Source organism: Ochrobactrum soli, assembly GCF_003664555.1.
Lineage (GTDB): Bacteria > Pseudomonadota > Alphaproteobacteria > Rhizobiales > Rhizobiaceae > Brucella > Brucella teleogrylli.
In genome coordinates this window covers 57672-115342 of the sequence record NZ_RCHH01000009.1, presented here as the reverse complement: position 1 = coordinate 115342, position 57671 = coordinate 57672, and the positions used below count along the sequence as shown (strand labels likewise).

Below are 57671 nucleotides of genomic sequence, written 5' to 3'. Positions count from 1 at the left end.
CGGCCATCACATGGATATTCAGGGCACCGATGGCGACCGCATAATCCACAGCCTGACGAATCGCTGCCTGCGCCTCATCTTCCCGTCCGGCAAGCGCTGCCAGACCATTCTCGCCAGCCTCGACATTGCCGCGAATTGTATTGAGGCCAAGCATCGTCAATTCGGTATCGCGCAAGGCGGCAGCGACATCGCCAGGCTCGAATTTATAGGGCCAATGGCATTCCACAGCATCGAAACCGGCGGCCTTTGCAGCGCGGATGGCGTCAGGCAGCGGCAATTCTTGCCAGAGAAAGCCGAGATTGGCTGAAAAACGCGCCATATCAATCCCACTCCACATCAAATTTATCGACGATCTGGCGGATTTGCGCCTCCGTCAGCATGTTCGGTTTCAAACCGCGCGTGAGCATGGCGAGCTTCGCGGTTTCCTCAAGCTCTTCAACGGCATAGACCGCCGCTTCCAGATCCTTGGCGGCAACGACCGGACCGTGATTAGCCAGCATTACGGCGCTTCGCTTGCCTGCCAGACCACGAATCGCATCGCCCATCGCGGGATCGCCGGGGATGAAATAGGGCAGCAGCTTTACCTTACCGAGTTTCATAATCGAATAGGCGGTCAGCGGCGGGAGCATATTGTCCGGGTCCACATCCGGCAGCATGGACAGCGCGACGGAATGGCAGGAATGCAGATGCACCACAGCGCCCGTTTTGGCTGCCCGCGTTTCGTAAAATGCAGCGTGCAGCGGCATTTCCTTGGTCGGCTTGTCGCCGCCGACAAATTTGCCTTCGCTGTCGAACAAGGCCAGCCTTGCCGGATCGAGATTGCCGAAAGAACTGCCGGTCGGGGTGACGAGCAACCGCCCGTCTGACAAGCGGGCTGAAATATTGCCCGACGAACCGCCGGTGAGCCCTCGGTCGAACATGGATTTCGCCATCAGGCATATGCTTTCGCGTAGCCGCGCTTCTTCGCTCATACTGCCCCCAGCTTGCGCAGCGCCGTTTCAAAAAAGCTCTCGGAACCGAAATTACCTGATTTGAGCGCCAGCGCCGCTGTCTCGCCCTTGATCGTGGCAAAGGTCCACGGAACGCCGGGGGTGATTTCCCTGCCGACCATCACGCGCGAGACGCCAAGCGCCTGCGCCACTGCGCCGGATGTTTCACCACCCGCCACCACGAAACGGCGAATGCCAAGACTGAAAGCCTCGCGCGCCAGAGCGGCAAGAGCCTCTTCGACAATCTGCCCTGCCCGCTCCACGCCAAGCTTTTCCTGCGCCGCACGAACCGATGCGGGTTCTGCGCTGGCATAGATCAGCTTCGGTTCATTCAATGAGCGCTGCCGGAGCCACGCGAAAGCCTCGCCAGCGCCATGTTCCGCCAGTTCCAGCGGGTCGAGCCGGTAGCTCGCGGCTCTTTGCGCATAATGCGCAACCTGTTTGAGTGTCATCGCCGAACAACTGCCGGAAAGCACGATTTGGCCTTCACCAACGGCAGGCTCCTGCGCCTCTTGCCTGTCTTGCTGCAACTGCCCTGCCTCAGCCAACAGACGCGGCAATGGCATGGCAAGCGCGCTACCCCCGGTGAGCAAGGGCAGATTAAGCGTAGCCTCGGCAATGGTTCCAAGGTCCTCATCGGCGACCGCATCAACGATGACATGTGCCACACCCTGGCTAGCCAGTTCCGCGAGCCGCGCTTTCAGGGCATCGGCACCGCGTGCCACAATGAGGCGATTGGCCAATCCGACCTTGCCTTTGACCTGCGGTTGCAGCAAACGCACCAGGCTGGAATCCTGCATCGGTGTCAGCGGATGATCCTTCATCGGGCTTTCATCCAGCGGCTGTTCACCGACGAAAAGATGCCCCATGAAAATGCTGCGACCGTTTTCAGGAAAAGCCGGACAATAGATCGTCTGCGACGTGCCAATATCGGCCATCAGAGCTTCCGCGACCGGCCCTATATTGCCTGCGGCAGTGCTGTCGAATGTCGAGCAATATTTCCAGTAGAACCGCTGCGCACCTGCTGCTTTCAGCCACGCATATGCTGCGCGCACCTGAGCCACGGCCTCATCAACGGGAATTGTCCGGCATTTCAGCGCGATGATTTCGAATGGTGCGGTCGTTTCCGCCGCGTCAGTTTCACTGGGCAATCCGAAGCGCAGCGAAACCGGATAGCCGCTGCGGGCCAATAGCCCGGCAAGGTCCGTGGCTCCGGTGAAGTCATCGGCAATGGCGCCCAATACGATAGCCATCAATTATTTCTCCATGCCCGGCAAGGCAATGCCGCTGCGCGCGGCCAAAATCTTGGCAACGGCGGCATCGTCTTCGAGGCCGAAACCGGCCTCGGATGCTTGCTTGAACAAGGCCAGCGCGGCTTCGCTAAGCGGCGTGGAGCCGCCTGCATCAGACGCTTCGCCAGCCACAATCCCCATATCCTTGACGAAAATATTGACCGCAGAACGCGGCGTATAATCACCATCAACGATATGCGGCCCGCGATTTTCGAACATCCAGGACGAACCAGCAGAAACGCGGATGACATCAAATACCGTCTGCAAGTCGAGACCCACTTTGGCGGCGAGCGTCAGCGCTTCAGCGGCAGCGGCGATGTGAACACCTGCCAGCAACTGATTGATCATCTTGACTTTTGAGCCAAGGCCGAACTCTTCCCCAAGCCGGAACACTTTGGCCGCAACGGCGTCCAGAGCCGGGGCGGCTTTCGCGAAAGCTGCATCCGCGCCGGAACCCATGACCGTTATTTCGCCGGTCAGCGCCTTTTGAAAACCGCCAGAAACCGGTGCATCGATAACCGCCATTCCCGCAGCTTCAAGCTTGGCAGCGATCTCGACCGTCACGCTTGGCGCCATTGTCACGCATAGAAGAAATACCGTGCCGGGCGCGGCGGTCTGCACCGCTCCTTTTGGGCCAAACAGCACTTCCATGGCCTGATCGGAATTGACCACGAAGACAAAGACAACATCACTTGTGCCCGCATCGGCAGGTGCGGAAAAAGCCTCGCCGCCCTCTTCCGTGAACCGCTTCAGCACTTCGTCACGAATATCCACGCCCTTGACGTGAAAGCCCGCGCGCAGCAGGGACAGGGCTGCGCCCCACCCCATCGAGCCAAGACCAATCACGGTTGCCGTTTTGCCCGGCGCCATGCGAACCTCCCTTTATTTCAGTTGCCTTGCCGATCAGGCCTTCTCAAGTTCATCCTCGATATGGATACGGATGATTTCATCGAAGGATTTGTCACCGACAAAACCAAGAGCGATGGCGCGGCTCGCATCGAAGTCCTGCGCCCAACCGGCGACGATGCCTTCAATCAGCGGGTCGGACTCCCGGCGGATAAGCGCCACGGCCTTGTCGCCAGCGACACGGCGCAATGCTTCAATTTGTTCTCCAACGGTGGCAGACAAACCCGGCATATTGAGGATGCAACGATGCCCGACTTTAGCCAGATCGATAGTCGCGGCATGAAGCAGGAAGCCAACCGCCCGGCGCGGGCTCACATGCCAATGGCGTACCGATTCATCGACCGGCAGGATCGCTTCCTGTCCGACCAGCGGTTCGCGCAGAATATTGGAGAAGAAGCCCGATGCCGCCTTGTTTGGCTTGCCGGGACGAATGCAGACGGTGGGCAGGCGAATGCCGATCCCATCCAGAAAGCCTTTGCGGGCATAGTCTGCCAGCAGCAGTTCGCCGATTGCCTTTTGCGCGCCATAGCTGGTGCGCGGCGTCAGGAAAAACTCGTCGTCGATCTTTTCCGGGAATGGCGCGCCGAACACGGCAATGGACGAGGTGAAAACAACACGCGGTTTGTAGGGCGCCTTTTCGCCTTCCTTGCGGATCGCCTCGAGCAGATAGCGCGTACCGTCGAGATTGATCGCATAGCCTTTGTCGAAATCGAGTTCCGCTTCACCGGAAACGATGGCCGCCAGGTGAAAGATAAGGTCCGGTCGCTTGGCAATCAGCGCGCGTGTGACGGCTGGATCGGAAATATCCCCGGCGCTCGCATGGACCGTACCAGTAAAGCCCTCCGGCGGGGTCGGCGCAGCCACATCCACCAGCGTCAACTGCTCGACGGGCTTTCCGTCAATGCCGCCATCACGGGCGATTGCTTCGGAAAGCTTGCGGCCAACCATTCCTGCTGCGCCGATAATCAAAACATGCATGCGATTTCGCCTTTCCCATTCACGGATGCTGACCGCATCCAACTCCCTCAGCCGCGCTTGTCGCGCACCTTGGCAAGCAAGTTCTTGGTTGAAACATAAATGCGTTCTTCATGCGCGGCGAAGGCCGCCATCGCCGCCTCGCGGTCGCGCTTTTCAAGCGCTTGCAAGATCGCCTGATGGTCGGAAAAACTGCCATCAATTGCGCCCGGCTGCGCAACGGCGCGGCGGCGATGCTCCAGCATATAGGTGTAAAGATCGGTAACGATGTCGGCGAGCAGCGGGTTTCCGCATTCACGATAGATCGTGACGTGAAACTCGCGGTCGCAGATCAGGAAACGAACCGGATCATTCAGGCAATCAATCTGCGCCTTGAGCGAGCGACGCAATATATCCAGCGCTTCGTCGGAAATGCGCTCGGCGGCATCGCCGACGATCTGCTGCTCGACCAGCAGTCTCGCCGCATGCACGGCATGGACATCGTAAAGATCGACATTGAGCCTTGATGTTATGCCGACCGCCATGCCGGTAAGATCGGCTTTGGCGACGCGCGTGCGCGATCCGTGCGAAACTTCCAGCACACCGCGCGCCGCAAGCGTCTGGATGGCGCTGCGCACCGTCTGGCGACTGACCGAAAGCGCTGCGGACAATTCGCGTTCGCCCGGCAGCTCATCGCCCACCGCCAGCAAACCGGACGCAATAAGCGCTGCGATCTTGTCGGCGATCACATCCTTGATGGTACGCCGCTCCAGGTTTCGCCCCAGGCCCGTGTTCTTATCGAGCAGAAGATTATGTGCGACGATCAACGCTGCTCCCACTGACCCACTGGTCTTTCCACTAGTCCAGTTGGAATTTATCGATATCGCAATGGCTGTCAAGGGCGGGCACGGGTTCGCGCCGCGATCAATTCAGATCGCAGCGTTTTTCATATCGTGTTTTTGGGAGATCGCTTAGAGCCTGAACCAAAAAGCAGCATGTGTGCGTGAAAATGGTGATTTTCGCGTACCGGAGCGGAGCGTACTTAAGGTACGTGAGCACCGGAACGTAGAAAATTGCCATTTGCAGCCGCACAGGGCGACTTTTGGAACAGGCTCTTACACCGCGTCCAGAATCCGCTTTTGCAGGTCAATCGCGCGGGCATCGGCAAGTTTGCGGCGCGGGCGCTCCAGATCAATGTCGATATCGAGCGCAATCGACCCCTCGCGTAAAACGATGACCCGATCAGCGAGTGCGACAGCTTCGGCCACATCGTGGGTGATCAGGACCGTCGTAAAGCCACGCTTCGTCCAGATGCGTTCCAGAAGACGGTGCATCTCGATACGCGTCAACGCATCGAGCGCGCCAAAGGGCTCGTCCAAAAGCAGGATTTTCGGATCGCTGACCAGCGCCCTCGCCAACGCCACACGCTGCCGCTGGCCGCCGGACAGGACGGAAGGCCAGTCATTGCCGCGCCCTTCAAGCCCCACATCCGACAGGACGGAGAGTGCGGCCTCGCGCCAGTTTTCGCCACGCGCTATGCCGACATTGTCGGTCACGCGCTGCCACGGCACCAGCCGTGCTTCCTGAAACAGCAGACGCACCGATGGGCTGATGCCAGTCAGCGCTTCTCCACCCACCGTAACGCGCCCGCCATCGGGCAGGTCGAGCCCCGAAATCAGGCGCAGAAGCGTGGACTTGCCACCGCCAGAGCGCCCGACAACGGCCAGAAACTGCCCGGACGGCACCTCCAGGTTGAAGTGCCGCAGAACCTTGAGGCTACCGAAGGTACGGTCGACACGGGAAAGCGAAATGGGCAATCCACCATCCACTTCCGCACCGCGAGCGGTCGTTGCGACATCATATGTGTCCTGAACCGCAGCCATCAGTTTTTGCCTTTCTCCGGCTGATAGGCCGGATGCCAGACAAGCACACGCTTTTCGATGAGACGGGTTGCCGTGTCGGCCACTTTGCCGAGAAGCGCATAGATGATGATGCCGAGCAACACCACATCGGTCATCAGAAACTCACGCGCATTCATGGTCATATAGCCAATGCCGCTGGTGGCCGAAATGGTCTCGGCAACGATCAGCGTCAGCCACATGAAGCCCAGAGCATAGCGCAGGCCGACAAGGATCGACGGCAGAGCACCCGGCAAGATAATGCGCTGGATCAGCGCCTTCCGATCCAACCCATAGACATGCGCCATCTCGATCAATTGGGGATCGATGGTGCGCACGCCGTAAAACGTGTTGATATAGATCGGAAAGAAAACGCCGATGGAAACGAGAAAAATCTTGGCGGTTTCATCAATCCCGAACCACAGGATGACGAGCGGAATAAGCGCCAGATGCGGGATGTTGCGCAGCATTTGCAAGGTGCTGTCGAGCAGCGTTTCGGCTGGTTTCCAGAGACCGTTGACGATCCCGGCGACAAAACCCAAGCCACCACCGATGACGAGACCGATCAAGGCGCGCTGTGTGGAAATATAGGTATGATAGATCAGCGTTCCGTCCAGCAGCGACTTCCAGAATGCCGCCGCCACCGTGCTGGGAGCCGGCATCAATCGCGCCGTGATCAGGCCGGTACGCGCGGCGATCTCCCAGACGATCAAAAGAACAATCGGCAGCGCCCATGGTGCAAGCAGTTTGCCGAGCGATTTGAAACGCGGGACATTGCCTGTGCTGCTCTTACCGGCAAAGCCGGAAATGCCCGAAATGCTTGAATCCGCCATCAAGCCGCTCCCTTGCGCGTCACCTCGGCAATGGAAATTTCCTTGGGAATGAGGCCGAGTTTGAAGAAGGTGTCTGCAATTTCCTGCTGCTGGGCGATGACCGCTGCATCGAGCGGCTTGACGCCATAGGACTGACGCTCAACGGCACGGACAAGAACATTTTCCGGAATGCCGACCGAAGGCGCAAGTTCTGCCGCGACCGTCGCCGTATTGTCCTTGATCCATGTATCGATCTCGGCAATCGCATCGATAACGATATCGATGGCTTGCGGGTTCGCATCCACAAAGGGCTTTGCGCCAAGATAGAACTGATGGTTGGGCACAAGCCCTTCGCCGTTGCGCAACTCGCGCGCTTCAATGGCGATTTCCGCTGCGGCCTGAAAAGGATCCCAGATCACCCAGGCATCGACTGCGCCACGCTCAAAAGCGGCGCGCGCATCGGCAGGTGGCAGGAAGGTGGTTTTGATGTCGGTATAGGCAAGGCCTGCATCTTCAAGCGCCTTGACCAGAAGGTAGTGAACATTCGAACCTTTGTTGAGCGCGACGTTCTTGCCCTTCAGCTCTGCAACCGTCTTGATGGGGCTGTCCTTCGGCACCAGAATGGCCTCGCCGGTCGGCGCCGGAGGCTCATGCGCAATATAGACAAGCGGCGCACCGGCTGCCTGCGCGAAGATCGGCGGCGTTTCGCCGGTGGTGCCAAAATCAACCGCGCCGACATTCAGCGCTTCGAGAAGCTGTGGCCCTGCCGGAAACTCGGTCCAGCGCACGTCAAAGCCGATCTTCTGCAACTTCTCTTCGAGAATGCCGCGCGCCTTGAGCAGAACCAGCGTGCCGTATTTCTGGTAACCGATGCGCAGCACGTTTTCCTGCGCGAAAGCAGGCACACTGCCGATCAATGGTAATGCAGCCGAACCGGCGAGAAGTCCTGCAAATTTACGTCTTGTAATGCGCATCAATACTGCTCCTGAAACACCGGCTTCTTCTTGTTCTTATGTTAGAGACAAATAAGCGCAGCCACAGAAACGAACGTCTAACCTCACGGGGTTCAGGGGAAATTCTTTACTTCTCGAACGCTATCGCCGCGCAAGACAGTGCACGACATATTGTAAAGCCTGCTGCCTCAATCGCGCCCCGCCCAGGGCACCAGCACGGATTCAAGCTTGCGCAACGACAGTTCAAACGCAAAAGCGATCAGCGCAATGACGATAATGCCCATGATCACCACATCGGTCACAAGGAACTGCGCGGCCGACTGGATCATGAAACCAAGGCCTCTGGTCGCTGCAACCAGTTCCGCGGCTACCAGCGTGGTCCAGCCTGCGCCCAGCGCAATGCGCACCCCGGTAAAGATCGAGGGCAGCGTATGCGGCAGCACAACGAAACGCACCAGTTGCCGACGACTTGCATCGAAGGCGCGCGCAGCATTCAAACGCTCCTGCGAAACGCTGCGCACGCCGGATGCCGTGGAAAGCGCAATCGGCGCCAGCATCGCCAAAAAGATGACCAGCACTTTCGACGTTTCGCCGATGCCGAACCAGATCACCACCAGCGGCAGATAAGCAAGCGGCGGGATCGGGCGCAGAAATTCCAGAATGGGGTCGAGAATACCCCGCCCGACGGGACTAAGGCCAATGGCAAGGCCGACCGGCACGGCAATGACGATCGAAACGACCAGCGCCGCAAAAACGCGGGCAAGACTCGCGATCAGATGCTGCGCCAGCGTCGCATCGACGAAACCGTTTTGCGCCACGCTGAAAAACTTGGCCAGAACCTGTGCGGGCGACGGCAAAAAGACCGGCGAGACCAGTTTCAGGCTTGCCGCCAACCACCAGACAAGGATGAGAGCAACAATCGTCGCCGCGCTGATCGCACGCGTGCCGGAAAATAACGACAGCCATGGCCGTGAACCCAGCCGGGGCAGATCAGTGGAACTCTCCGATTTGCTTTGCGCAATATCGTCATAGCTGCGCGTTTCTGTCGAAACACTCATGCGGCTTCTCCTTCGAATATGGCATCCGCCAGTTCGCCCCGCGCTTGCAGGAACGCCGGGTCCGTCTTGATGGACCGCACTGGCTCGCCCGCCAGATAACGCCTGCCGAAATTCACATCGAACACCCGCTCGATCCGCCCCGGATGCGGCAGCATCACGACAATTCTGGTTGCGAGCAGCAATGCTTCCTCAATGCCATGCGTGACCATCAGGACGCCCGCCGCGCTCTTGCCCCATATGTCGAGCAACAGCGTCTGCATGCGTTCACGCGTCAGCGCGTCGAGTGCGCCCAGCGGCTCGTCCATCAATAGAAAATCCGGCTTTGAGGCCAGCGCCCGCGCCAGTCCGACACGCTGGCGCATGCCGCCCGACAATTCCCAGATCGCCTTGTCGCCCGCGCCTTCCAACCGGACCTGCGCCAGCAATTCATCGGCGATGCGGCGTCGCTCGCTCTGGGGAATGGCTTTCAGTCGCAAGGCAAAGGCGACATTGTCGCGCGTGTTGAACCATGGAAACAGCGCATCGTGTTGGAACACCACCGCCCGCCCTTGTCCTGCACCTTGCAGACGAACACCGTTTCGCGTCACCGCGCCGCTTTGCGGCTGCAACAATCCGGCAGCGACATTGAGCAACGACGTTTTTCCGCAACCTGAACGCCCGGTGAGTACAACGAATTCGCCCGCCGAGAGGTCAAGCGATACATTGTTGAGCGCCGGTGTCGCAGTGCCGCCATAGTGCACGCTGATCTGACTGAGTTTGAGCTGGCTCATATGCCCTACCTGTTACCGCAAATGCCCCTGCCCGCCGGAATGGTCGGCGGACAGGGGTTTGTTCGATCTGAAACGCTCAGGATCAGTTGCTGGCGAGCGCGTCCGTCACGAATTTCGTGGTGACGTAAGGCGCATAATCCGGCAGCGCGTTGTCGATCTTGCCCTGCTCCTTCAGGAAGGCGGAAGTGTCCGCAATCGCCTTCACGGTTGCGCCGCCCAGATAGTCGGCAGAGGCCTGATCCTTCAGCGACGGATAGACATAGCCTTTCAGGAGCGCTGGAATTTCTTCCTGCTTGGCGCCGGTCAGGCGGGCAATCTTTTCCGCCTGCGGTGATTTGGCATCCCAGGCTTCCGGCTTGGAATTATAGGCATCATAGGCCTTGCCGGTTACCTTCACGAAATCCCGTACCGCTGCCGGATGCTCGCTGGCGAAATCCTTGCGGACGATCCATGCGTCAAAGGTTGGCGCACCCCATTCGGCAACCTTGGCCGAATCCAGAATGACTTTGCCCTTGGTCTTGATCTGGCCCAATGCCGGGTCCCAGACATAAGCGGCGTCAATGTCGCCGCGTTCGAAAGCGGCGGCAATTTCCGGCGGACGCAGATTGAGGATTTCCACCGACTTGCTGTCCATGCCCTCATGCTTGAGCGCGGCCAGCAGGCTGTAATGCGTGGTCGAGACAAACGGCACGGCAACCTTCTTGCCTGCGAGGTCCTTGACGGAGGCGGCATCCCGCGCGACCAGCGCCTCGGATTCACCGATCAGCCCCACGACGAAAAACGTCTCAATCGGCAGTTCGCGGCTGGCGGCAGCAGCCAGCGGGCTGGAGCCGACATAGCCGATGTCGATATCGCCGGAAGCCACAGCCGCAATCACATCCGCGCCTGAATCGAACTTGCGCCAATTGATGTCGGCATTGGCCGCCTTTTCATATTCGCCATCGGCCTGCGCAACCTTCGACGGCTCAACCACCGTTTGATAACCGATATTGATTTTTACATCAGCGGCGGAGCTTGCGCTTGCAGCCACCACCCCAATAACAGCCGTGGAAGCGGCCAGAAAAATACGTCTTGTAAGTATTGTCATCCTACGCCCTCGTTCAAGCTGTCGATTACCCCGAAAGCGCCAGCCTGTGCCCCGGCCTCAAGCGCTTCCAATACCAACAATGATCGAGCAACGCGCGGCGGTTGTAGAGGAACGGGATACCAATTTTACGTGCAAAGGAAAAATATTCGCACCACCGGCAACGTCGGGATATGCACCCAAAAGAGGACTATCCGTCCGCGCGGCAGAAGCTACATTGCTGTTATAGGACATTGACGCTTGTGCTACTTTGTGGAAGGTAATTTTGATGCAGCATGCAGCGAATATCGGGCGCCATCATGTATGATTATTGTCTCGTTGGTGGCGGTATTGTCGGCCTTGCCACGGCGCTTACCATTGTCAGGAGAGAGCCTTCAGCCCGCATTCTGGTGCTGGAAAAGGAAAACGCCGTTGCGATGCATCAGACCGGCCATAATAGCGGTGTGATCCATGCGGGCATCTATTATCAGCCCGGCAGCTTCAAGGCAGAGCTTTGCCGCGCTGGCGAACGCATGACGAAGCAGTTTTGTGACGAGAACAACATAGCCTATCGCGTTCCGGGCAAGCTTGTCGTGGCGACCAACGATGTGGAAGTGCAGCGCCTTGCTGCCCTTGAAACCAATGCCGCCGCAAACGGCATCACCTGCCGCCGTCTCAATGGCGGTGAATTACGCGAATTCGAACCCGCTGTGACCGGACTTGCCGCTTTGTTGGTCGAGCAAAGCGGTATTGTTGATTATCGCGCGGTCTGCCGCGCCATGGCCGATCTCATTCGCGCCGCGGGCGGCGATATCGTATTCAATATCAGTGTCGATCGCATTGAAGAACGGGCGGATAACGCGCGCGTTCATGCGGGCGACAAGGTTTGGGAAAGCAGGCAGGTTATCGCCTGCGCCGGTCTGCAGGCCGACCGCCTTGCCCGCCGGTCGGGCGTCGATATCGATTTCCAGATCGTGCCGTTTCGCGGCGAATACTATGCCTTACGGCCCGAATTGAACAAACTCGTTGAACGCATGATCTATCCGGTGCCCGATCCTTCAATGCCGTTTCTCGGCATACATCTGACGCCAATGATCGATGGCAGCCTGACCGTCGGTCCCAATGCCGTTTTGGGTCTTTCCCGCGAGGGTTATCCCAAATTCTCGGCGAGTCTGCGTGACATGGCGACTTATGCCGCATTTCCGGGCTTCTGGAAGGTGATTACTGCCCATCTTTCGTCCGGGTTCGAAGAAATGAAGGATAGCCTCCTCAAGACGAGCTATCTGGAAAAATGCCGGAAATATTGCCCTTCCCTGCAGGAAAGCGACCTGCGTCCTTATCGTGCGGGGATAAGGGCGCAAGCCGTTTCGCGAGACGGCAAGCTCATTCACGACTTCAAATTCCACCAGACCAAACGTGTGCTGCATGTGTGCAATGCACCGTCCCCAGCTGCAACATCGGCCATACCGATCGGAAATCTGATCTTTCAACGCTTGCAAACAGGCAATTGAACAGGCGTTTTTCTCCATCATAAAATGAAAACCCGCATCATCGCTGATGCGGGTTTTGTTTGTCCCTTGAAGGCGTTTTCAGATCAACTGCGACCGAGCGAGGCCGCGACCTCATCCAGCGACTTCTTCGTTGCCGCAACAACATCATCGACCTGCGCAGGCGTGATGATCATCGGCGGACAGAAGGCAATTGCGTCGCCCATATTGCGGGTGATGACCCCATTGCCGAACATCGCAGCATTGGCAAGACCGCCCAGCGCGCCAACCTTCTCATGCGGTGCCTTGGTGGCCTTGTCGCCAACCAGCTCAAGTGCCGCAATGAGACCAACGCCTCGCACTTCGCCGACCAGCGGATGATCGGCCAGTTCGCGCAGGCGCTTTTGCATATAGGCACCCGTTTCACGCGCATTGGTCACCAGATCACGCTCTTCGATAATCTTGAGATTCTCAACCGCAACGGCGGCTGCGACCGGATGGCCCGATCCCGTATAGCCGTGACCGAACACGCCAAGACGCGCGCTTTCATCGGCCACCGGCTGATAGACGCGGTCGTTGAACATGAAAGCCGAGATCGGCAGATAAGACGACGAAATCTGCTTCGACAGCGTCATGATATCCGGCTTCATGTTGAAGGTCTGCGAACCGAACATGTTGCCGGTACGACCAAAACCGCAGATCACTTCGTCGGCGATCAGCAGAATATCGTATTTCTGCAGCACGGCCTGAATCTTTTCCCAATAACCTTCCGGTGGCACGACAACGCCCCCTGCGCCCATCACCGGCTCGCCGATGAAAGCTGCAACCGTTTCCGGTCCTTCCGCGAGGATCATGTCCTCCAATTCCTTGGCAAGACGCGTGGTGAATTCATCCACCGTCTCGCCCGGCAGCGCATCGCGGTAATAATGCGGACACGTCGTGTGCAGGAAGCCTGGCAGGGGCAGATTGAACGAGTTGTGATTGACCGGCAGGCCGGTGGCGCTGGCCGAAGCAATCGTCACACCATGATAACCGCGCTTGCGACCGATAATCTTGGTGCGCTGCGGCTGGCCCATGGCATTAGCGCGGAACCACAACATCTTGATAATCGTGTCGTTGGCTTCGGAGCCGGAATTGGTGAAATAAACCTTGCTCATCGGCACCGGCGCAATGCTGATCAGCTTTTCAGCCAGTTCGATAACCGGCGGATGCGAGCGATGCGTGAAAGTATGCGAATAAGGCAACTTCAGCATCTGCTTATGCGCTGCATCGGCCAGACGCTTTTCCGAAAAGCCGACGCCGACGCTCCAAAGCCCAGCCATCGCCTCAATGTAGCGCTTGCCGTTATTGTCTTCGACGTAGATGCCATCGCCCTTTTCAATCACCACCGGGCCGATTTCTTCATGACGGCGCGCATTGGTGTTTGAATGGAAATGATAAGCGATATCGCGAGCTTCAACGGAATTGGGCTGTCTGGTCATTCGAATTCCCCTTTTAAATCCGATCAGAGCAGCTTTCACGTCACTCATCTATAGCCGCTTCAACGGCAATATTATCCTGCCAGCGCCCGAGATGCGGAAAACCACTTGTCGTTAGGATCGAAGCTATAAACAAATAATCTTTGGCGCAACGAGAACGAAAACCGTTTTCGAGAAAATCTGGACCGCCGAGGAATAATGCAGTCACTCGCCAGCTTCTTCCATCTGCGGACGCTTCTTCTTCCGCGATGACAGAACCGAATCGCTCTGCCGGATCACAAGGTCAGCGCCCACAAGCACCTTGACCGCAGGCTGTTTGTCAGCCGCATTGATCAGATCGTCCAGTATCGACACGGCCAGATTGCCGATCTTGCGCTTGGAGACATCCACCGTCGTCAGCATCGGCTCCATGGTGGCGCTCTGCGGCAGATTGTCGAAGCCGATCACCGAAACATCTTCCGGTATGCGCACGCCGCTTTCCTTCAGGGCCCGGATGAAGCCATAGGCAATAATGTCATTGGTGCAGAAATAGCATTCGGCAAGCTCATGCCCCGATTGCAGCAATTCGCGCGTGTCGCGATAAGCGCCTTCATAGGTCGATTCGACCGACAGGATATCCTCGGGCTGAACCTTGAGGTTCAACCGCTGCATGTTCTTTACATAGGCTTCACGACGCAACCGGAAGTTCATCGTCTCGGTGGGGCTCGCAACAAAGCCTATGCGGGAGAAGCCGGACTGCTTGAAATGCGACAGCACCTTGAAGACGGCGTCTTCATTGTTCATGTCGACAAAATTGGCCTCAACGACATCGTAAAACGTATCGATGAAGACCGTGGGCAGGCCCATGCCCTGTATCATGTGGATATCAACCGCCGACAATTCGGTGCCGAGCGCGATGACACCGCGAACCGGCGCACCCGCCAGCGACTCGGCCACGGCGCTGACCGGCTGCCCCTCGAAGCTCGCCACCTCCAGCGTGTAATTGCGGCGGGACGCTTCCGACGACATGCCGTCGATATAGTCCGAAACGAATACGCTGTGATCGCGATTGACCGTGCCGCCGTGCTTGGAAATTTTAAGGAAGCGAATCGTCTCGCCCGGCCCTGTGGTGCCGTTGCTGGTCTTGGCCACACGCGGCACGTAATTCAGCCGCGACACGGCTTCAAGAACACGCGTGCGGGTCTCGCCAGAGATTTCTCCCTTGCCGTTGAGCACAAGCGAAACCGTGGCGGGGGAAACACCCGCATTCTCGGCAATATCTCTGATCGTAAAAGATTTCTTCTTTTTCATACGCTCCGCACGGCTGCCGTCATCAGCACGTCATTCCCCTCTTGGACCCATTCGGCCCCACCGCCCGCTCAGGCAAAGCCAGAAAGGATGGGCTGGAATCCTCTTCAATGCGCATCTTATTCGGAAATCCGCATCATGCTACTGAGAAAGCACCACGATAAAACACAATTTGTTTAGTAAACACAACAGCCGTGTTTTTAAAACGATTAAGCTGAAAACCTGCGCAAATCAACGGAATTTTCAGCAGCATCCGCTTGACATCGCCGTCAGCTAGGCAATAGGTTTAGTGAAATAAGTTTTTGTTTAGTAAACGCTGTAGGAGGAGACCATGCAGAGGACAAGCAACCCGCTTGCCATGCTTGTTGTCATTAATGTGGGATTGCTCGCGCTTGGCGCGTACATCTCCGGCGGGTCTTTTCTCTCCCTGTTCAACTTGCAGTCCATGGCTGGTCAGGTGCCTGAAATCGGCCTTCTCGCCATCGGCGTGATGCTGGCCATGTGCGCCGGCAATGGCGGCATCGACCTTTCGGGTATCGCGCTTGCCAATCTCGCAGGCGTGGTTGCAGCGGTTATTGCATCGTCTTTCGTGTCGGCCTCTGTCAATCCGCTCGGTTTCAGCATTGCATTCATCGTGCTTGCGCTGATCGTCGGCCTTGCAGGCGGCATTATCAATGGCATCCTGATTGCGCGTTTCAACATCACGCCCATTCTCTGCACGCTCGGCACGCAGATGGCTTTCATGGGTCTGGCCGTCGTGGTCTCGGAAGGCCGCGCCGTGATGGTCGGCAGCCCTGACCTGTTGTCGCGCATCGGCAATGACATGTTCCTCGCCGTCCCGATCAGCTTTCTGATTTTCCTTGCGGTCGCCATTCTGATCGGCGCCGTGGTTCGCTTCACGCCTTTCGGCGCATGGCTGATGCTGATGGGCACCAACCCGAAGGCAGCCGTCTTCGCCGGTTTTCCCCGCGCCCGCGTTCTGATTGCGACCTATGCAACAAGCGGCCTTCTGGCAGGCATTGCAGGCATCATCATCGCCGCACGCAACGTCAATGTGAAATATGATTACGGCAGCTCTTATCTGCTGGTCGCCATTCTCATCGTCGTGATGGCAGGCGTGAAGCCAGAAGGTGGTTACGGTCGTATCATCTGCGTGGTGCTGAGCGCCATCGCCTTGCAGCTCATGTCGAGCCTGCTCAACTTCGGTGGACTGTCCAACTTCGTCCGCGACTTTGCCTGGGGGCTGCTACTGCTCGCATTCCTCGCTGTCGGACGCTACGACGTCGCCAGTTTCTTTACCTTGGGCAATCGCTCCAAGGCACCCATTGGTGCTCAACCCTCAAGCACCAAACCGTAATACTGAGGGACTCTTAACGAGGAGGAAGTCATGAAAGCAAAGACAAAGAAGCTGCTCACTGGTGCGCTCATTGCTGCCACTGCACTCGCAGGCGGCGCAGGCACGCTGGTCGCGCAGGAAAAGCCGGTCATCGCAACCGTCGTCAAGATCAGCGGTATTCCGTGGTTCGACCGCATGAACACCGGCGTTGAAGCCTATCAGAAGGCCAACCCGGATGTGGTTGCAACCCAGAGCGGCCCGGCAACTGCCGACGCGGCACAGCAGCTTCAGATCGTTCAGGATCTGGTTGCCAAGGGCGTTAACGCTCTGGCCGTCGTGCCGATGGATCCGGCTGTTCTCGAAGGCACCTTCAAGCGCGCCATCGAACGCGGCATTGTTGTCGTGACCCACGAAGCCGACAACCAGGTCAACACCATGGCCGACGTCGAAGCATTCGACAATGCCGACTATGGCAAAGCCCTGAACGAACGTCTTGCACAGTGCATGGGCAAGAGCGGCAAGTGGACGACCTTCGTTGGTTCGCTCGGCAGCCGCACGCATATGCAGTGGGTTGGCTCGGCTGAAGAAAACGCCAAGCAGTACCCGGATATGCAGCTGGTCGATCCGAACAATGAATCCTTCGACGATGCCAACGGCACCTACGAGAAGGCCAAGGAAATCCTGCGCAAGCATCCTGACCTGAAAGGCTTCCAGAGTTCGGCTGGCAACGACGTTCTCGGCATTGGCCGCGCGATCGATGAAGCGGGCTTAAGCGGCAAGGTCTGCCTCGTCGGCACCGGCCTTCCGAACCCTTCGGCTGACCTTCTGGAATCCGGCGCCATCACGGCTATCGGCTTCTGGGACCCGCAGAAGGCTGGCATGGCGATGAATGCTGTCGCCAAGCTTCTGCTGGAAAAGAAGGAAGTCAAGGACGGCATCGACCTCGGCGTTGAAGGCTACAACAAGGTTTCGGTGAAGAAGGGTGCAGGCGAAGGCCTCCTCGTCATCGGTAACGGCATGGTTATCGCCGACAAGGATTCCTACAAGGAACACCTGTTCTAAGAAGTCTCAGAAGATCCGACTGCGGGTGGCGACCGTTCCGTTCACCATCGCCACTTAGCGTCAAGGCCTCGGGTGCTTTCCGCGAATGGAAAGCATCCGGGCAACTAACCCCGGTTGATTTTGCCGCCAACCAGCCGACAGCGGAACCGCTGCGCGCAAGCGCAATGATGCACTGTGGCAGAGGAATTAACGTGTCAACTACGATGAACAATGAGACGGAAAATGGCCGGACACCGGAACGTTTTCTCGAATTGCGCAACATCCACAAGCGGTTCGGCGGCGTGCATGCATTGCGCGGCATCGACCTCACGCTCGATCTAGGAGAGGCTTATCACCTTCTCGGCGAGAATGGATGCGGCAAGAGCACCGTTATCAAGATCATGTCCGGCGCGCATGGTCCGAGCGAGGGTGAAATTGTTCTCAACGGCAAGACCTATAAAGAACTCGATCCGATTCAGTCACTGGCTGCAGGCATCGAGACCGTCTATCAGGACCTTTCACTGATCCCTAACCTCACGGTTGCCGAAAACGTAGCGCTTAATCAGCAGCTCGTTGAAGGCAATGGCAAGTTGTTGCGCCGTTTCGACCGCACCAAGCTGCGCCAGACGGCGGAACGTGCGCTCGCCACTGTCGGGCTGCCGACGGACCGCGCCTTCCTGAACACCATCGTTTCCGAACTGCCGCTTGCCATGCGCCAGCTGGTCGCCATTTCCCGTGCGATCGCCACGAGCGCCAAGCTGGTCATCATGGACGAGCCGACCACGTCGCTGACGCGCCGCGAAGTCGACAACCTCATCGAAGTCGTCAATCGCCTGCGCGCAGACAATGTCGCCGTCCTCTTCGTGACCCACAAGCTCGACGAATGCTATCGCATTGGCGGTAACGCCGTCGTGTTTCGCGACGGCCAGTGCGTGGCGCAAGGCCCGATTGAAAATTACACCAAGAAGCAGTTGTCCGAACTGATGATCGGCCGTGAAATTGACGCCGAACGTTACCGCACCGGCACGCCGGGCGAGGCAGAACTGCTGAAACTGGACGGTCTATCGTCGCCGGATTTCAAGAATGTCAACCTGGCGCTCCGAAAGGGCGAGGTTCTCGGCATTACGGGTCTTGCCGATTCTGGCCGCAACGAGCTGGCAATGGCAATCACCGGCGTTGATCCGGCATCCAACGGCGCGATTACGCTCGAAGGCCGCAAGATCAACGTCAAGAACCCTGCCGAAGCCATAGAACTCGGTATCGGCTATGTGCCGGAGGATCGTCTGGCCGAGGGGCTTTTCCTCGACAAGTCGATTTTCGAAAACGAAATCGCGCTGATCCTGACCCGCCTCAGCAACAAGATCGGCATCGTGGACCAGAAGAAAGGCCGCGAAATCGCAGCCTCGCTGATGGAGCAGATGCGCCTCAATACCAAAAATATGGACCTGCCGGTCGGCGCTCTTTCGGGCGGCAATCAGCAGCGCGTTCTCATCGGTCGCTGGCTCAGCATCGGTCCGAAGCTGCTTGTGCTGCACGGCCCGACTGTCGGCGTCGATGTCGGATCGAAGGATACAATCTACCGCGCAATCCAGACACTGGCCGAAGCAGGCATGGGTCTCATCATCGTCAGCGATGACCTGCCCGAACTGCTGCAAAACGCCGACCGCATTCTCGTCATGAACGCGGGAAGCATCGTCAAGGAATTTGACGCCGCCGAGGCGACGGAAGACCAGCTCTACCAAGCCATGATGTCGTCGCAAAAGGAGCTACCGCAATGAGCGCGTCGCAATATCAGCAGGAACTGGGCCAGACCCGGTCCTTCAAGCTGGGTGACTTCATTCGCAGGCGCCCTGAATCCATCACCTTCTTCCTTCTGGTCGCGATCTGCGTGATCGTGTCGATCGTCAATCCTGCATTCCTGCAGGCTTCGACCCTGATCGATATTGGTCGCGCCAGTGTCGTGATGGGCCTGTTCGCGCTTGGCGTCTTCATCATTCTCGCCGCTGGCGGCATCGATGTCTCGTTTACGGCCATTGCCGCCTGTACAGTCTATTCACTGACGCTTCTGGTGCAGGCCTATATGCCGACGCTGCCCATCGTCTTCGTCATCCTGATGGCGATTGCGGGTGGCGTCATTCTCGGCCTTATCAACGGCGTTTTGGTACACAGTCTGAAAGTTCCGTCGCTGATCGTCACCATTGGCACGCAATATCTGTTCCGTGGCTTTTTGCTCGCGTTCGTCGGCACGGTCTGGATCATGTCGCTGCCGCCGACGATGGGCGCGTTTGGCCGCCTGCCTTTGTTCCAGTTCGAATCCGCCAATGGCGCCACCATCACCATGCCGTTCTACTTCCTGATCCTGCCAGCCGCGGCGATCCTGACCTGGTGGATCTTAAACCGCACCTTGATGGGCCGTGCCATTTTCGCCATGGGCGGCAACAGCCAGATCGCCAGCCGCCTCGGCTATAATCTGCGTACCATCCACCTATTCCTGTTCGGATATGCCGGTGGTCTCGCGGGTCTTGCAGGCATCATCCATGTTTGCGCCAACCGTCAGTCCAGCCCGTTCGACTTTGTCGGAACCGAAATCAGCGTCATCGCCGCTGTGGTTCTGGGCGGCGCACGGATTACCGGCGGCACGGGCAGCGTTTTCGGCACCATTCTGGGCGTTTTGCTCATCACCGTCATCAACAGCGTTCTGGTGCTCGTCGGCATTCCCAGCACATGGCAGCGTCTCGTCGTCGGCTGCTTCATTCTTCTGGCCGCCGCCTTCTTCGTCACCCAGCAGCGCAAGAAATAACCCGATAATCTCAAGAGGAAATCATGAAGAAATTCCTGAACGATCCAGTCAATTTCGTTGATGAGATGCTGGAAGGCATCTATCGGGCGCATCCCGAACTCACCTTCGTCAATGACGACAAGCGCTGCATGGTCACCGCCACGCCGAAGGCTGGCAAGGTTGGCATCGCAACCGGCGGCGGCTCGGGCCATCTGCCGACCTTCCTCGGCTATATCGGCGAAAACATGATCGACGGCGCAGCTGTCGGTGGCGTGTTCCAGTCGCCAAGCGCTGAACAGATGTATCAGGTCACCAAGGCTATCGATCAGGGCGCGGGCGTGCTCTACATCTATGGCAACTACACGGGCGACATCATCAATTTCGACATGGCTGCGGAATTGGCCGACCTCGACGGCATCACCGTCAAGCAGGTTGTCGGCAACGATGACGTAGCTTCGTCGGTCGTCGGTGAAGAACACAAGCGCCGTGGCGTTGCAGGCATTTTCTTCATCTACAAGGCAGCCGGTGCGGCAGCCGCCAACGGCCTGTCGCTCGATGAAGTGACGCGTCTCGCCGACAAGGCGCGCCTGCGCACCCGCACGATGGGTGTTGCGCTATCGAGCTGCGTTGTGCCTGAAATCGGCCATGCCACTTTCTCCATCGGCGACGATGAAATGGAAATCGGCATGGGCATCCATGGCGAACCGGGCATCAGCCGCACCAAGCTTGCACCGGCCGACTCCGTTGTCGACCAGCTTCTGGGCCGCATCTTTGCCGAACAGGATTATGCCAAGGGCGATGAAGTTGCCGTTCTGCTGAACGGTCTCGGCGGCACCCCGCTGGAAGAACTTTACATCATGTTCCGTCGCGTAGCCCAGCTTTTCGACGAGCGCGGCGTCAAGGTAAAGCACATCTGGATCGGCGAATTCGCCACCGCCATGGAAATGGCTGGCGCTTCGATCTCCGTGCTGCATCTGGACGACGAACTGGAGCCGCTTATCGCCGCTTCGGCGAACACGCCGTTCTTCAAGCACATTGCCGGTTGAGGTAACGCCATGAACTCCATCAAGGCTTCCGATCTCATCAACCTCTTCGACAGCTGGAAGCAGCTTTTCGCAGAACAGCGCGAATTCCTGATCGCGCTTGACGGCAAGGTCGGCGACAGCGATCTCGGCATCACCATGAGCAAGGCTTTCGCAGCCGCTGCCGAAGCTACCGCCGCAGAAGGCGAAGCGGCTGGTATCTCCAAGCTGCTGCGTCTGGCGGGTGCCACCATGGCCCGCGTCGCCCCGTCCACCATGGGCACGCTGACGGCAACCGGTTTCCTGCGCGCAAGCAAGGCGACCGAAGGCGTCGAAGAACTGGGCACTGCGGAAGTTGCCGCCTTCTGGCGCGCTTATCGTGACGGTATTGCCGAACGTGGCAAGGCCAAGGTCGGCGACAAGACCCTGCTCGACGTGCTCGATCCGATTGCCGTTACGCTTGAAGCACAGGCTGCCGTCGGTGCTTCCCTGCCCGACGCACTGGCTGCGACAGCCAAGGCCGCTGAAGACGCGCTGGAAGCAACCAAGTCTCTGGTGGCCCAGCATGGCAAGGCAGCAGCCTTCCAGGAAAAGACCATCGGTCTTCAGGATGCCGGTGCGACCGTCGGCACCTTCCTGATCGTCAGAATGTCGGAGTTCGTATCAGCTCATTCCTGATACGTCTCCACACATGTCGAAGGCCGGGAACCCGCCAGATTCCGGCCTTCGATGCGTTTTAGAGATAGGCCAGCATTATAATTTTCGGCGCACGGCAAAAGACGACCCGAACCGTTCTGCCTGTCGTCGTATGCGCATATCCCTGCTGAAGATCGACAATGATGTCGTCATAGTTCAGCACCACGCGGTCCAGCGGATAGACGGCCTTATAAACCGCCTCTTTGGCGCAAAAAAGAATACGATCTGCATCGGCTGCGCCTTCAGGCAAACGGTCGCCCGGCTGTTTCACCAGCGCGGCAATGTCCTCCGGCAGCGCAATAGCCGGCTCCACATCGATCCCGACCGAAAGAAAATCGGCGCTGCTTGCAACAGCAGCAACAGCCATATCGTCATCATGGGCGAGCGACCCGACAATGCCCGATGGCCAGATTGGTTCGCCCGAGCTACCCCGCAAAATCGCAAAACCGCCTCTGCCATGCTTTATGAGCAATTCCCGCGCCGCAAGGCGGGCGGCCCCGCTGGCGCGACGGCGAACCGGATTTCGCGTCGGAAGCGTAGCATTTTCGTCGGCCAGCAATCGGGTTTCATCCCCGTCCCGAATGACCCGGCAAGCGGTTGAAATGCCCGCCGTGGCGACAGCCTGCATGGCTTGGTTCAGCGCAATTTCCAATGGATCGAAGCGCGCCATATCCGTTTCATCAGTCCCGAAGATTGAGGTGGGCGATCATCTCGCCATCTTCATCGAGACCATCTTCGACAAAGCCCGCTTTAGCATAAAGTTGGCGCGCGCCTTCGTTTTCGGGTTCGTAGCAGATCGAGATGCGACGAATATGATCGAGCGCCCTGATCTCAGCCAGGACCAGCTGCAACGCGGCCTTTCCGTAACCCCGCCCCTGAAAAGCGCGGTCGATCATGAAGCGATAGATCAACGCATTGTCCCCGTCGCTTGTCGCATCATACATGAGGAAGCCGACCAGATCGTCGCCTGCAAACACAGCGCGTGGCCGCGCATCCTCGTCCTCGTCCGCTTCCTCCAGTGAACTGGCATTGTCCGCGACCAGCTCTTCCTGACCCGGTGCCAGCTCCAGCGCCGCGATCCGTGACCGCAATTCTGCCGTCACGGCTGCGAGCCGGATTTCGCTCGTGTCGGAGACGGCTTTGCTCAAGCGGCAGCCTCCGTCGGGCGATGCGCTATCGAAGCGCCCGCCTGTTTGACATTGGCCAGCACCGTCCCATCCTTCGTCACCGGGACGACGAAACGGTTGAGCTTGGCCGGATTACCACGCCAGACGGAATAAGGCTCAAGCACCTCACCCTTCATGACAAAGGAATCCACATCAACGATAGAGCCGTCGCCCATGACGACGCCATAATGGACGAATGCCGATGGTCCGAGCGTGCAGCCATTGCCGATGCGGATGAAGTCGGACTTGAAAGCACCCTCCTCCAGCGAATGCGGCTGGATCACACAACCTTCATTCAAGGTTGCATCGTCGCCGATTTCCACCAGCGAACGTTCGGTCAGATTGGCGCCGCCGTCATAGACGCGGCGACCGACCTTCACGCCAAGGCAGCGCAGAATCATCGGACGGAACGGCGTTCCGGCGAAAAGCTGCGTAATCGGCGAATCCGACAGTTTCCAATGGCGCTCATGCCGCCAGAAAGCTTCATCATAGATCGTCGTCATACGCGGTTTCAGTCTGCCGAAGCCGAGCGAGAGCCTTTCGATGAAGATATAGAACGGTATTGCAATGCCCGCCGTCAGAACCACGGCCACAAACAGCGCGTTGTACTTCCAGTCGTCATAATAGTTCAGCGCACGGTCCCAGATCGCCAGCGTTGCAAACAGCATCAGCCATTGCTCCGCCAGGAACATCAGTCCGGTGCGGAAATTGTGGAAGTTCTTGCGGCGCAAGCGGCGCAGGCGGTCCTCTTCCTCAATATTGGCGATCAGTTCCTTGTCGCGATTGACCATGCGCGGAATTTCAAAGCAGGGCGAACCCAGAAGCCCGACATTCTCGCGCATAGGCCCCTCGATCGGCACCATAACCTTGGTGCCGAGCAGACAGTTATCCCCGGTCCGTCCGTCGGACGGATAGAAGATATTATTGCCGAAATAGTTCCGCTCGCCGACCTTGGTATGCTCCAGCCGGAATGTCGCCGCCGACTTGTGCGTGTTGATCATAAACAGACCATCCGACACCATTGTCTGACTGCCGATTTCGCACAGAAGCGGGTTTTCATGCTGCTGGTTGGTGCCGAAATTGGACCCGGTCTGGACCACCTTGTTGAGCTTCCAGCCGATGGCCCGGATATAGTGCACGACGGCAGAACTATCGCCGAACAGCAGATTGAGAAGACGCGAATTGCTGGCCAGTTCCACCATCGACTGCAGCCAGTAATGGAAGCCGTAAAGCGTATAGGTGCGGTTTGGCTTCAGGAACAGGCTGGCCAGTCGCGGCACGGCAACCGCAGCAATAAACGAGGTTGCCAGCACGCCGAATAGCGTAACGGTCGTGCCGATGGCCACGATGCCGATGGTTTCCTGATAATCGTCGCTGACATTTTGCCAGTAGCTATGGAACAGTAAAGGGAACGGCGTGACCAGCATGAACAGCCCGACAAGCTGCACGATCTCGAACATGATACGGCGGGTTTTCGACAGCGTAATGCTGCGCACCTTGCAATAATCCGCAGTAGTGGGCGCTGCGGGCGACCCATGCCAATGTTCACCATCGGGGATGCTCTGGCCACGCTGCAACGACGACGCATGGCCAAGCTGCGCGCCATTGCCGATTTTGGTGTCGATATCGATGGTCGAACCAACGCCCACAAAAGCGCCGTCACCAATGGTGATCGTGCCCGTATGGATATAGCCGCTTTCAGCCGTAAAGCCGAGAATGTTGGATTCGCGGCGCAAAATGGAATTCTCGCCAATGGAAATCAGATCGGTGCAAACCGGAATTGCCCGGCATTCGATGGCCGTGTTGCGGCCAAGCTTTGCACCGAGCAGCCGCAGATAGAGGCTATAGAGCGGATTGCCGCGGAACAGCACCACCGGCGCGGTGCGGATCAAGGTCTTCACCACCCAGAAGCGGTAATAGCGCAGCCCCCAGATTGGAAAGCTTTCTGTCTTCCAGCGTCCGATCAGCAGCCATTTTGCTGCGATGGCAAAGCCCGTCATCGCGAAGAAGCTTGCCCCAGCGAGAACGACACATCGGAAATAGAGCTGAAGCGGGTTGTCGAGCGCGTCATAGACCCAGTCGAGACCGCCATCGAAGAAAACCAGCCCGATATAGGCATAGACTGCATAGAAGGCGAGCTGTGCAGCGCCGCAGGTCCAGTAAGCAAAATTCGATGCCTTGTGAGTGAGTTGACGCTCAACCGTGGCCGCGGTCTTCTGCTGCGGCGCGTGCAGATGCGTCGCCAGACTTGCGATGGTTGGATGCAGGTAGATATCCCGCATCGACGCCGTTTCCCAACCCTGCGCTGTACGCACGCGGGCGCAGAACCGCGCCATCAGCAGCGAATTGGCGCCCAGATCGTCGAAGAAATGATCCTCGACCGAAACTTCATCGAGATTAAGCACTGCGGCCAGCGCGTCCGCCATGAAGCGCTGATCGTCATTGCTCGGCGGGACGATTTCGCGCTCCGCCGAAAGGCGCACATTGGTCGGCTTTGGCAGGCGCTTCAGATCGGCCTTGTTGGAGACCGTCATTGGAATGGCGTCAAGTTCTTCAAGATAGGCGGGAACCATGTAGGACGGCAGACGACGCTTCAGCTCACGCGCAATATCGGCACGCTGCAGCGGTGGCACGCCCGACTTCAGCGCGTAATAGGCGACCAGCTCCACACGACCTGGCTCGATTTCCCAGGTGGTGACGGCAGCTTGCGCAACGCCGGGCTGATCGAGCAGAACGGCTTCGATCTCGCCAAGCTCGATGCGGTAGCCGCGAATCTTCACCTGCGTGTCGATACGCCCATGATACTCGATCTCGCCCGCAGCATTAATGCGCCCCAGATCGCCGGTGCGATAGATGCGTGCTGACGGATTGTTAGGCAGACCGATGAAATCAGGAATGAATTTCTGGTCGGTCAAATCCTGCCGGTTGAGATAACCGACCGCGAGGCCGATACCGGCGATGCCGATTTCGCCCAGTTGATCCGGGTCGGTCAGCTTGGGCTCGGTCGGTTCGATGATGACTATCGAATAGGTCGGCAACGGCGCACCGATGGTCACTGGCTTGTCGGGCGTCAGAACGCCCATGGTTGCCGTGACGGTCGCTTCCGTGGGCCCGTAAGTATTGAGAAGCAGGCGTCCCGGCTTTGTCCAGCGCGCCACCAAATTGAGCGGACAGGCTTCGCCGCCCACCATCAGCAGGCGCAGCTTCGGCACATCGGTTTCGATGGAAGACAAAAGCGTTGGGCTGCACGCCATGCAGTTGATGTCATTCTTCCGCAGGAAATCCGCGAGTTCTTCGCCCACCAGCGTCATCGGCCCCGGGGCGGGCACTACGGTCGCGCCTGCCGTAAACGGCACCCAATATTCTTCAGCCGAAAAATCGAAGGCGATGGTCATGCCGTGATAAACACGGTCGCCCGGCCTGTAGCCATAGGACATCGCCGCGACACGCAGGAAGTTGCAGAAGCTCTGATGCAGGATGGCGACGCCTTTTGGCCTGCCGGTCGTGCCAGACGTATAGAGAATATAGCAAATCTGATCCGGATTTGCGGCCCTTGCAGCCTTGTCCAGTGGCGCGACGGACTGCTTTGAAATTTCAGCGCCCGCCCCGTCGATCAGCACATGCGGCACGGGCATCTGTTCGACGCGGGCCGTATAGGCCTCAAGCGAAATGACGAGCTTTACATTGGCATCCTCGATGATGAGGGCCATGCGATCTTCCGGAAATGCGGTCGCCAGTGGCACATAGGCCGCGCCCGCCTTCATGACGGCGAGCAGCGCGATATACGTGTCGGCAGAACGGTCGAGCAGCAGGCCGATGCGGTCACCAGGACGAACACCGCGTTCGATCAGCAGACGCGCAAACTGGTTGGCGCGGTTGTCGAGTTCCCGATAGGTCCAGTTGCGCCCGTCCGAAACAACGGCAACCGAATCCGAAAATCTGTCGGCCAGTTCTTCGAAGAAGAGGTCCAGCCGTTCGCCCGGTTTTCCGGGGTCAGCGAAATCAGCACCTGTCAGGATCTGCTCGCGAGCAGCCCCAAGACCCGCCTTGCCCAGCGCCTTTTTTCCCTGCGCATCGTCGATGGGCAGACCATTTACGCCTGTCGTCGCTGCGGCTTCGCCGTGTCCAGCGCCACGATTTTCATAATTCATTTTTCAACACTCACTGACCAAAGGTCGAGCATCAACGGGCAATTATACGCGTTAGGCGGCACGCTTTGCCTGCAATGAGGCATTATCTGTCGTCGAACCGTTCACTGCGGGTGAAGAAGACCGCTATTGGCGCAGGCCACTACTCAAACTGGTTGAAATAAGAAAGTGAATTTATTTTTATCTTAGATGTTCGTCTCTCAGTGTTGCAAAACTAGCATACAACGCCGTTCAGATCATCCGCTTTTAGTTCCTATCCACCACTCTTGCAATCTTTCACCGGTCACGGTTAACTGCCGAAATGGCGTTTACATTAAGGCAGTTACAGTATTTCGTTGCAGTTGCGGAGCAAGGGTCGATCACCCGTGCGGCGCAAAAATTGTCAATTTCGCAGTCTTCTGTCACGGAGGCGATCAAGGAGCTGGAAACCGACCTGAATGTCGAGCTTTTCGAGCGCCATCCCCGCGGCCTGACGGTGACACATAACGGCCATCAGTTTCTGCGCCACGCCACCAAGATTCTGACCGGCGTTTCGGATGCCCGCCGCTCTTTCGTCGACCAGCGCATTCAGGAAAAAGGCAAGCTCAATCTTGGTGTAACATCGCTGGTCGCTGGCTACGTGTTGTCCGACCTGCTCGCCCGCTATCGCCGCGCCTTTCCGGGCGTCGAAATCAGCGCCATCGAAGACAATGGTTCCTATCTGGAACATCTGCTTGTTGGCGGTGAACTGGACGTGGCGGTGATGGTGATTTCAAACCTGCGTGACCGCATGGCGCTACATGCGGAAATTCTCGAAACCTCGCCCTATCGGTTGTGGCTGCCGCTCGGGCACGAGCTCGTCTCCATCGACAGCATTTCAGTCAGTGATATCGCGAAGGAACCGCTGATCATGCTGACGGTTGATGAAATCGAGGAAAATACCGGCAAACTTCTGGCCGCCCTCGGTGCCCGTCCGCATGTGGCTTTCCGCACGCGATCGGTGGAAGCCGTGCGCAGTTTGGTGGCCACGGGCGCGGGCATAGCCCTCCTCCCCGATCTCGTCTATCGCCCCTGGTCGCTGGAAGGCGACCGGATCGAAAGCCGCGATGTTTCGGGATCGCTGCCCGTCGTGCAGATTGGTATGGCATGGCGAAAAGGATCGAGCCTGCCGCAATCCGCACGCGACTTCATCGGCATTGCCGAGGCTGCGCGTTCTGGCCGACTGCGTTAGCACACCAGCTCCGATATCGGAAAAATCGATACCAGCTTTCCGATAAATGAATTTGCGAAAGGCAGGGTTTAAGCACACCATCTGCTCCGGGAACAAAATCACTGAATGTGAATAAAACGGGAGTGGTCGATGAGAAAATTTCTGCAATCCTGTACCGCTTTAATGGCCGTCGCGAGCTTTGCCACGCAGGCCATTGCCGCCGAACCGCTGAAAGCAATTGGCGAAGGTGAAGGCGCGCTGAGCATCGTGGCCTGGGCGGGCTATATCGAACGCGGCGAAACCGATAAGAACTACGACTGGGTCACCGATTTCGAAGGGGAAACCGGCTGCAAGGTCAGTGTGAAGACTGCCGCCACCTCCGACGAAATGGTGGCGCTGATGAATGAAGGCGGCTTCGATCTCGTCACCGCCTCTGGTGACGCCTCATTGCGCCTCGTGGCGGGTAAGCGCGTGCAGCCGATCAATACGGACCTCATCCCAAGCTGGAAAACGGTGGACGAACGGCTGCAAAATGCGCCGTGGTTCACCGTCAAAGGCGTGCATTACGGCGTGCCCTATCTCTGGGGTCCGAATGTGCTGATGTACAACACCGAGGTCTTCAAGGGCGAAGCGCCGAAGAGCTGGAACGTGGTGTTCGAAGAACAGACCCTGCCGGACGGCAAGTCCAACAAGGGCCGCGTACAGGCCTATGACGGGCCGATCTATATCGCCGACGCCGCGCTTTATCTCATGAAGCACAAGCCGGAACTCGGCATCAAGAACCCGTACGAACTCAACGAAGACCAGTATAAGGCAGCGCTCGATCTCCTGCGCGGGCAGCGTAAGCTCGTCAGCCGTTATTGGCACGACGCCATGATCCAGATCGATGACTTCAAGAATGAGGGCGTCGTGGCTTCCGGTTCATGGCCGTTCCAGGTCAATCTCCTGAAGTCGGAAAATGCCAAGGTCGGCTCGACTTTCCCAGAAGAAGGCGCAACCGGCTGGGCTGACACCACCATGCTCCACGTGGATAGCGAGCACCCCAATTGCGCCTATAAGTGGTTCGAGCACTCGTTAAAACCGAAGGTTCAGGGCGACGCCGCCGCATGGTTCGGTGCCGTACCGTCCGTTCCAGCAGCCTGTAAGGGCAATGCGCTTCTGACCGACGAAGGCTGCGCGATCAACGGCTTCGATAATTTTGCCAAGATCAGCTTCTGGCGCACACCGACGGCCAAATGCGAAAGCCAGGGCGAATGCGTACCCTATCATCGCTGGGTGTCGGATTATATCGGCGTCATTGGCGGTCGCTGACATCGACCATCACAATTACAAACATTGCCCTTCCTTCAGCTGAAGGAAGGGAACGGACAGACGCGCCCGCCAACGGAGGCTGGCGTTCTCGATGATGGGTAGAGCCATGACAGCAGCAGTTCGTTTTGAAAATGTGAGCCGGCACTTCGGCGAAGTCCGGGCCGTCGATCACGTCAACCTGACCATCGCGCCCGGCGAGTTCTTTGCCATGCTGGGCCCTTCCGGTTCCGGCAAGACGACCTGCCTACGGTTGATCGCGGGCTTCGAACAGCCGACCGACGGAACAATAGAGATTTTTGGCGAAAGCGCCGGTGGCGTGCCGCCCTATCGGCGCAACGTCAACACGGTTTTTCAGGATTATGCGCTGTTTCCGCATCTTAGCATTCTGGACAATGTGGCCTATGGGCTGATGGTGCGGGGTGCCGGAAAGGCTGAACGCCACCGCGCCGCCGAGGAAATGCTCGAACTGGTCAAGCTGCCCGGCTATGGCGCCCGCAAGCCAAGCCAGCTTTCCGGCGGGCAGCGGCAGCGCGTCGCGCTGGCGCGCGCCCTCGTCAACAAGCCGAAAGTGCTACTTCTCGATGAGCCGCTCGGCGCGCTTGACCTCAAACTGCGCGAACAGATGCAGGAAGAGCTCAAGAGCCTGCAAAAGGCGCTCGGCATCACCTTCGTCTTCGTGACCCACGATCAGGGCGAAGCACTGTCCATGGCGGACCGCATCGCAGTCTTCAACAATGGCCGCATCGTTCAGGCCGGAACACCGCAGGAAATCTATAATCGTCCCCAGACCCGTTTCGTTGCGGATTTTGTCGGCTCTTCCAATGTCGTCGCACCGGAAATCATGGCCGCATTTGGCGGCGAGCGCCGCTGGGCCAGCCTCCGGCCGGAATCCATTCGCCTTGCAGATAAAGGCGACAAGGTCGGCGTTGCAGCGCGGATCGAAACCGCCAGCTTTCTCGGCTCCGCCACACGTCTCGGGGTTGAAGCCGAAGGTGCCAGATTGCATGTCATGCTGCCCGCAGGTGCAAGTGTTCCCGAGACGGGATCGGATATCCGCATCGTCTGGAATCCGGTTGACGTTCATTACATGGATCAGGCAGCATGAGCGGCGCGCAGGCTTCCACACTCGGAAACTCCGGAGCAAATTCTGGGGCCAATCCGACCTCCATCCTGCCGCAGCACGGCGGGATACTTGGTCGTCTCTCCGACCTTTTCTGGCGTCGTCCGGGGATGCTGCTGTTTCTCATGCTCACGCCGCCGCTTTTGTGGCTGGGCATTATCTATATCGGCTCGCTGATCGCGCTTCTGTTACAGAGCTTCTTCTCGGTCGACGATTTTTCCGGGCTCATCGACTATAGTTTCACGCTCGCGACCTACGCGCAGCTTTTAAACTCCGCCAATCTCGACATCATCATCCGCACCGTATCAATGGCCGCACTGGTGACGGTTGCGTCTGCCTTCGTCGCCTTTCCAATCGCCTATTATGCCGCCCGCTATGCGCGCGGCCGCTGGAAGGCGTTGTTTTATCTCGGCATCATGCTGCCGCTTTGGTCTAGCTATCTGGTTAAGGTCTATGCGTGGAAGCTGATCCTTGCCAAGGAAGGCATTCTGACCTGGATATTCGCAAAATTGCACCTGTCCTGGCTGCTCGACGGCATCCTGTCTGTGCCAATTATCGGCGGCAATTCACTGTCGGTCAGTTATCTCGGCACGTTCATCGTCTTTGTCTATATCTGGCTGCCCTATATGATCCTGCCGACACAGGCGGCGCTGGAGCGTGTGCCGGGCAATCTGGTGGAAGCCTCGTCCGACCTCGGAGCAACGCCTGCGCAAACCTTCCGAACCGTGCTGATGCCGCTCGCCATGCCCGGCATCATCGCGGGGTCGATCTTCACCTTTTCGCTGACACTCGGCGATTACATCATTCCGCAGATCATCGGCTCGTCGCGCCTGTTCATCGGACAAGCCGTCTATACCCAGCAGGGAACGGCAGGCAATGTGCCGCTCGCTGCTGCCTTCTCCGTCGTGCCGATCGTCATCATGGCCATCTATCTTTGGATCGCCAAGAAACAGGGGGCTTTCGATGCGCTCTGATCGCAACAACCGCGCTTCCTTCGGATTGAAGCTTGCTGCCGGACTGGGCCTCGCCTTCCTGCATCTGCCCATCCTGCTGATCTTCGTCTATGCCTTCACGACGGAAGAGAAAAGCTATCAATGGCCGCCGCCGGGCTTCACACTGCAATGGTTCGCCGTGACATGGAACCGTGCCGATGTGTGGTCGTCGCTTGCGCTCTCCGTGCAGGTGGCCACGATTGCGACCCTGATTGCGCTCGTGCTTGGTACGCTCTGTGCCGCTGCTGTTAGCCGAACCCATTTTTTCGGACGTGAAAGCATTTCGCTGCTGGTCATCCTGCCCATCGCACTGCCCGGCGTTGTCACCGGCATTGCCTTGCGCTCGGCCTTCTCGCTGTTCGACATTCCGTTTTCGATGTGGACCATTGTGCTTGGTCACGCCACCTTCTGCGTGGTGGTCGTCTACAACAATGCCGTGGCCCGCTTTCGACGCACTTCCGGTTCGCTGATCGAAGCCTCGATGGATCTTGGCGCAAACGGGTTCCAGACCTTCCGCTATGTGATCCTGCCGAATATCGGAACGGCCTTGCTCGCAGGCGGCATGCTCGCCTTTGCACTGTCTTTCGACGAAGTGATCGTCACCACATTTACCGGCGGCCAGCAGATGACCCTGCCAATCTGGATGCTTCAGGAACTGATCCGGCCACGCCAGCGCCCCGTCACCAATGTGGTGGCCATGGTAGTGGTTCTGGTGACCTTCCTGCCCATCCTCGCCGCCTACTATCTCACCCGCGATGGCGATCAGGTCGCCGGTCACGGGAAATGACACAAGGGAGAACGATATGAACACCGAAATGCTGATTGGCTCGCGCTTTGAAGCTGGCACGGAAACCGAGGAAAACGTCCTCAATCCCAAGACCGGCGAGACCGTTCTCAAACTGCCGGAAGCCTCGCTGGCGCAGGTCGATGCCGCAGTCAGCGCCGCCGACAAGGCGTTCAAAAGCTGGTCGCGCACCACGCCCGGCGAACGTTCCAACTACCTTCTCAAGATCGCCGATGCGATTGAGCGCGATGCGGAGGCCTTTGCCACACTGGAAGCGCTTAATTGCGGCAAACCGATCAACGCCGTCATCAATGACGAGATTCCGGCCATTGTCGATTGTTACCGCTTCTTTGCTGGCGCGGTGCGCAATCTCCACGGACCGATTGCCGCCGAATATTTGCCGAACCACACGTCGATGATCCGCCGCGATCCGGTCGGCATCATCGGCTCCATCGCCCCGTGGAACTATCCGCTGATGATGATGGCGTGGAAACTGGCGCCAGCCATTGCGGGCGGTAATACGGTGGTTTTCAAACCATCCGAACAGACGCCGCTGACCGCGCTGAAAATGGCCAGACTGCTGGCGGATATTCTGCCGGAGGGTGTCGTCAATATCGTGTTGGGACGTGGTGAAACGGTCGGCAACGCGCTGATCAATCATCCGCGTGTCGATATGGTGTCGATCACTGGGGACGTCGCAACCGGCAAGAAGGTCTTGCAGGCGGCAGCCAAGAGCGTGAAGCGCACCCATCTGGAACTTGGCGGCAAGGCGCCGGTCATCGTCTTTGACGATGCGGATGTGGAAGCTGTCGTCAACGGCATTCGCACCTTCGGCTATTACAATGCCGGTCAGGACTGCACCGCCGCCTGCCGCATCTATGCCGATGCGCGCATCTATGATCGTTTCGTCGCTGACTTGTCATCCGCCGTTTCCAGCATCCGCTACAATCTGGAAGACGACAGCCAAAACGAGATCGGACCACTCATTTCCCGCCGTCAGCGGGATCGTGTCGAGAGTTTTGTCGCCCGCGCCCGCGAGCATAAGCATATCGAGGTGACGACCGGCGGCAAGACATCGGGCGCCAACGGCTTCTTCTTCGAGCCGACCGTGATTGCCGGAGCAACGCAGGATGATGAAATCGTACGCCGCGAAGTCTTCGGTCCGGTTGTTTCGGTCACGCGCTTCAGCGATGTCGATGAAGCCGTGCAATGGGCCAATGACAGCGATTACGGTCTTGCCTCGTCGGTGTGGACCAAAGATGTCAGCAAGGGCATGCAGACCGCAGCCCGCCTGCAATATGGCTGCACCTGGATCAATACACATTTCATGCTGACCAATGAAATGCCGCATGGCGGGTTGAAACAATCCGGCTATGGCAAGGACATGTCGATCTATGCGCTTGAGGACTATACCGCCGTGCGCCATGTCATGATTGCGCATTGAGCGATCACAGATAGAGCGAACGAAACGGCTTGGATGGCGGCAGATTTGCCGCCATTTCCATTTGATCTCAAGGCCTTATCTTTTAATAGCCAGCTAAATTAGCTTGAGCATCAGGGCGACTTGGCCTATTCGGTTCTCGAATTCAATCTCAGGGCGAGCGGGATTTTGAGAATTGACACGCATTAACTGCATTCCCCCAGCGGAGCTGACCGGGCCGCATCTTATTGCGGAATACCGGGAATTGCCGCGTGTTTTCGCCCTTGTGAAAGCAGCGATCCAGCGCGGCGAAACCACCACGGATCGGAGAAACCCGCCCGCCTACACGCTTGGAACCGGCCATGTCCGGTTTTTCTATATGCGCCTCGGCTATCTGGCGAAACGTCAGGCCTCGCTTGTGGCCGAAATGCAGGCCAGAGGTTACGCGCCCCAGTTCACCGCAACCCATGAATTGCCGATCGGCATCCCGCCTGAATGGTGTTGCGACTGGGAACCTTCCGACGAAGCAATGGCGATCAACAGAGCCCGTATTGCCGAACGTCTGCGGAAATAGGCTCGACTGGACGCCAGCACATAAACAACCATACCTAGAAGCAACCCGGAAATACAATTGATTACCGTAGGTTGAAGCTGAGTTTAAATAAAACGAGGATACTTATGTAATTTTCAAATTATTCACTAGATTGTATATTTCTAAACAATAATACTATATTCTGGAAAGTACGGATAAAATTTGCTATGATTAAGCAGCAACATCCCCCATGCTGAGACATACCGCATGACAGAGAAAAAAGCGGCGCCGGAAAAGAAGCACGCTCTGGACCAGCAGACATCGTCTTTTACCGACGCTGTTGAAGAGATTGCGCGGAAGCTGCAAAAGCCCTTGCAGCCCGATCTTGAAGACGACTTCATTCGCTATGCGCTCGACAGCGCTGCGATTGTCGCTCACACGGATGTGCGCGGCATCATCACCTATGTCAATCGCAAGTTCTGTGAGATCAGCGGCTATACGGCGCGCGAACTGATCGGCGCGAACCACCGCATCCTGCATTCGGGCGTCCACAGCAAGGACTTCTTTCGCGACATGTATCGCGAGATCGCCCATGGCAAAATCTGGCACGGCGAAATCTGCAATCGGCGCAAGGACGGCTCGCATTACTGGGTCGATACAACCATCGTCCCGCATTTGTCACCTGCTGGAAAGGTGGATAGCTACACGGCCATCCGCTTTGATATTTCCGACCGCAAGAAACTTGAAAGCGCCTTGCGGACCAGCAAGGAACATCTCGACCGGCTGGCCAATCTCGACCCGCTGACCGGACTACCGAACCGCCGTCGTTTTCAGGAATATCTGGAAATGCAGGTGCAGGACCACGAAAGGTCCAACGGCATATTCCATCTGGCGCTGCTCGATGTGGACTCCTTCAAGGAGGTCAATGACACGTTCGGGCATCACGCAGGCGATGTTCTGCTCCAGAATATCGGCAAGCGTCTGCGGTCCTTCGAGGACAGTCAGTTGTTCATGTCGCGCATGGGCGGCGACGAGTTCAGCCTCATTCTCGTCGGCGCGACGGACTGCGAAGCCGATGAGCTTTTCGAAGAAATTCTCGAAGCCATTCGTCAGCCCATGGTGATTGGCACGACTCCACGGCGCATATCGTCCAGCCTCGGCATTGCGCGCTTTCCGCGCGATGGCAAGGATGTCGGCAATCTGTTCAAGGCGGCAGATCTCGCGCTCTACAAAGCCAAGGCTCTGGGACGGGACCGCGTGGAAGTGTTCCAGCCGCAGCTGCGCGAAGTCGCCCGGCGCAAATCCGCGCTCTATGAAGAGATCGAGGGCGGGCTGGAACATGGCGAATTCGAACTGCATTATCAGCCGATCATTCCGCTGCTTTCCGGTCAGGCAATTTCGTTGGAAGCGCTGATGCGCTGGCGTCATCCCGAACGGGGATTGCTCACGCCTGCCTATTTCGGCGAAGGCTTTGAAGACCCGGCCATACGGGCGGCGCTCGGCATGTTCATGCTGGAGCGGATTTTTGCGGATGCTCAATCGCTGCGTCAGGCGGAAGCGCCCTTGCATCGCATTGCGATGAATCTGACCAATTCCGATTTCCGCTCGGATATCTTTCTCGACCGCTTCTTTGAATTATGCGCCGAAACCGGTATCGGACCGGAGAGCTTCAGCGCGGAGATGACGGAAGGCATGTTGCTCGGCCTTGCGCAAAAGCGCGTCGAACAGGGTCTCAAACGGCTTCACATGGCAGGCGTGGAAGTCGCCCTTGATGATTTTGGAACCGGCTTCGCCTCGCTCACGCATTTGCGCCGCCTGCCGATTGATCGCCTTAAGATCGACCGCAGCTTTGTGGCCAATATCGCGGCTTCACCGGAAGATCGGGCCATCGTGCGCGGCGTCATTCAGATCGCCCATAGTCTCGGCAAGACGGTGACCGCCGAAGGCGTCGAAACCATCGAACAGATCGACCTTTTGAGTGACATGAAATGCGATCATTTGCAGGGCTGGTATTTCAGCCCCGCCTGTGAGGTGCGCGAACTGCCAGAGGTTCTCGCCATGATGCCCAAACTGGATGCCGAAAAGCTGCATTAAATAGCCCGCACTTTCCAAGGAGATAGGCCGATGCGCACTGCGCACCGGAATTGTTGCCGTTTTGACATAGTGCGCTTCTTTTTGTCATCGAAGGCCCTTGACAACGTTTACCAGGGCGCGACTCGTGCTATTAATCTTGCATCTCGCCATTGGGGGCTTTGGCGGAGATTCACCGCCCTAGCGCGTTTATTCGCGGCTGGGGCGGTTTCGTTTTGGGGCGCGTTTTAACGCCTTGCAAAATACGCATATCTCGGTTGCAGGATCGGTTGTTGTAAGGCCCGGCTCACGGCTCTATTTTGCAGTTGTTCGGTTTTACTCCTCCTCCCAAAAACCGAACCTGAAGCGCGATACTCCTCCTCCCAATCGCGCTTTACCAATCCGCCCGCAGCAACTCTCCTCCTCCCAAATTGCTGCGGGCGTTTTGCTATCCAGATTTCCCTTAAAAAGATAAATCCTTGATGCGGACCTTTCAGCCCGCGATCTTTCCGCCTGTCATGGGCGCAGGTACGCCTGTTGTGCTTGGAAAACTGATCGGCAAGCCACGCAAGGCGCGCACGGCGAGAAACGCGAAGCACTCAGCCTCAACCGCATCGCCCCGCCAGCCCAAGGTCTCGACCGGCACAAGCTCGACGCCAGCACGCTCGACCAGCATACGCATCATCGTCGGGTTGTGACGCCCGCCACCGGAGACCGCCAGCCGGTTCGGGCGCTGTGGCAGAATATCGAGCGCCTTTGCCACCGCCGATGTGGTGAAAGCGGTGAGCGTTGCAGCCCCGTCTTCATCGCTGAGGCCATCAGCCATAGCAGCTGTAAAGTCAAAGCGGTCCAGCGATTTCGGAAAAGGCGCGGTCATATAAGGATGTTCAAGCAGTTTGGCGAGGCGCGCTTCGTCAACCTCGCCTTGCGCCGCCAGCGCGCCGTCGCGGTCCATCTCGCCCAAACCACGCGCTTTCATGAAATCATTGATCGGCGCATTGGCCGGGCCGGTATCGAAGGCGACCAGCGTGTCGCCGCCATCCCACCATGTAATATTGCCGACACCGCCGAGATTGAGAATCGCCGTATCGCCGCTGGCATCGGCACTGCGCAGCAAAGCCGCGTGATAGATTGCAGCCAGGGGCGCACCCTGTCCGCCTGCACGAATGTCGGCGGTGCGGAAATCATAGACAACCTTTGTGCCCAGCAACTCGCTCATCAGCGCACCGTCGCCAAGCTGGCGCGTATCGCCAAGCCGTCCCGGCTGTGGCGCACGATGCAACACGGTTTGGCCATGAAAACCGACAACGCCGATATCGGCCATAATCAGCCCGCTTTCTTCAACCAGCGCGCGCACGGCAGCCGATTGCGCTCGGGTCAGGGCATCTTCCGCCTCGGCAAAAATCGCCGGTTCCGGGCCTTCAAAATTCCAAACGCGGGCTTCGGCCTGCGCCTGCTGCAACAGTTCCAGAATACCGTCCGGATAAGGCTTCAGCGCATAGGTGCCGAATATATCGACCGTCTCGCCATCCGTTTTCAAAAGCGCGACGTCGATATTTCCATCGAGAACGGTGCCGGTCATCAGACCCACGGCCCAGATTGGCTGCATAGAATTCTCCAGACTCTCACATTACCGAGAGTCTGAGTATTAAAGGAGTTCGCCGTTCAATGGAAATGGTCAGGCGCTGACACGCATCCCCTTTTCCGGCTCGAAGACGTGGCTCGTTGCCGGATCAATGGCGATTGGCAGCACATCGCCTGGACGCACGGTCAAACGCTCACGGAACAGGCAGGTGATCGGCTGCGTGCCGAGCTTGCCCATGACCATGATTTCCGAACCGGTCGGCTCGACGATTTCCGCCGTAACCGGAACGCCGCCTTCTGCGATCTTCATATGCTCGGGGCGTACGCCATAGACGGCCTTGGCCGAAAGGCTGGAATAGTCACCTTGCGGCAGCGACAGGCGGAAACCGCCCTCAGCCACGAACGAACCTTCCTCGATCTTGCCATTGATGAAATTCATCGACGGCGAGCCGATGAAGCCCGCAACGAACATATTGGCCGGGCGATCATAAAGGTCGAGCGGCGCGCCGATCTGCTCGACCAGACCATCGCGCATCACCACAATCTTGTCGGCCATGGTCATGGCTTCGATCTGGTCGTGGGTCACATAGATGGTGGTGGTCTTCAGGCGCTGATGCAGGCCCTTGATCTCGCCGCGCATCTGCACGCGCAGCTTGGCATCAAGGTTGGAGAGCGGTTCGTCGAACAGGAACACCTGCGGATCGCGCACAATGGCGCGGCCCATGGCCACGCGCTGGCGCTGACCTCCGGAAAGCTGGCGCGGAAAGCGGTCGAGCAGCTTGTTGAGGCCGAGAATTTCGGCTGCACGCGCAACGCGGTTGTCGCGCTCTTCCTTGGGCGCGTTCTTGAGCATGAGCGCGAAGCCCATATTGTCGGCAACCGTCATATGCGGATAAAGCGCATAGTTCTGGAATACCATGGCGATGTCGCGTTCCTTGGCGCGCAGGTCGTTTACCACGCGCGGACCGATGGCGATTTCGCCGTCGCTGATTTCCTCAAGCCCTGCGATCATACGCAGAAGCGTGGACTTTCCACAGCCCGAAGGGCCGACGAGCACGACGAACTCGCCGTCCTCGATGCTGACTGACACGCCGTGCAGAACACCGACATTGCCATATTTCTTGACTGCATTACGGATGGATACAGATGCCATCTTGAACCTCAACTCTTATTTGACGGCGCCTGCGGTCAGACCTGCAACGATCTGGCGCTGTGCGAAGACGGTAAGCAACAGAACAGGCAGAGTGACCACAAGTGCTGCGGCAGCGAGCGGCCCCCAGCTCACCTGTTCGAAGGAAAGCATGTTATAGACAGCGACCGGCAGCGTGCGCGTTTCGCGGCTTGCGAGCACGATCCCGAACACGAAATTGTTCCAGGAGAAGATCACTGCAAGAATAAGCGACACCACGATGCCGGGCTTGGCAATGGGCAGCGCTACTTTGAGAAACACCTGCAACGAGGACGCGCCGTCGATTATCGCCGCCTCTTCCAGTTCCATCGGCGTCGTTTCGAAATAACCGATCATGATCCAGATCACGATTGGAACAGTGACGACCAGATGGATGATGATCTGCGGCCAGAGCGTGCCAAGCAGACTCAGTGTCTGGAACAGAAGGAACAGCGGGATCAGATAGGACAGACCCGGCGTCATGCGGGCGATCATGATGACAATCGCCGATTTATGCGCCTTGAGTCGCGCGATGCCGTAGCCCGCTGGAACCCCGACCAGAAGGGCGAGCAGTGTCGCCATGCCGGTCACCAGAAGGCTGTTCCAGAAATAGAGCAGAAAATCATTGGCTTCGAAAATCTGCGTATAGTTCGACCAGGCGAAACGTTCCGGGATCAGGATCGGCGGATAGGCACCGTTGTCGATTTCGTATTTGAGCGAAAGCGACAGCATCCAGATGAAAAAGAAAAGCGCCGGCGAAACGATAACGAAAACAAGAAGCGCAGTGCCGAGCTTCGACAGAATTGACTTGCGTGCCATGAGCCGGTCCTCAAGCGTTCCATTTGGTCCGCTGGCGAAGCGCCAGCAGGATCATGGACATGGCGATGATCACGATGAAGAACACCACGGCAATCGCCGAAGCATATCCGATGTCGTAATACGAAAACGCCACGTTATAGAGATAGATGTTGATGGTTTCCGATGCCGTGCCCGGGCCGCCCTGCGTCATCGCATAGATGATGTCGAAGCTTTTCAGCGCATCGATCGAGCGGATGATGACGGCCACCATGATGAAAGGCAGGATCATCGGAAGCGTGATGTAGCGGAATTTCTGCCAGCCATTCGCGCCGTCGATTTCAGCGCTTTCAAACGGATCGCGCGGCATGGAGGCAAGGCCACCGAGCACGATCAGCATGACCAGCGGTGTCCATTGCCAGGTCTCGACCGCGACCAGCGACGGAATAACCGTGTTCTGATTGAAAATCCATTCCTGCGGACCGATCCCGACCAGCGACAGGAGATAATTCAGCACACCGAGCTGCGGGTGATACATCATCGTCCAGACCAGAGCGACGGCAACAGGTGTCGCCATCATCGGCATGACGAAGATACCGCGCAACAGGCCCCGCATCGGCAGCTTGCTGTCGAAGATCAGAGCGGCAATCGTGCCCAGCACCATGGGCGCCACCACGGACAGCACCGTATAGACCGCCGTGTGCCACATGGAATCCCAGAAGCGCGCATCGGCTGCCAGACGGATATAATTGTCGAAGCCGACGAAGCTGATGCCTCCGCCGAGCTGCCATTGATTGGCACTCATCCAGAGGGTGAACAGCCAAGGGAAGACGATCACCGCCCCGACGGTGATCAAGGCGGGAAGCACAAACGGCCAGTAACTCGGTTTCAGATGGCTTTTGCCAGACTTGCTACCGGTTCTGGTTGTGGAAGCCGCCTTTGTGGCGGCCTCCCCATTCATGCTCTTTGTTGCTCCTGTCGGGGCGGCAGATGTCATTTTCCTTCGCTCCGTGCGAGGACCGGACGGAATTCTTCCGTCGCGCGCTTCATTTCAGCTTCTGCTTCGGCACCATTCAGAAGATTGGTGAGGCCAACGCCCATGATGTCGCGGAATTCCGTGACCGGGACGATAACCGGCAGGCAGAGCTGGCTGATTGGTGCGGATTTCGACAGGGCTTCGACCCAGCCTTCCGGCATGGTCACGCCCTTGCGCACTTCCGCATCGTCGATGATCGACTTGCGGAACGGAACGCCCGAACCCGTCTGCAGCAGACGAGCGCCCATTTCTTTCGAAATGGCCCACTGGCAGTAGAGATAGGCGGCTTCCTTCTTGGTAGAAGCTTCGGTCACGCCGATGCCGTCGCCGGTGGTCGGTGCAGCCTGGGCCTTCGGTCCAGCCGGGATGACGCCATAGCCGACCTTGCCGACAACGCGCGACTTGTTCGGATCTTCGAGCGGCGGCGCAAAGCCGATACCGTCGAGCCACATGCCGACTTTGCCTTGCAGGAAGCTCGACTGGCATTCGGCCCAGTTGAAACCGGCAACACCGGGAGGTGCCGCTTTGGTCATCAGGCGCTGATAGAGCTTGGCGGCTTCGATGGCTTCTGCCGAATCCGTCTTCAGATTGCCGTCGGCATCGACCGAGCTCTGGCCATAGCCGAGCATCAGGCTCGTCCAGACCGGAACATTGGCGTTCTTCATGCCGCGGGCCACGAAGCCGTAGGTGTTCGAAGACGGATCGGTCAGCGCTTCCGCAGCCTTCACCAGTTCTTCGAAGGTCTTCGGATATTCGATACCCTTGGCTGCGAACAGGTCCTTGTTCCAGTAGATGATCCAGTAATCGACCGAGAACGGCAATGCGCCGAAGCGGCCATTGGCGTCCTTGGCGAAGGTCAGACCAGCGCTTGCGAAATCGTTTTCCGTCAGCGACGCATCGGTCAGCGTCGGGTCTTTCAGGAACGGGTTGAGATCGGCAAGCCAGCCGCCCTTTTCGAACTGGCGCTTCTGCACGTGATAGCTGATGTGAATGACGTCGAAGCTCGGGCGACCGGAGGTCAGTTCGATGACCGCCTTCTGACGCTGCTGCTGTTCCGGCATCTGTTCGGAATGAACCTTGATGCCCGTCAGCTCTTCGAATTCCTTCTGATGCTTCTGAAGGATTTCGCCGCGCGGGCTCTTGATGAGATTCACCTCAAGCGTGGTGCCCGCATATTTCTTCCAGTCAACCGTGGAAGCGGCGAAAGACGGGCTGATGCCTGTCACGCCGGATGCGGCGATGGCCGCTGAACCCGCCAGAAACTGGCGACGTGTCGGATGAAATAGTTTCATTCTGCTCCTCCCCTATGTTTCAAACCCGGCAACTCCTCTTGCTGGGCCTTTGTTTGATCTAGATGTGTAAAGCCAGCTTCCGCGCATTGTTGATATGAACGGCGATGGCATCCATGGCGATTTGCGGGTGGCGGGTTTCAATCGCCGTCAGGACCGCCAGATGTTCCTGCATGACCGGAATGACGCGCCCGGTGATCCGGAAACGCTCCTGATTGATCAGGCGCATCTTGATCGTATTCGTCTGGTAAGCGCGCCAGATGATTTCATTGTCGAGCGAAGCGACAATGGTGTCGTGCAGGCTCCAGTCGATATTCTGCGCCCGCTCCTCAAGCTCCGGCGTTTCGCCTTCGCTCATGGCGCGGTTCAGCGTGTCTTCATGCTCGGCCCGCAGCGAACGCAGCAATTCATCCGATGCCGACTGGCAGAAAATGGCAACCGACTCTTTCTCGATGAACAAGCGAAACTGGAAAGCCTCACGAATGAGATTGAGATCAATATGTGCGATCTGAAGTCCGCGCTGCGGCACGGTCTTGATCAGACCTTCCGCCTCAAGCCGGGGGATCAGTTCGCGGATTGCGCCAAGCGGCAGGCCGGTCATGGTCACGAGCTGGCGCTGCGAGACGAACTGGCCCGGATGGAAATCGCGCGCCAGCAAATGCTGGGTAAAGCTCTGATAGGCTTTGTCCCGCAACTTCACCGGCTCGTTCTGATCTTCCGCCAAGGCTTTGTCCTCCCCCAACCGCTTTGGTTATACTGCGGAAACGTCTCCCACATTTCCGCAGCATGTCTGCAACGCTTATGCCCGGCTCAGGCCGCCTTTGCCATATGCAATCCGGCAAATACACTGCCAATTGCATCGAAATCCGCATCGTTCAGCGCAACCAGCGGTGCACGGACACGGCGCCATTCCTGATCGCCGGTATGCCGCGCCACCAGCGCCTTCACCGCAGGCGTCACCGGATAGTTGAGAAGCTTGCGCACAGCATCGACCAGTTCGGCATCGTCCTGCCCGTCATTGATCATGCGCAGCAGGCGGTCCGGGAACAGATTGGCCATGCCGGAAATCGCGCCCTGCCCGCCGAGACGAACACCGGCGGCGAGATCGCGCTCGTCGCCGATCAGGATTGCAATGTCCTTATGCGCAGCCAGAAGCTTCTCGGTATAAGCCCAGTTGCCCGATGAATCCTTCACGCCAGAGATAATCGCGCCGAAAGCAACTCGCAGACGACCGACCAGATCGACCGAAAGTTCAACCGCCGTCACCGAAGGGATGTTGTAAAGGATGATATCGCGCGCATCCGAACCGAGACCCTTCAGCACGGCGGAGAACCAGTTGAAAAGGCCATCGTCGGAAAGGTTCTTGAAATAGGACGGCGGCGCCAGAAGAATGGCCTTGCAGCCGCGACGCAGTGCATCGCCCGACTGAAGCACCGCATCGGCAATGGAGTTCTCCATCACGCCGACAACGATATTGGCTGCTGGAAATCCCTGCGCGATGAATGCGTCGAGAAGCGCTGCGCGCTCCGCATCGCCAACCGAAGATCCTTCGCCGGTGGTGCCGAACAGCGTGACGCTGGAACAGCCGCTATCCAGACGCGCCTTGGCATGCGCCAGCGCACGCTTGACGTCGATCTTGCCATCCGCATCGAATGGCGTTGTGAGCGCTGCAGAAAGCCCGAAGCGCTTCTGCCCAGAATTGTTTTGGGGCCCAGAATCTGTTGGCAAAGCCGTCTCCTCCCAAGATTGAACTGTAAGTTGGCACATACTAACATGTTAGTAAATAGTCAATTCGAGTTCACTGTGCATTTATGTAAATTTTGGGGATTGGAGATTTAAACCGGAAACAGTCCGCTTTCCATAAATGCCTGCACTTCTGCCCGGCTTGGTGAACCGGAACGTCCGCCGAACCGTGCGCATTTGATGGCGGCGGCGGCATTGGCAAAGCGGATGATGTCATGCATCGCGCCGCCTTCGACCAAACCGAGCGCGAAGGCGCCATGGAAGACATCGCCCGCAGCGAGCGTGTCGACCGCCTTTACGGGAAACCCGGCGACATGCTGCACCGAATGCCCGGCCCGTTCAGTCCAGTAGCACCCCTGCGCGCCAGCGGTAACGGCTGTGAAAACATCATAGCGGCTGGCCAGTATCGCGACGCATTCGCTCAAATTCGCCGTTCCCGTCAGGCTGATGGCGGCGGGTTCTGACGCGACAATATGCGTTGCAAGCGGCAACAGTCGTTCAAGGCGTTCGACCGGGGCCGTGTCTGCATCAAGAATGGCGGGTATACCGGCGCGACGCGCGGCCTTGAGGCCGGTTTCTGCGGCCCAAGCCCAACGGACATCGGCCATGACCGCTGCAAATGCACCTGTTTCGACAGGCGGCACGCTTGAAGCCGGGCTACCCAGTTGCGGATCATAGAACGGCACGATCACGCGCTCGCCGGACGGATCAACCAGAATCGACGAAAACGCGGTGCGCGCGCCTGGAAGCCTGCGAATATGAGAGCAGTCGATGCCTTCGGCCCGCAATTCAGCAATCACCCGCTCGCCGGTGGCGTCGTCGCCGGTCGATGCCCAAAGCGCCACATCGCCCCCAAGACGGGCGATGGCGGCTGCGGCACTCGATGCCATACCGGCTGCGATCTGCACCGCTTCTCTGGGCAGATATTTCCCGGCTTTTTCCGGCAATGCGTCAAGGCGGAGGATTGTGTCGAGCGTAAGGGCGCCCAGGCAGAGAATAGTGCGGCTCATAATATGCGATCCAGAACTTGCAAGAATCTGACAGCGTCCTCCCCGGATCGCGCCGCTCTCGCCATATCACGTTTTCGCCAGTTGCAAAGCGTCCGTCGCACCAAGCCAGAAGGCGCGCAGGCTGTTGCGCCAAACAGCAAAAGCCCTGCTATCCATTTGTTTCGACAAAGCTTCCGTCATAAAGCCATCATGCAAAATTGCTGAAATGGACCGGAAATTTTTTCTCGCTGAAAGCTCATGCTTGAGAAAGAAAGGCCAAAGAATTTCAATATTATGCGATGCGGTTTAATCTCGACAATGCATAAGATGCAAATTACGCTTTCGGCATGAATCAGTCGGTCCAGCGGCGTGCCGTATTCTTTATTGGCGGGTATGATCCGAAAACGCCAGACGCGTTTTTCAAGCGGCTGCGTAAGGAAATTGCTCGTTTCGACACGCTGTGGGGCTACCAGTCAGCGGTCTCTTCCGTGGATCAGGCACCCGATCACGAGATCGGGCTTGCAACCATCGAAACCCGTGCTGCGCACGAAGATTGGTCAACGACGACCGATTTCAATTTTCTCGCACTCGACAGCATCGTATTGGCAGATTTCGCCCGGCCCCTGCCTGTTCGGCTCGGCAAATATCTGCGCGCTTTTGCCGACTTCGTCTTTTCCGGCACGGCTTTCCAATTCTTTGCCAAAGCTTGGCGCTTCGGGCTTTATTTCCTCTATCCTTTCCTCGCAATCGTCCTGTTCGCGCTGTTGGGATATGCCGCCGTTCGTCTCACGGCGCATTGGCTTGGCGCACTTGGCTGGATCATCGGGCTTGCCGTGTTCTCGTTCGCATTGATGGTGCTGGGCAAACGCTGGTCCACCAATCATCTGATGGATCTCTGGTCCTTCTCGTTGAGCTTCTTTCGCGGCAGGCGACCGGATGCCGAAGCGCTGATGCAGCGTTTTGCGGAAAGCATTGTCCAGCGCGTCAGAGCGGGCAGATATGACGAGGTCATCCTGATCGGCCACAGCACCGGCGGCATGCTGATGCTGGATGTCGCCGCCCGTTGTCTGGCCATAGACCAAGCCTTTTCAACGCGCGCGCCGAAGGTTACCATTCTGACGCTTGGTTCCACGGCGCTCAAGGCGGGCTACCATCCGGCAGCCAAGAGATTTCGTGAAGACGTGCAAAGACTTACCGATGATGGTAAGCTTGAGTGGGTGGAAATCCAGTGCCTCACCGACGCTATCAACTTCTATAAAACCGACCCGGTGGCGGAAATGAAGCTCAAGCGTGCGGAGGGCAGAAGGTTTCCGTTCGTGCGTCAGGTGCGCATCAAGGATATGCTGCTGGCCGAGACTTACACGCGGGTGAGGCGCAATCTCTTTCGCGTGCATTATCAATATGTATTCGGCAATACGAAGCCCTATTGGTACGATTTCTTTCAGGTCTGCTGCGGCCCGATTTTCCTCGCAGACCGTGTGCGTGACCATATTGTGGGCGGCTCGTCGCCAGAAAAGGATATTTCCGAATGACGCCCACCTTGGCAATGATCGTTTGGGCCATTGGCCTCGTTGCGTGGGTGGTCATCCGGGTGCCGCACCAGCGGCGCGCCCGCAAGATCAAAGTTACGACCAATGCCAAGACACTGCCCGACCGGGCGGCGCTGGCTGCCGCGACCGTCGGCCTGTCGCTGATCCCGATTATCTATGTTGCAACGGGCTTTCCAGCATTTGCTGATTATACCTTTCAGCCGTGGCTCGGCTGGATCGGCCTTGTCGTGGAACTCGCCTTTCTATGGCTGTTTCATGCAAGTCATCGCCAACTCGGCAAGAACTGGTCGGTGTCGCTGGAAATCCGCAAGGAACACAAACTCGTGACGGATGGGCTCTATAAATATGTCCGCCATCCGATGTATTTATCGTTCTGGCTTTGGGCGATAGCGCAGTTTTGCCTGCTCCCCAACTGGTTCGCCGGACTGGCGGGCATTGTTGGTGTCGGCATTCTCTATTTTTACCGCGTAGGCCATGAAGAAGCGATGATGCGCAACGCATTCGGCGCTTCATATGACGAATATGCCAGGCGCACCGGACGTATTATTCCGAGACCTTGGCCATAACCCCGGTATTTTTACATGACGAACAAATCAGGCAATTCGGCGAAAAATTTCATCAGCCGCCGCTTTCTGCTGCTTTCTGGCCTTGTGCTGGCCGCGATGCCGGTCGCAGCACACGCCAAATCGGCGAAACCTGCCGGACAGGTGCCCGCTACGAATGACAAGACGGGAAACGCCGCCCAGCCGGGACGCCCCGACGTCTATCTCCTGCGCGGTTTCGCCAATATCTTTTCCGCCGGCATCGATGAAATCGGTGCAGAATTGCAGGCCGCAGGTGTAGATGCGCATGTCGATGGCAACGCCGCCTGGCGGCTCGTCGCCAACCGGATTATTGCCGACCGGCAGAAATATGGCCCGCAGCCGGTCATTCTCGTCGGCCATTCATTGGGTGCCAATGCCATTATTTCCATCGCCGAAGTCCTTGAGAAAAAAGGCATTCGCGTGGATTACATGGCCTCGTTTGCCGCCACGGCACCCGATCCCTTGCCAGGAAATATCCGCCGCGTTGTGAATTTCTATTTCTCGCAGCACGGTTGGGGGCTTCCGCTGGTACCCGGCCCCCGTTTCAAGGGGAAGCTGGACAACCGCGATTTCTCCGGCGTGAAGGAAGTCGGCCATTTCAACATCGAAAAACAACGCCCGCTGCAGGCGGAAGTCGTCCGCGATATTCTCCGTGTTCTTCAATAACGGCCAGCAACAACACGCGTTTCTGCTAATAATGGCATCACTCATTATCACGAAGTGAACAACTGCCGCTCTCAATCAATTTAATTGCCGGGCGGCACCGTTGTGTTAGCGTTCGGACAGCCGGTATTACGGCGTATCCCTTCGTTGACAGGAGCGTTGAGTGAAGCGTTGGGTTGTTTGGGGTGTCCCGATCCTATTGGTTGCCGGTGCCGGTTTTGTCGGCTGGCAACATACCACGAAACAGAACGGCACCAGTGCTCCAAACGCAGTTCAGACAGACAGTCGAAAAGGCGGTAGCCGCTCGGCCAGTGCCGAGCATGCCGTCAAGGTCGCGGTTGCAACCGCTGGATCGCTGCCGATCCAGCGCAGCACCATCGGCACGGTGGTTGCCGTCGCCTCCACCGCAGTCAACAGTCCCGAGCCCGGCAATGTGGCCATCCTCAAGGTCAAGGACGGGGCCATCGTCAGAAAGGGCGACCTGATCGCTCAACTTGATGACCGAGCCATCCGCGCCACCGTCGTGAAAGATCAGGCTTCCGTCGCCAAATCGCAGGCCACGCTGAACAATGCGCAAATCCTGCTGAAGCGGATGCAAGACCTTGTCAACAAGGGCGTCAGTACATCGCAGGCGGGCGATGATGCGCTGGCCGCTCTCAAAGTGGCTGAAGCCCAGTTGCAAGTCGATCAGGCACAGCTGGCGGCTGATCAGGTGACCCTCGACAACACCCGGATTATAGCGCCTTTCGACGGCCAGCTTGGCGCCGTGCTTGTATCCGCTGGCGCCTATCTTTCCGCCGGTTCGCCGGTCGCGACCATCACGCAGATGAAGCCGATTTACGCAGATTTTACACTAGCGGAAACGGATATCGCGCTGATCCGCGAAACGCTCGCCACCGGCACACTAAAAGCCACAGCTTCCGCAGTATCGGCTGACGGCAGGGATATTTCGGAAAGCGGCCCGGTCAGTTTCCTTGACAACACAATCGACGAGGCCAGCGGCACCGTGCGTCTGCGCGCCACGCTGGACAATCAATCCGGCAATTTCTGGCCAGGCCAATCGCTGCGTGTACTGGTGGAAGCCGGACAGGCAGACAATCTGGTGCTTGTGCCCGGCGTTGCCGTGCAGCCGCAGGAAAGCGGTTCGATCAGCTATGTCGTGAAGACGGATAACAGCATCGAAGTGCGCCCGGTCACGGTTGCGCTTCGCGCCAATGGCATGGCCGGTCTCAGCGCTGGCCTGCAACCCGGTGAAAAGGTCGTGACCGAAGGTCAGGCCTCGCTTGCCAATGGCAGCAAGGTCAAACTGGCCAGCAACGACGCAGAGACAAAAGTCTCGTCCAACTGAATGAAGGCACCAGGGCGATGAACATTTCCGAAGTCTTCATTCGCCGCCCGGTTGCGACGATCCTCCTTGTCATCGGCGGATTGATCGGCGGCATCGCGGCTTATCTCCAGCTTCCAGTCGCGGCTCTACCCGAGGCGGATTTTCCGACCGTCAACGTGTCGGCACAGCTGGCAGGCGCGTCGCCGGATACCATGGCATCGTCTGTCGCAACCCCGCTTATCAAGCAATTCGAGACGATTGCGGGTATCGATACGATCAGCGCCACCTCGTCGCTCGGCAACACGTCGATCACGCTTCAGTTCAACCTGTCGCGCAATATCGACGCGGCAGCTGCCGACGTGCAGGCGGCGATTACCCGCGCCCAGCGTCAGTTGCCCGACAATCTGACCACGCCGCCAAGCTACCGTAAGGCCAATCCAGCCGATGCGCCGGTCATCATTCTGGCGCTCACCGGCGACGGCGCACGCCTGACGCAGATGGACGACATCGCGCAGAACATCATATCGCCAGCGCTTTCCACCATTTCAGGCGTTGCGCAGGCGCAGGTCTACGGCTCCAAAACCTATGCCGTGCGCGTCGAGGTCGATCCCGACAAACTCGACAGTCGCAGCCTGTCGCTGTCTGGCCTTGGCGATACCATCGCCGCCGCGAACAGCCAGACGCCAGTCGGCACATTGCAGAACGGGTCGCAGGCGCTGACTGTCAATGCCAAAACCCAGCGCACCAATGCTGAAGAGTTCAAAAGCCTGATCATCTCCGGCAGCGGCAATCGCATCGTCCGCCTCTCGGATGTAGCCAATGTTCTCGACAGCGTGGAAAACATCAATCAAGGCAGCTGGCTGGATGGCAAACAGTCGATTGCGCTTGCGGTACAACGCCAGCCGGGATCAAACACGGTTGCCGTTGTCGATGCGATCAAGGCCAAGCTGCCGGAGATCGAAGCCGCCCTGCCCGCGCAGATGCATATTTCTGTCGTCAACGACGTATCCCGGTCGATCCGCGATGCGGTGGCCGATGTTCAAAAGACGCTTGGCATTACGATTGTCCTAGTAGTGCTGGTGATCTTTCTGTTTCTCGGCCAGTTCTGGGCGACGATGATCCCCGGGCTTGCCGTGCCGCTTTCGCTGGTTGCGACATTTGCCGCCATGTATGCGTTCGGCTTTTCCATCGACAATATCTCGTTGCTTGCCCTCACACTGGCGGTCGGCCTTGTGGTGGACGATGCCATCGTGATGCTCGAAAACATCGTGCGCTATACCGAACAGGGGATGCAGCCTTTTGAGGCCGCCATCAAGGGCAGTCAGGAAGTGACCGGCACGATCATCTCCATGTCGTTGTCGCTTGTGGCGGTGTTTCTGCCCATTCTCCTGATGGGCGGCATCGTCGGGCGTGTGCTGAACGAATTCGGCATGGTGGTGACACTCGCCATTCTCTCCTCGGCGCTCGTGTCGCTGACCGTGACGCCGATGCTCGCCGCACGCCTGCCGCACAAGGAAATCAAACCGGGCCGGATCGCTCGCCTGTTCGATCAGGTGACAGAAAGCTATGGGCGCGCTGTCGGCTGGTGCCTCAGGCATCGGGCGCTGGTGCTGCTGGTGTTCGGCCTCAGTTTCCTTGGCTCGATCTGGTCGTTCACGACGCTGCCGCGCAGCTTCTTCCCGCAGGAAGATATTGGCCTTCTCACCATTTCCACGCAAGCGCGGCAGGATATTTCCTATCAGGCGATGCGCAACCTGCAACAGCAGGCGGCGGCGATCGTTTCCGAAAACCCCGCCGTCCAGCACGTTACGGCGTCACTCGGCAGCGGCCCCGGCGGCTCGACCTTCAACACCGGCTCGCTGCTGGTGCAGCTGAAAGCGCGTGACAGCCGCCCTCCGCTCGACCAGACTTTGAGCGCGTTGCGCAAATCGCTCGCCGCCCTTCCCGGTATCAGCGCCTATATAACGCCGGTGCAAAATCTCCGTTTCGGCGGACGCAGCACGCAGAGCCAGTATCAGATTGTGCTGCAATCGCTCGATGCCGACGAAGCCCGGTCCTGGTCGGTGAAACTGGCCGACGCCATGAAGGCCGAACCGCAAACCTTTGTCGATGTGGCGTCCGACCTGCAAAACAACGCGCTGCAAGCGAGTATCGAAATCGATCACGACAAGGCGGGAAGTCTTGGCATCAGCTCGCAGGCGATCCGCAGCACACTGGAAGCCGCCTATGGCACGCTGACAGTTTCGCAAATCCAGACCACCGGCAACAGCTATGATGTCATTCTGGAACTCGATCAGAACCGCCAGTGGGACGAAACGCAACTCGGCGCGCTGCGCGTTCCATCGTCATCGGGTACTCTGGTTCCGCTCGCCAGCTTTGCCACAATCAAGCGGACCAACGGGCCGGTGACCGTCAACCAGTCGGGACAGCTCGCATCGGTCACGCTGTCCTTCAACCTGCCCGCAGGTGTTTCGCTTGGCACCGCAACCGACCGCGTGACGGCACTGCGCAGTGAAATCGGCATGCCAGCCTCGGTATCGGCGCGGCCTTCGGGCGCGGCGCAGATTTTTGCCCAATCGACCGGCAATATGGGTCTGCTGATCCTCGCCGCCGTTGCTACGATCTATATCGTACTCGGCGTTCTCTACGAGAGTTTCGCGCATCCGCTGACCATTCTGTCCGGCCTGCCATCGGCCGCGTTCGGCGCGCTGATTACGTTACAGCTGTCCGGTTTCGACCTGTCGATAATAGCGCTGATCGGGCTTTTGATGCTGATCGGCATCGTCAAGAAGAACGCGATCATGATGGTCGATGTCGCGCTCTACCTGAAGCGTGATGAAAACCATGCGCCGGAAGAAGCAATCCATCAGGCAGCTATTCGCCGCTTCCGTCCCATCATGATGACGACATTCTGTGCGCTTCTCGCGGCTGTTCCCGTAGCACTTGGCGGCGGTCAAGGGTCTGAGCTGCGCCAGCCGCTTGGTGTGGCGGTGGTGGGCGGCCTTGTGCTCAGTCAGGTGCTGACACTGTTCATCACACCGGTGATTTTTGTGGAGATTGACCGTCTGGCAAGTGCACGCTGGTTCCTCAGACGGACAGCAGCACCGCATGAGGCATGACCGCCTAGACAAAAAGCCTCCCGCGCGGACAGCACGGGAGGCTTCGTTTTGATCGGCAGTCGCCTCACTTCGCCAGAACTGAAATGTCCTGCGAGGATTTGATTTCGTCGGCGGATGCACAAAACTCTGGCTTGCTGTCATCGCTGCCTTCGGCGAGAAACAGACCAAAACGCGCGCCGAAGGCCACAAGAACAGCTGCTTCGCGCAGATCGGCCTGCTCGTCGCTCAGCTTTTTGTCCGTATCTTTGATGACGTCTTCAATTTTCCTGCGGAATGCTTCATGATCGAGCTCATGCCCATCGCAGAGCCTGACGATGGCCGCCTGATAGGCGAGATTGTTCAGGCTGGCAAATTGCTTCGTTGACAGAAATTCGCCTTCGCCCTTGGCCAGAGCGTCCCAAGCGGCATGGAGCCGATTATTGGCAGCGTCTTCAGCCATAGCCACTTTTGGAAAGGCTGCCAGCAATGCCGCACCCAGTAAAAAATGATGAAATTTCATAATATGTCCTAATTGCCGAACTGCGAATGGGTCGTGAGGCCCGCATAATGTCCGTTCGCCAGGTAACAGGCCCGCTGCGCCGGATAACAGGTGATGCCGTTGCTCAGGCGATAAGGCGGCGGCGCATAATAAGGTTGTGGCGGCGGAGCATAAACATCGTGAGGACGGTTGTTGCCATTGTCGGCAATGGCGGCGGCAATCGCCAGTCCGAGAATCCCTGCGGCAACGGCAGCACCAGCATGATCGTGATGATGAAAACCATGGTCATGACCGAAAGGCGGAAAATCATGGTCATGATGGCCCCAATGGTCATGATCCCAGTCATGCCCGAACGCGACCTGCACGGGTGACGCCAGTGCAAGCACCACCATGCTGGCAAGCAGCTGCGTTCTTCGCTTCACGATCATAATCGATCCTTTCTGATAAAGCGGTTTGTTCCAGTGAAAGGTTTTCGTTGTGTCGAGCGCGCCCTGCTCAAGCGACGCCAAGCGTCTATATCCGTGAGGGATAGCGACGTCTGGTGGGGATAATTCCGCCAAAACCTTCGCATATGCGACTTTTTCCGTCGTAAACAGAATGATGGCTTGGCAACCCTGAATTGCGCCCGCTGTATAATTTCACCGCCTCCGCCAGATTTTTCTTTCAATATAAGAGTTGTTTAATCCAACGATTTAATTGATCTGGAATACCCGTTTCAACGAGACAGCTTTACTTCGAACATCGGGCGGGCGGTTATCGCGTTAGACCCTGATTTAATTCCGCAATTCGATACTTCACCAAGATCTAACAATAAAGAATTCGACTTAATAGAAATAGCTGAGGCAATCGCACTGACAATACATGTATGTCCCTAATATGCGGTATTTTTGTCCCATCTTGCGTTTTGAGGGACAAATTTGATAGAATAGGTCCAGGCTTGGGAGTAGTAGGAAACAGTTGGATGCTTAAAAAGTGCGTAAGCTTATGCGCATGCAAAGTTGCCAGCTGATAATTGTCGCAGTTGGGGGCACATGAAGAGCGGCCATTACATATCGGCGGATATGGTTGACGAGAAAATCCGCAATGATTTCTGGCGGGACACGTCGTCCATCATCTATGAGGTTTCGCCAACGCTCGAAAAGGGCGACAAAGTCATGAGCGGCTCCGTCCGCTCGCGTCTGTTCGGCGACATGGTGGTCGGCAATACCACATTCAGCAGCCAGTTCTGTGATCGAACGCCGAAAATCATCGCGAGAACGGATCTCGACCTTTATCTGCTGCAACTGGTTCTGGCTGGCGACTACCGGGGCGACTTCAACGGCAAGAATGTCGATGTGAAGCCGGGCGACATATTCATTCTCGATCTGACGCAGGTGTTGACCAGCAAGAAAGAGGCTGGCGCACGCGTGACGCTGGCCATTCCGCGCAAGGAACTCAACAAGGCCTTTCCGGGCAAGAACCTGCACGGTCTCGTGCTGCCTTCCAACATTGCAACCAACAAGATCCTGTTCAATTTCATTCTGACACTCGACCGGATCATCGATACGATCGACCAGAATGATTATCCTGAAATTCAGGAATCCCTGATGGTTCTGCTGAAAGCGGCGATCAACAGGCAGGCTTTCACATTGGAAGAATATCTTGCCGTCAGCCAGCCGCTGCGTCAGCGCGTGCTCGACCATATCGACGCGAACCTGGCTGATCCGAACCTTTCGCCAAAGAGCATTATGCAACAGTTCAAGCTGTCGCACTCTCATCTCTATCGCGCGTTTGAACCTGACAACGGTGTCACAAAGCTGATCCGCAACAAGCGGCTCGACCTTGCTTATCGACGCCTCATCAATGATGGCGGACGACGGCTGAGCATGAAGGAAGTCGCCTATGCCTGCGGCTTTTCAGACCGCGCGCAGTTTACCAAATTCTTCAAGGAGCGGTTCGGTATAGCGCCGCAGGATTTGAAAGGTTTTCCAAAATCACCGGATCACAATCCGGCTACGTCGTTCACATTGCATACCTTTGTTTCCGAGCGGATTCGGCAGCAGAGTTCGGAAGAATAAACCGGATAGAGAGCGAACCGGCGCTTATGCACCGGTCAGTAGCTTCCATGCGATTGCCCACATTACAAAAGCAATCAAGCCCTCCAGCACACGCCAGGCGGACGGCTTGGCGAAAACCGGGCGTAGCCAGCGCGCACCAAATCCCAGCGAAAAGAAAAATACGAACGAAGCCGTGATGGCGCCCATAGCGAATGCGCTTTCGAGGCCCGGAAACTGGGTAGAGATCGTGCCCAGCAAGACAACCGTATCCAGATAGACATGCGGATTGAGCCAGGTCAAAGCGAGGCAGGTGGCAATGGTTTTCCCCAAGCCTGTTGCCTGACCGTTGCCGGTCGAAAGCGCCGTTGACGATGTGATTGCCGAATAAAGGCTTAGCGCTCCATACCAAATCAGAAAAGCGGCACCGCCATAGCGCATGACCGGATCGATTGACGGAAGCGCCGCCGCGATCTTCTGAAAGCTGGTGATCCCTAGCGTGATCAGTACTGCGTCCGAAACAGCACAGACAAGACTGACCGCGAAGACATGCTCGTCGCGCAGCCCCTGCCGCAGAACAAAAGCGTTCTGCGCGCCGATGGCTACAATCAGGCTGAGGCCCATGGTCAGGCCCGTCAGATAAACGGAGAAATTCATTTCGGCTCGCTACGGAGCATGGCGCCAGATGCCACGCAAATTGGAATGGTTGATAGCGCTTGGATACAAACCTCGTCTGGATTAGTATAGTTAAAGATACTAACTATAATTAAGATAAACTAATGATCGATTATTCCGCACTTCGTGCCGTCGCGATGGTCGTGCAAACTGGCAGTTTCGAGAAAGCGGCCCGCGCCTTGAACGTGACGCCGTCTGCCATATCGCAACGGGTGAAACATCTGGAGGAGCGGCTTGGCACGGTGCTTATTTCGCGCGGGACGCCTTGCACCGCGACCGAAAAAGGCGACTGGCTTTGTCGCCACATCGAACAGGTGGGTATGCTGGAACGCGAGTTGCTGGAAGAATTGCCAGCCCTTGCCGGGCCGGACGACCTGAAGCAGCGCGTCACGCTGAACATCGCCACCAATGCCGACAGTCTGGGAACATGGTTTTTGAAAGCCATTTCCGCTTTTACCAAAGGTTCCGAGCATCTTCTCAACATCGCCGTGGATGATCAGGATCACACAGCCGAATGGCTTCAGCATGGGCGTGTTCTGGCGGCTGTGTCCTCTCACGCGAAACTGGTGCAAGGCTGCCGTATCGTTCCGCTCGGCACGCTGCGGTATCACGCAACCGCATCGCCGGATTTCATGGAACGATATTTCAAAAATGGCGTGACGCCGGATGCGCTTGCCACTGCGCCAGCCTTGACTTTCAACCAGAAAGACCGGCTACAGGAGCGCTGGATCAAGGACAACCTGAAGGCGGATGTCAATTGCCCGACGCATTGGTTACCTTCTACGCAAGGATTTGTCGAAGCGAGCCTTGACGGCATGGGCTGGGGTGTAAACCCAAACGTGCTGGTGAAGGACCACCTTGCATCCGGCCAGCTGGTCGAACTTGTAGCCGACACACCGCTCGACGTACCGCTCTATTGGCAGGTCAATCGGCTTGCGGCTGATCGGCTCTCCGATTTGACGCAGCAGGTTGTCGCAACAGCGCGGCGCGAACTGCTGCAGAACACCGCCTGATACGTTCCCTGCCTCCGCACGTCGATCACCATCAGTTTTATTGAACGTGAGCGGAGATTGAGCGAATGCTGTTTTATGAAAATTCTGGCTCTCATAGCGGCTGCGGTCGTGCTTTTGTTTCTCGGCTGCTATTTGCAGACGCATTTTGCCGTGCCGTAAAAGACGCATGAGCCAGCGAAAAAGGCAGGATCAATGATCCTGCCCCGTTTGCGCTACGCCTGCGGCCTCCTCGCAGACCCTGACATGTTCTGCCAGAGCGTCGAGAGGTAGAAAGGCGCTTACCGTACAGATATCGCGCTTCTGAAACTTTGGCAGTTCCTGAAGCTCCTTCAGACGGATAAGAAGTGTGCCGCGGTTCATGGAAAAATCCCTCCATTATCGCCCCCGCACGTTATAGTAAGCACTTCCAGACACGATTTGCCGGAAATGCTTTGAAGATCAGGCTGCCCGCACCTTTTTCTTCAAGGGAAGCTCGATATCGACTTCCAGTGTCGACATCTGATCTCCCCGATCCATCTTCACGCTGACCTTGTCGCGATCGATCTGGATATGTTTGGCGATCACCGCCAGAATTTCTTCCCTCAGCACAGCCACAAGATCGGAATGTCCCTCGGACGCTCGCTCATGCGCCAGCAGAACTTGCAGACGTTCGCGCGCCAAGGGCGCCGATGCCTGCTTGGTGAAGAAACGAAATAGGCTCATGCCGCTCTCCTTCCGAAAATTTTGCCCAGAAGGCTGCGCTTTTCGGATGGAACAGTCATCGGCACTTCTTCGCCCGCCAGACGGCGTGCTGCATCCAGATAGGCCAGAGCCGGCGCACTGCGCTGGTCGGCAAGCGTCACTGGAGAGCCGATATTGGATGCGCGCAGCACATCCTGGCTTTCAGGGATGATGCCCAGAAGCGGGATAGACAGGATTTCAAGTACGTCTTCGACTTTCAGCATGTCGCCGCGTTCGGCGCGGATCGGGTCGTAGCGGGTCAGCAAAAGATGCTTTTCCACCCGTTCGCCGCGCTCGGCCTTGAGAGTCTTGGCGTCGAGAAGGCCGATAATACGGTCGGAATCGCGCACCG

The 57671-nt window shown here is 57.7% G+C and carries 54 protein-coding genes (2 of these 54 cut by a window edge); 22 read left to right on the top strand and 32 right to left on the bottom strand.

The window, feature by feature from the left end; genetic code table 11:
* The 12 genes from D8666_RS16230 to tauA form a co-directional block, all read right to left on the bottom strand.
* Positions 1–319: the 5' end (the start) of a hydroxypyruvate isomerase family protein gene (locus D8666_RS16230; RefSeq protein ID WP_121538769.1), read on the bottom strand. The gene continues 455 nt to the left of window position 1, outside the view; only the first 319 of its 774 coding nucleotides appear in the window; it begins with the start codon at positions 317–319; the stop codon falls past the left edge of the window.
* Position 320: 1 nt separating this feature from the next.
* Positions 321–971: a 3-oxo-tetronate 4-phosphate decarboxylase gene (gene otnC, locus D8666_RS16225; RefSeq protein ID WP_109367633.1), complete on the bottom strand. Its 651-nt coding sequence runs from the start codon at positions 969–971 to the stop codon at positions 321–323.
* Entirely contained in the window at positions 968–2242 is a 1275-nt protein-coding gene (gene otnK / locus D8666_RS16220; protein WP_121538767.1) for a 3-oxo-tetronate kinase, read from the bottom strand. Before otnK ends, otnC begins: the two co-directional genes overlap by 4 nt.
* A gap of 3 nt (positions 2243–2245) precedes the next feature.
* A complete protein-coding gene (gene ltnD / locus D8666_RS16215; protein ID WP_121538765.1) occupies positions 2246–3151 on the bottom strand; it encodes an L-threonate dehydrogenase in 906 nt (301 codons plus the stop codon).
* 33 nt (positions 3152–3184) lie between these two features.
* Complete coding sequence (gene denD / locus D8666_RS16210) at positions 3185–4165, bottom strand: D-erythronate dehydrogenase (protein WP_121538763.1); 981 nt, start codon at positions 4163–4165, stop codon at positions 3185–3187.
* Between the two features lie 47 nt (positions 4166–4212).
* Positions 4213–4968, bottom strand: a complete 756-nt coding sequence (locus D8666_RS16205; protein WP_121538761.1) for a FadR/GntR family transcriptional regulator — start codon at positions 4966–4968, stop codon at positions 4213–4215.
* A gap of 288 nt (positions 4969–5256) precedes the next feature.
* The gene (locus D8666_RS16200) at positions 5257–6024 is read right to left on the bottom strand and encodes an ABC transporter ATP-binding protein (protein WP_109367638.1); all 768 of its coding nucleotides are present in this window, start codon (positions 6022–6024) and stop codon (positions 5257–5259) included.
* Positions 6024–6872: an ABC transporter permease subunit gene (locus D8666_RS16195; RefSeq protein ID WP_121538759.1), complete on the bottom strand. Its 849-nt coding sequence runs from the start codon at positions 6870–6872 to the stop codon at positions 6024–6026. The genes D8666_RS16200 and D8666_RS16195 overlap by 1 nt, the downstream gene beginning before the upstream one ends.
* A complete protein-coding gene (locus D8666_RS16190; protein WP_121538758.1) occupies positions 6872–7825 on the bottom strand; it encodes a sulfonate ABC transporter substrate-binding protein in 954 nt (317 codons plus the stop codon). The genes D8666_RS16195 and D8666_RS16190 overlap by 1 nt, the downstream gene beginning before the upstream one ends.
* Positions 7826–7992: 167 nt before the next feature.
* On the bottom strand, positions 7993–8862 hold the full coding sequence (tauC, locus tag D8666_RS16185) for a taurine ABC transporter permease TauC (protein WP_121538756.1): 870 nt from the start codon (positions 8860–8862) through the stop codon (positions 7993–7995).
* Positions 8859–9632, bottom strand: a complete 774-nt coding sequence (locus D8666_RS16180; RefSeq protein ID WP_109367642.1) for a taurine ABC transporter ATP-binding protein — start codon at positions 9630–9632, stop codon at positions 8859–8861. The genes tauC and D8666_RS16180 overlap by 4 nt, the downstream gene beginning before the upstream one ends.
* An 82-nt stretch (positions 9633–9714) precedes the next feature.
* Positions 9715–10719, bottom strand: coding sequence for a taurine ABC transporter substrate-binding protein (gene tauA / locus D8666_RS16175; RefSeq protein WP_109367643.1), 1005 nt, complete (start codon positions 10717–10719; stop codon positions 9715–9717).
* Positions 10720–11015: 296 nt separating this feature from the next.
* On the opposite strand from tauA, the gene lhgD reads away from it, so the two are divergent.
* Positions 11016–12206, top strand: a complete 1191-nt coding sequence (gene lhgD / locus D8666_RS16170; protein WP_209445991.1) for an L-2-hydroxyglutarate dehydrogenase — start codon at positions 11016–11018, stop codon at positions 12204–12206.
* Between the two features lie 83 nt (positions 12207–12289).
* Here lhgD and D8666_RS16165 read toward each other — a convergent pair whose 3' ends face one another.
* From D8666_RS16165 to D8666_RS16160, 3 genes are read right to left on the bottom strand one after another with little or no spacing between them, the layout of a single operon-like run.
* Positions 12290–13663: an aspartate aminotransferase family protein gene (locus D8666_RS16165; RefSeq protein WP_109367644.1), complete on the bottom strand. Its 1374-nt coding sequence runs from the start codon at positions 13661–13663 to the stop codon at positions 12290–12292.
* Positions 13664–13703: 40 nt separating this feature from the next.
* Positions 13704–13868: a hypothetical protein gene (locus D8666_RS24260; protein WP_167836100.1), complete on the bottom strand. Its 165-nt coding sequence runs from the start codon at positions 13866–13868 to the stop codon at positions 13704–13706.
* Positions 13865–14950: a LacI family DNA-binding transcriptional regulator gene (locus D8666_RS16160; RefSeq protein WP_109367645.1), complete on the bottom strand. Its 1086-nt coding sequence runs from the start codon at positions 14948–14950 to the stop codon at positions 13865–13867. Before D8666_RS16160 ends, D8666_RS24260 begins: the two co-directional genes overlap by 4 nt.
* Positions 14951–15278: 328 nt before the next feature.
* Here D8666_RS16160 and D8666_RS16155 point away from each other — a divergent pair, with 328 nt between their 5' ends.
* The 6 genes from D8666_RS16155 to D8666_RS16130 all read left to right on the top strand — a co-directional run bounded on the left by D8666_RS16155 (position 15279) and on the right by D8666_RS16130 (position 21803).
* Positions 15279–16304: an ABC transporter permease gene (locus D8666_RS16155; protein WP_109367646.1), complete on the top strand. Its 1026-nt coding sequence runs from the start codon at positions 15279–15281 to the stop codon at positions 16302–16304.
* A gap of 30 nt (positions 16305–16334) precedes the next feature.
* Complete coding sequence (locus D8666_RS16150; protein ID WP_109367647.1) at positions 16335–17345, top strand: substrate-binding domain-containing protein; 1011 nt, start codon at positions 16335–16337, stop codon at positions 17343–17345.
* A 203-nt stretch (positions 17346–17548) separates the two neighbouring features.
* The gene (locus D8666_RS16145) at positions 17549–19102 is read left to right on the top strand and encodes a sugar ABC transporter ATP-binding protein (RefSeq protein WP_109367648.1); all 1554 of its coding nucleotides are present in this window, start codon (positions 17549–17551) and stop codon (positions 19100–19102) included.
* A complete protein-coding gene (locus D8666_RS16140) occupies positions 19099–20124 on the top strand; it encodes an ABC transporter permease (RefSeq protein ID WP_109367649.1) in 1026 nt (341 codons plus the stop codon). The genes D8666_RS16145 and D8666_RS16140 overlap by 4 nt, the downstream gene beginning before the upstream one ends.
* Before the next feature lie 23 nt (positions 20125–20147).
* Complete coding sequence (locus D8666_RS16135) at positions 20148–21149, top strand: dihydroxyacetone kinase subunit DhaK (RefSeq protein ID WP_109367650.1); 1002 nt, start codon at positions 20148–20150, stop codon at positions 21147–21149.
* A gap of 9 nt (positions 21150–21158) precedes the next feature.
* Positions 21159–21803, top strand: a complete 645-nt coding sequence (locus D8666_RS16130) for a dihydroxyacetone kinase family protein (RefSeq protein WP_109367651.1) — start codon at positions 21159–21161, stop codon at positions 21801–21803.
* A gap of 58 nt (positions 21804–21861) precedes the next feature.
* Here D8666_RS16130 and D8666_RS16125 read toward each other — a convergent pair whose 3' ends face one another.
* Genes D8666_RS16125 through D8666_RS16115 form a run of 3 tightly spaced genes read right to left on the bottom strand, consistent with a single transcriptional unit; the run spans position 21862 to position 27138 of the window.
* Positions 21862–22491: a 4'-phosphopantetheinyl transferase family protein gene (locus tag D8666_RS16125; RefSeq protein ID WP_109367652.1), complete on the bottom strand. Its 630-nt coding sequence runs from the start codon at positions 22489–22491 to the stop codon at positions 21862–21864.
* Positions 22492–22501: 10 nt separating this feature from the next.
* Positions 22502–22969 carry a GNAT family N-acetyltransferase gene (locus D8666_RS16120; protein WP_235858979.1) on the bottom strand — a complete coding sequence of 156 codons (468 nt, stop codon included), beginning with the start codon at positions 22967–22969 and terminating at the stop codon, positions 22502–22504.
* On the bottom strand, positions 22966–27138 hold the full coding sequence (locus tag D8666_RS16115; protein WP_109367653.1) for a Pls/PosA family non-ribosomal peptide synthetase: 4173 nt from the start codon (positions 27136–27138) through the stop codon (positions 22966–22968). The genes D8666_RS16120 and D8666_RS16115 overlap by 4 nt, the downstream gene beginning before the upstream one ends.
* 298 nt (positions 27139–27436) lie before the next feature.
* Between D8666_RS16115 and D8666_RS16110 the strand changes: the two genes are divergently transcribed.
* From D8666_RS16110 to D8666_RS16075, 8 genes are all read left to right on the top strand, one after another.
* Positions 27437–28345, top strand: a complete 909-nt coding sequence (locus tag D8666_RS16110; protein WP_109367654.1) for a LysR family transcriptional regulator — start codon at positions 27437–27439, stop codon at positions 28343–28345.
* Between the two features lie 129 nt (positions 28346–28474).
* A complete protein-coding gene (locus tag D8666_RS16105) occupies positions 28475–29635 on the top strand; it encodes an ABC transporter substrate-binding protein (protein ID WP_121538754.1) in 1161 nt (386 codons plus the stop codon).
* Between the two features lie 106 nt (positions 29636–29741).
* On the top strand, positions 29742–30740 hold the full coding sequence (locus D8666_RS16100) for an ABC transporter ATP-binding protein (RefSeq protein ID WP_109367656.1): 999 nt from the start codon (positions 29742–29744) through the stop codon (positions 30738–30740).
* Positions 30737–31729 carry an ABC transporter permease gene (locus D8666_RS16095; protein WP_109367657.1) on the top strand — a complete coding sequence of 331 codons (993 nt, stop codon included), beginning with the start codon at positions 30737–30739 and terminating at the stop codon, positions 31727–31729. The genes D8666_RS16100 and D8666_RS16095 overlap by 4 nt, the downstream gene beginning before the upstream one ends.
* Entirely contained in the window at positions 31719–32534 is an 816-nt protein-coding gene (locus D8666_RS16090; RefSeq protein ID WP_109367658.1) for an ABC transporter permease, read from the top strand. Before D8666_RS16095 ends, D8666_RS16090 begins: the two co-directional genes overlap by 11 nt.
* 16 nt (positions 32535–32550) lie before the next feature.
* On the top strand, positions 32551–33975 hold the full coding sequence (locus tag D8666_RS16085) for a gamma-aminobutyraldehyde dehydrogenase (protein WP_109367659.1): 1425 nt from the start codon (positions 32551–32553) through the stop codon (positions 33973–33975).
* Between the two features lie 172 nt (positions 33976–34147).
* Entirely contained in the window at positions 34148–34525 is a 378-nt protein-coding gene (locus tag D8666_RS16080) for a pyrimidine dimer DNA glycosylase/endonuclease V (protein ID WP_109367660.1), read from the top strand.
* A gap of 225 nt (positions 34526–34750) precedes the next feature.
* Positions 34751–36577 (top strand): putative bifunctional diguanylate cyclase/phosphodiesterase, encoded by a 1827-nt coding sequence (locus D8666_RS16075; RefSeq protein WP_109367661.1) that lies wholly within the window; start codon positions 34751–34753, stop codon positions 36575–36577.
* A 469-nt stretch (positions 36578–37046) separates the two neighbouring features.
* On the opposite strand, the gene D8666_RS16065 is transcribed toward D8666_RS16075, so the two are convergent.
* From D8666_RS16065 to D8666_RS16030, 8 genes are all read right to left on the bottom strand, one after another.
* Positions 37047–38162, bottom strand: coding sequence for an anhydro-N-acetylmuramic acid kinase (locus D8666_RS16065; protein ID WP_109367662.1), 1116 nt, complete (start codon positions 38160–38162; stop codon positions 37047–37049).
* 69 nt (positions 38163–38231) lie between these two features.
* Positions 38232–39290: an ABC transporter ATP-binding protein gene (locus D8666_RS16060; RefSeq protein ID WP_121538752.1), complete on the bottom strand. Its 1059-nt coding sequence runs from the start codon at positions 39288–39290 to the stop codon at positions 38232–38234.
* Between the two features lie 15 nt (positions 39291–39305).
* Positions 39306–40124: a carbohydrate ABC transporter permease gene (locus tag D8666_RS16055; RefSeq protein ID WP_109367664.1), complete on the bottom strand. Its 819-nt coding sequence runs from the start codon at positions 40122–40124 to the stop codon at positions 39306–39308.
* Between the two features lie 10 nt (positions 40125–40134).
* Complete coding sequence (locus tag D8666_RS16050; protein WP_109367665.1) at positions 40135–41097, bottom strand: carbohydrate ABC transporter permease; 963 nt, start codon at positions 41095–41097, stop codon at positions 40135–40137.
* Positions 41094–42428 (bottom strand): ABC transporter substrate-binding protein, encoded by a 1335-nt coding sequence (locus tag D8666_RS16045; RefSeq protein WP_109367666.1) that lies wholly within the window; start codon positions 42426–42428, stop codon positions 41094–41096. The genes D8666_RS16050 and D8666_RS16045 overlap by 4 nt, the downstream gene beginning before the upstream one ends.
* A 58-nt stretch (positions 42429–42486) precedes the next feature.
* Positions 42487–43149 carry a GntR family transcriptional regulator gene (locus D8666_RS16040; protein WP_109367667.1) on the bottom strand — a complete coding sequence of 221 codons (663 nt, stop codon included), beginning with the start codon at positions 43147–43149 and terminating at the stop codon, positions 42487–42489.
* 86 nt (positions 43150–43235) lie between these two features.
* Positions 43236–44192, bottom strand: coding sequence for a dihydrodipicolinate synthase family protein (locus D8666_RS16035; RefSeq protein WP_121538750.1), 957 nt, complete (start codon positions 44190–44192; stop codon positions 43236–43238).
* A 68-nt stretch (positions 44193–44260) separates the two neighbouring features.
* The gene (locus D8666_RS16030; RefSeq protein ID WP_109367669.1) at positions 44261–45178 is read right to left on the bottom strand and encodes a PfkB family carbohydrate kinase; all 918 of its coding nucleotides are present in this window, start codon (positions 45176–45178) and stop codon (positions 44261–44263) included.
* A 326-nt stretch (positions 45179–45504) separates the two neighbouring features.
* Between D8666_RS16030 and D8666_RS16025 the strand changes: the two genes are divergently transcribed.
* The 5 genes from D8666_RS16025 (at position 45505) to D8666_RS16005 (ending at position 52400) form a co-directional block, all read left to right on the top strand.
* Positions 45505–46689, top strand: a complete 1185-nt coding sequence (locus D8666_RS16025) for an alpha/beta fold hydrolase (protein WP_109367670.1) — start codon at positions 45505–45507, stop codon at positions 46687–46689.
* Positions 46686–47273 carry a protein-S-isoprenylcysteine O-methyltransferase gene (locus D8666_RS16020; RefSeq protein WP_109367671.1) on the top strand — a complete coding sequence of 196 codons (588 nt, stop codon included), beginning with the start codon at positions 46686–46688 and terminating at the stop codon, positions 47271–47273. Before D8666_RS16025 ends, D8666_RS16020 begins: the two co-directional genes overlap by 4 nt.
* Positions 47274–47324: 51 nt before the next feature.
* A complete protein-coding gene (locus tag D8666_RS16015; protein ID WP_121538805.1) occupies positions 47325–47957 on the top strand; it encodes a lipase in 633 nt (210 codons plus the stop codon).
* 358 nt (positions 47958–48315) lie between these two features.
* Positions 48316–49302 carry an efflux RND transporter periplasmic adaptor subunit gene (locus D8666_RS16010; RefSeq protein WP_235858982.1) on the top strand — a complete coding sequence of 329 codons (987 nt, stop codon included), beginning with the start codon at positions 48316–48318 and terminating at the stop codon, positions 49300–49302.
* A gap of 17 nt (positions 49303–49319) precedes the next feature.
* Positions 49320–52400: an efflux RND transporter permease subunit gene (locus D8666_RS16005; protein WP_109367673.1), complete on the top strand. Its 3081-nt coding sequence runs from the start codon at positions 49320–49322 to the stop codon at positions 52398–52400.
* A 64-nt stretch (positions 52401–52464) separates the two neighbouring features.
* Here the strand turns inward: D8666_RS16005 and D8666_RS16000 are convergent, their stop codons facing one another.
* The gene (locus D8666_RS16000) at positions 52465–52899 is read right to left on the bottom strand and encodes a hypothetical protein (RefSeq protein ID WP_109367674.1); all 435 of its coding nucleotides are present in this window, start codon (positions 52897–52899) and stop codon (positions 52465–52467) included.
* A gap of 8 nt (positions 52900–52907) precedes the next feature.
* A complete protein-coding gene (locus D8666_RS15995) occupies positions 52908–53387 on the bottom strand; it encodes a hypothetical protein (RefSeq protein ID WP_109367675.1) in 480 nt (159 codons plus the stop codon).
* 522 nt (positions 53388–53909) lie between these two features.
* Between D8666_RS15995 and D8666_RS15990 the strand changes: the two genes are divergently transcribed.
* Entirely contained in the window at positions 53910–54935 is a 1026-nt protein-coding gene (locus D8666_RS15990; RefSeq protein WP_109367676.1) for a helix-turn-helix domain-containing protein, read from the top strand.
* A gap of 24 nt (positions 54936–54959) precedes the next feature.
* On the opposite strand, the gene D8666_RS15985 is transcribed toward D8666_RS15990, so the two are convergent.
* Complete coding sequence (locus D8666_RS15985) at positions 54960–55568, bottom strand: LysE/ArgO family amino acid transporter (protein ID WP_109367677.1); 609 nt, start codon at positions 55566–55568, stop codon at positions 54960–54962.
* A gap of 122 nt (positions 55569–55690) precedes the next feature.
* On the opposite strand from D8666_RS15985, the gene D8666_RS15980 reads away from it, so the two are divergent.
* Positions 55691–56599, top strand: a complete 909-nt coding sequence (locus D8666_RS15980) for a LysR family transcriptional regulator ArgP (RefSeq protein ID WP_109367678.1) — start codon at positions 55691–55693, stop codon at positions 56597–56599.
* Between the two features lie 189 nt (positions 56600–56788).
* Here D8666_RS15980 and D8666_RS24255 read toward each other — a convergent pair whose 3' ends face one another.
* The 3 genes from D8666_RS24255 to minD form a co-directional block, all read right to left on the bottom strand.
* Entirely contained in the window at positions 56789–56959 is a 171-nt protein-coding gene (locus D8666_RS24255) for a hypothetical protein (protein WP_167836099.1), read from the bottom strand.
* A gap of 78 nt (positions 56960–57037) precedes the next feature.
* The gene (gene minE, locus D8666_RS15975; protein WP_109367679.1) at positions 57038–57301 is read right to left on the bottom strand and encodes a cell division topological specificity factor MinE; all 264 of its coding nucleotides are present in this window, start codon (positions 57299–57301) and stop codon (positions 57038–57040) included.
* Positions 57298–57671, bottom strand: the 3' end of a protein-coding gene (gene minD, locus D8666_RS15970) for a septum site-determining protein MinD (protein ID WP_109367680.1). 442 nt of this gene lie beyond the right edge of the window; only the last 374 of its 816 coding nucleotides appear in the window; the start codon falls outside the window, past its right edge — the gene reads right to left on this strand; its stop codon occupies positions 57298–57300. The genes minE and minD overlap by 4 nt, the downstream gene beginning before the upstream one ends.

Excerpts from the sequence above, each read along its gene's own strand:
- D8666_RS16060 (WP_121538752.1), bottom strand. The coding sequence starts at position 39,290 with ATGGCATCTGTATCCATCCGTAATGCAGTCAAGAAATATGGCAATGTC.
- D8666_RS16065 (WP_109367662.1), bottom strand. The coding sequence starts at position 38,162 with ATGCAGCCAATCTGGGCCGTGGGTCTGATGACCGGCACCGTTCTCGAT.
- ltnD (WP_121538765.1), bottom strand. The coding sequence starts at position 3,151 with ATGGCGCCGGGCAAAACGGCAACCGTGATTGGTCTTGGCTCGATGGGG.
- D8666_RS16160 (WP_109367645.1), bottom strand. The coding sequence starts at position 14,950 with ATGAAAAAGAAGAAATCTTTTACGATCAGAGATATTGCCGAGAATGCG.
- D8666_RS16090 (WP_109367658.1), top strand. The coding sequence starts at position 31,719 with ATGCGCTCTGATCGCAACAACCGCGCTTCCTTCGGATTGAAGCTTGCT.
- D8666_RS16135 (WP_109367650.1), top strand. The coding sequence starts at position 20,148 with ATGAAGAAATTCCTGAACGATCCAGTCAATTTCGTTGATGAGATGCTG.
- D8666_RS16165 (WP_109367644.1), bottom strand. The coding sequence starts at position 13,663 with ATGACCAGACAGCCCAATTCCGTTGAAGCTCGCGATATCGCTTATCAT.
- D8666_RS16155 (WP_109367646.1), top strand. The coding sequence starts at position 15,279 with ATGCAGAGGACAAGCAACCCGCTTGCCATGCTTGTTGTCATTAATGTG.
- D8666_RS16030 (WP_109367669.1), bottom strand. The coding sequence starts at position 45,178 with ATGAGCCGCACTATTCTCTGCCTGGGCGCCCTTACGCTCGACACAATC.
- D8666_RS16085 (WP_109367659.1), top strand. The coding sequence starts at position 32,551 with ATGAACACCGAAATGCTGATTGGCTCGCGCTTTGAAGCTGGCACGGAA.
- D8666_RS24255 (WP_167836099.1), bottom strand. The coding sequence starts at position 56,959 with ATGAACCGCGGCACACTTCTTATCCGTCTGAAGGAGCTTCAGGAACTG.
- D8666_RS16130 (WP_109367651.1), top strand. The coding sequence starts at position 21,159 with ATGAACTCCATCAAGGCTTCCGATCTCATCAACCTCTTCGACAGCTGG.
- D8666_RS16005 (WP_109367673.1), top strand. The coding sequence starts at position 49,320 with ATGAACATTTCCGAAGTCTTCATTCGCCGCCCGGTTGCGACGATCCTC.
- D8666_RS16000 (WP_109367674.1), bottom strand. The coding sequence starts at position 52,899 with ATGAAATTTCATCATTTTTTACTGGGTGCGGCATTGCTGGCAGCCTTT.
- tauA (WP_109367643.1), bottom strand. The coding sequence starts at position 10,719 with ATGACAATACTTACAAGACGTATTTTTCTGGCCGCTTCCACGGCTGTT.
- D8666_RS16180 (WP_109367642.1), bottom strand. The coding sequence starts at position 9,632 with ATGAGCCAGCTCAAACTCAGTCAGATCAGCGTGCACTATGGCGGCACT.
- denD (WP_121538763.1), bottom strand. The coding sequence starts at position 4,165 with ATGCATGTTTTGATTATCGGCGCAGCAGGAATGGTTGGCCGCAAGCTT.
- D8666_RS16025 (WP_109367670.1), top strand. The coding sequence starts at position 45,505 with ATGAATCAGTCGGTCCAGCGGCGTGCCGTATTCTTTATTGGCGGGTAT.
- D8666_RS16115 (WP_109367653.1), bottom strand. The coding sequence starts at position 27,138 with ATGAATTATGAAAATCGTGGCGCTGGACACGGCGAAGCCGCAGCGACG.
- lhgD (WP_209445991.1), top strand. The coding sequence starts at position 11,016 with ATGTATGATTATTGTCTCGTTGGTGGCGGTATTGTCGGCCTTGCCACG.
- D8666_RS16195 (WP_121538759.1), bottom strand. The coding sequence starts at position 6,872 with ATGGCGGATTCAAGCATTTCGGGCATTTCCGGCTTTGCCGGTAAGAGC.
- D8666_RS15980 (WP_109367678.1), top strand. The coding sequence starts at position 55,691 with ATGATCGATTATTCCGCACTTCGTGCCGTCGCGATGGTCGTGCAAACT.
- D8666_RS16035 (WP_121538750.1), bottom strand. The coding sequence starts at position 44,192 with ATGTGCCAACTTACAGTTCAATCTTGGGAGGAGACGGCTTTGCCAACA.
- D8666_RS16050 (WP_109367665.1), bottom strand. The coding sequence starts at position 41,097 with ATGACATCTGCCGCCCCGACAGGAGCAACAAAGAGCATGAATGGGGAG.
- D8666_RS16110 (WP_109367654.1), top strand. The coding sequence starts at position 27,437 with ATGGCGTTTACATTAAGGCAGTTACAGTATTTCGTTGCAGTTGCGGAG.
- D8666_RS16095 (WP_109367657.1), top strand. The coding sequence starts at position 30,737 with ATGAGCGGCGCGCAGGCTTCCACACTCGGAAACTCCGGAGCAAATTCT.
- D8666_RS16045 (WP_109367666.1), bottom strand. The coding sequence starts at position 42,428 with ATGAAACTATTTCATCCGACACGTCGCCAGTTTCTGGCGGGTTCAGCG.
- D8666_RS15985 (WP_109367677.1), bottom strand. The coding sequence starts at position 55,568 with ATGAATTTCTCCGTTTATCTGACGGGCCTGACCATGGGCCTCAGCCTG.
- otnC (WP_109367633.1), bottom strand. The coding sequence starts at position 971 with ATGAGCGAAGAAGCGCGGCTACGCGAAAGCATATGCCTGATGGCGAAA.
- D8666_RS16145 (WP_109367648.1), top strand. The coding sequence starts at position 17,549 with ATGAACAATGAGACGGAAAATGGCCGGACACCGGAACGTTTTCTCGAA.
- D8666_RS16100 (WP_109367656.1), top strand. The coding sequence starts at position 29,742 with ATGACAGCAGCAGTTCGTTTTGAAAATGTGAGCCGGCACTTCGGCGAA.
- D8666_RS16190 (WP_121538758.1), bottom strand. The coding sequence starts at position 7,825 with ATGCGCATTACAAGACGTAAATTTGCAGGACTTCTCGCCGGTTCGGCT.
- D8666_RS15990 (WP_109367676.1), top strand. The coding sequence starts at position 53,910 with ATGAAGAGCGGCCATTACATATCGGCGGATATGGTTGACGAGAAAATC.
- D8666_RS16150 (WP_109367647.1), top strand. The coding sequence starts at position 16,335 with ATGAAAGCAAAGACAAAGAAGCTGCTCACTGGTGCGCTCATTGCTGCC.
- D8666_RS16125 (WP_109367652.1), bottom strand. The coding sequence starts at position 22,491 with ATGGCGCGCTTCGATCCATTGGAAATTGCGCTGAACCAAGCCATGCAG.
- minE (WP_109367679.1), bottom strand. The coding sequence starts at position 57,301 with ATGAGCCTATTTCGTTTCTTCACCAAGCAGGCATCGGCGCCCTTGGCG.
- D8666_RS16200 (WP_109367638.1), bottom strand. The coding sequence starts at position 6,024 with ATGGCTGCGGTTCAGGACACATATGATGTCGCAACGACCGCTCGCGGT.
- D8666_RS16140 (WP_109367649.1), top strand. The coding sequence starts at position 19,099 with ATGAGCGCGTCGCAATATCAGCAGGAACTGGGCCAGACCCGGTCCTTC.
- tauC (WP_121538756.1), bottom strand. The coding sequence starts at position 8,862 with ATGAGTGTTTCGACAGAAACGCGCAGCTATGACGATATTGCGCAAAGC.
- D8666_RS16020 (WP_109367671.1), top strand. The coding sequence starts at position 46,686 with ATGACGCCCACCTTGGCAATGATCGTTTGGGCCATTGGCCTCGTTGCG.
- D8666_RS16075 (WP_109367661.1), top strand. The coding sequence starts at position 34,751 with ATGACAGAGAAAAAAGCGGCGCCGGAAAAGAAGCACGCTCTGGACCAG.
- D8666_RS16105 (WP_121538754.1), top strand. The coding sequence starts at position 28,475 with ATGAGAAAATTTCTGCAATCCTGTACCGCTTTAATGGCCGTCGCGAGC.
- D8666_RS16055 (WP_109367664.1), bottom strand. The coding sequence starts at position 40,124 with ATGGCACGCAAGTCAATTCTGTCGAAGCTCGGCACTGCGCTTCTTGTT.
- otnK (WP_121538767.1), bottom strand. The coding sequence starts at position 2,242 with ATGGCTATCGTATTGGGCGCCATTGCCGATGACTTCACCGGAGCCACG.